The organism is Streptomyces sp. NPDC003284 (assembly GCF_053589675.1).
Genome location: NZ_JBSFSI010000029.1, coordinates 1 through 55,808, shown reverse-complemented (window position 1 = coordinate 55,808; position 55,808 = coordinate 1). Strand labels below are relative to the sequence as shown.

Sequence of the window (55,808 nt, the reverse complement as noted above, 5' to 3'; positions counted from 1 at the left end):
GTGGACCGCCGGGCCGTGCCGGTTCCGGAGGAGATCGCGGAGACCCTGGTCCGGCTGGAGGCGCGGCTCTCCCGGCTCGTCGACCAGGCTCCGGTGGCGGCGCTGCGGGCCGTGCGGCAACTGGAGCAGCTCACGCGCGACATCGGCCACGAGGCCGCCTACGCCGCCGAGGCGGACGAGCTGTCGGCCGAGACGGTCGGCCAGGGGCTCGGCATCAGCGCCGGTGCGGCCCGCTCCCGGCTGACCGGGTACCGGCTGCGCCGCTGACCCGTCCGGCGCGGGCAGGGCCGCGGGTGCGGGGACGCGCCCCGCTGAGCGGACCGGGGACGGCGGGCCGGGGCGTGGCCCGCCGTCCCCGGTGGTACGTCACTTCTGCCAGCCGACCGTCTCCGGGAGGGGGTTGTGGAAGATGGTCGCGCCGACGTTGGCGAGGCCCTTCTTCACCCCGTAGGTGGAGGGGCCGCTGAACAGCGGGAGGAAGGCGTACTGCTGGAGCGCCCGGCGTTCCACCTCGTTGGCCTTCTTCGCCTGCGCGGTGAGGTCGGCGACCTGGGCGACGGAGCGGATCTCCTTGTCGAGGGCCGGGGAGCCCGCGCCGGTGAGGTTGGAGTCGCGGTCGGAGCAGTAGAAGTCGCACAGATAGCGGGCGCCGAACGGGTCCATGGAGCGGTTGCCCGACAGGAACAGGTCGAATTTGCGGTCGCTGAGGATGCTGGAGAACTCCGACTCGTCGGCCTTCTTGATGTCGAGGCGGACGCCCACGGTCTTCAGCATCGCCGCGAAGGCGCCGGCGGTCGCCTTGCCCAGGGCGTCGTCGCCGAGGAGGGTGTAGCCGACTTCGAGCTTCTTGCCGTCCTTGGCGCGTATGCCGTCGGATCCGGGCTTCCAGCCCGCCGCGTCGAGCGCCTTGCCGGCCTCGTCGGGCGCGTACTTGAGGACGGCGGAGACGTTGTCCCGGTAATTCTTCTGGAAGCTGTAGAGGATGGCCGAACCGGGCAGCGGTTCGGTGTAGTCGAGGCCCTGGAACTGGATCTTCGCGATCTGCGCGCGGTCGATGCTCTCCTCGATGGCCTTGCGCACGGCCGGGTCGGCGAGCACGGTGGACCTGGTGTTGAAGTAGAGCGAGTACTCGAAGGGGCTGCCGCCGCTGCGGATCTCCGTGCCCTTGAGTCCCTTGATCTGCTTGAGGCTCTCGGCGTCGCCGACGGCGACGTAGTCGAGCTGCCCGTTCTTGAAGGCGTTGACGGCCGCGGCCGACTCCAGGTTGACGTAGACGCGCTTGTCGAGCTTGCCCTTCTTCCCCCACCACCTGGGGTTGCGTACGAAGGTGATGTTGCCGGAGTGGGTGTCCCATGTGCCGACGGTGTAGGGGCCCGTGCCCCACTCCGGGTGCGCCTTCTTGACGTAGGCGTCGTTGAAGTTCTGGACGGTCGCTGCCTTGGGGTGCAGGAAGGTGGTGAACAGGGCGGACCAGGAGGCGTTGACGCCCTTGAAGGTGATGACGGCCTGCTTGGCGTCCGCGCCCTCGACGACCGAGGTGATCTGGGAGTAGCCGTCCGTGGAGGAGGCGGAGAAGGACTTGTCGGAACCGTTGTTGGCCTGCCAGGTGGCCTTGACGGCGGTCCAGTCGATGGGGGTGCCGTCGTTGAAGACGGCCTTGGGGTTGATGGTCAGCACGACCTTCTGGTCGCCGCCGCTCACCGAGACCTTCACCTCACTGAAGTAGTCCGGGTTGTACTGCACCTCGCCGGTCGGCGAGTAGGTGATCGCGACGGCGTTGTACCAGGCCCAGACGCGGGACGCGGTCAGTGTGGAGTTCACATGGAAGGGGTTGCCCTGGTCGTCGAAGGTGCCGACCGTGGTGTAGCTGCCGCCGTCCTTGATCCGGTCGTAGGGCACCGGGTTGTAGTCGGCGACGGACGAGGCGGCCGTGGGGCTGTTGTTCGCGCCCGGGGCGGCGGAGTCCGTGCCGGTGGCGGACCGGCACGCGGTGGCGGTGACGGTGACGGCGGCGATCAGGGCGACGGGCAGGGCCAGTCTTGCGCGCATGGCGGGGTGTTTCCTTCGGGGAGTGGGGTGGGTGAGGGCACGGCGCGGCGCCGCCGGTGACGGGCGCGGGGCGGCGTGCCGGGTACGGACTCGGGGAGCGGGCGGGATGCCCGTCGCCGGGGATGCTCAGACGGCGTGACAGGCGTAGCGGTGGCCCGGGTCGTCGGCGGCGGGGGTCTGGGCCGGACGTTCGGTACGGCAGCGCCGGCGCAGTTCCTCGTCGGCGAGGCGGTACAGCGGGCAGCGGTCGACGAAGACGCAACCGGCGGGCGGGCGGGCCGCGTTGGGCGGCTCGCCCTCCAGCACGACACGTTCGCGGGTGCGTTCGCGCTCCGGGTCGGGGACCGGGACCGCCGACAGGAGCGCCCGGGTGTAGGGGTGCCGCGGCCCGGCGAAGACGGCCTCGGTCTCCCCGGTCTCGACGATCTGTCCCAGGTACATCACCGCGATGCGGTCGGCGATGTACCGGACCACGGCGAGGTCGTGGGCCACCACCAGGTAGGCGAGCCCGAGTTCCCGTTTGAGCCGGGCCAGCAGGCTGATCACACCGGCCTGTACCGAGACGTCCAGCGCGGACAGCGGTTCGTCGAGCACGAGCAGCTTCGGTTCGGTCGCCAGGGCGCGGGCGATGCCGACCCGTTGGCGCTGGCCGCCGGAGAGCGCGGCCGGGAACCGGTCGCCGACCGTGTCGTCCAGGCCCACCAGACGCAGGAGTTCGCGGACCCGGGCGGGGATCGAGTCGCGGTCGTGGCCGGTCGCCCGCAGCGGTTCGGCCAGCGAGTGGAAGACGGGCAGCCGGGGGTCCAGGGCGCCCATCGGGTCCTGCATGACGATCTGCACGTCCCGCCGCAACTCCCGTGCGCGGCCACGGGAGTCGAGGGTGGCGACGTCGGTGCCGCCGATCTCGATGCGGCCGCCCTCGGGCCGGGCGAGCCGCAGGATCTCCAGCAGGGTCGTGGTCTTGCCGCTGCCGGACTCGCCGACCAGGCCGAGCGTCTCCCCCGCGCGCAGTTCGAAGCCGACCCGGTCGACGGCGCGCAGCGTGCCGACGCGGCGCTTGAGCAGGGCGCCCTTGGTGACGGGGAACGTCTTGACCAGGTCCTCGACCCGGAGCACCACCTCACCGGTCGCGGTCGGGTCCGGGGCGGCGGGCGACCCGGCGGGCGCGGCGCCGCCGGTGGGGTCCAGGGAGCCGTCGGCGATCTCGGCGGCGCGCAGGCAGGCCGCGCTGCCGTGCCCGGCGACGGGGAGCAGCTCCGGTTCGGCGGTGCGGCAGCTGTCGAGGGCGACGGCGCAGCGCGGCGCGAAGGGGCAGCCGCCGGTGAGTCCGACCAGGGCGGGCGGTTCCCCGCCGATGGGGACCAGGGGGCGGCGGGTGCCGCCGTCGACGGTGGGTACGGCGGCCAGCAGCCGCGCGGTGTACGGCATCTTCGGCCGCCGGAAGAGTTCTCCGGCGCCGGCGTGCTCCACGAAGCGGCCCGCGTACATGACGGCGACGTCGTCGGCGTGTCCCGCGACCACCCCGAGGTCGTGGGTGATGAGGACGAGCCCGGCGCCGGTCTCCCGCTGGGCCAGCCGCAGTACGTCCAGGATCTGGGCCTGCACGGTGACGTCGAGCGCGGTGGTGGGTTCGTCGGCGACGAGCACGGCGGGCCGGTTGGCGATGGCCAGGGCGATGACGACGCGCTGGCGCATGCCGCCGGAGAACTCGTGCGGGAAGGCACCGGCCCGGCCGCGCGGGTCGGGGATGCCGACGAGGTCGAGGAGGGCGACGGCCTGCTCCCAGGCGGCCCGTTTCGTCAGGTCCTGGTGGACGCGGAGCGCGTCGGAGAGCAGCCTGCCCACGGAGTAGATGGGGGTGAGGGCGGACAGCGGGTCCTGGAAGACCATGCCGATGGAGTTGCCGCGGATCTTCGACAGCGCCCGGTCGTCGAGGCCGACGAGGTCCTGTCCGCCGAGCAGTACCTGTCCGCGCAGTTCGGCGGCGGGCGGCAGCAGCCCCATGATGCCCATGGCGGTGGCCGACTTGCCGGATCCGGACTCGCCGACGACGCACAGGGTGCGGCCGGGCAGCAGATCGAAGCTGACGCCGCGTACCGCCTCGACCGGTCCCGCCTCGGAGGGGAAGGTGACGCGCAGGTCCCGTACGGACAGGACCGGGACGGGCCCGGCGGCGGGTGCCGGGGCGGGCAGGGGGGTGGCGAGAGTCATCGTCGGCCTCCTGCCGAGCCGGTCACCGAGGTGGGGTCGAGGGCGTCGCGCAGTCCGTCGCCGATGAAGGTCATCGACACGGTGAGCAGGACGACGAGCCCCGCCGGGAAGGCGAAGAGCCACGGTGCGCTGGTGAGGGTGCCCGCGCCGTCCGCGAGCATCGTGCCGAGGGAGACGTCCGGTGTCTGCACGCCGAACCCGAGGAAGGACAGGGCCGTCTCGCTGAGGACGGTCGCGACGACACCGAGGGTCAGGTTGACGATCAGCAGGGAGCCGAGGTTGGGGATGATGTGGCGCAGGATGACGCGCAGCGGGCCGACCCCCATGAACTCGGCCGCCTTCACATAGTCCCGTTCGCGCAGGGACGTCGAGACGGACCAGATGATCCGTGCGGTCGGCATCCAGCCGAACACGGTCAGCACGACGATCAGGACGCGCCAGTCACCGGCCAGCCGGTGCGAGACGAGAGCGAGGATCAGGAACGAGGGCACGACGAGGAGGAAGTGGATGACGGCGAGCGTCGCGCGTTCCACCCGGCCGCCGAAGTACGCGGCGCCGGAACCGATCACCGCGGCGAGCGCGATGGTCAGCACCGACACGCTCACGGCGATGGTCAGGGAGCGCTGGAGCCCGTGCACGGCGCAGGCGTAGATGTCGTTGCCGCCCTGGTTGGTGCCGAACCAGTGCAGGGCGCTCGGCGGCCGGGTGAGCGCGGCGAAGTCGGCGTCGGTGTGGCTGTAGGGGGTGAACCGGCCGCCGAGGGCGCTGAACAGCACCAGCAGCAGGAGGATCAGCACGCCGACGACGGCGAGCCGGTTGCGCAGGAAGCGCCGCAGGTAGAGGCGGCCGAGGCCGAGGTGTGCGGGCCGGTCCGCGCCGGGTGTGCCGCGCGGTGTGCGCCGCCGCCCGCTCGGGCCGGTCGCCGGTACGGGCCCCGGTACAGGCCCCGGTGCGGGGACCGGGTGTGCCGCCGGGCCGGGAGTCGCATCGGTGGACATGTCAGCTCACCCGCACTCTCGGGTCGAGGAAGACCGTGGCGAGGTCGGCGAGGATCGCGCCGACGGCGGTGAGCGCCGCGGCGAAGGCGGCGGTGGCGACCGTGCCGTGCACGTCGTTGTTGCTGATGGTCTGGACGAAGTACCGCCCCATGCCGTTCCAGCCGAAGATCGTCTCGGTGATGACGGCGCCGGTGAAGACCGCCGGGACGCTGAACGCCACGGACGCCGCGGTCGGGATGAGCGCGGAGCGCAGGGCGTGCTTGCGGATGGCCTGGGCGCGGGTGAGCCCGGTGGCCCGCGCGGTGCGCACGAAGTCGGCGTCGATCGTGTCGAGGAGCAGGGAGCGCTGGGTCAGGTGGTAGCCGACGTAGCCCATCAGGGTGAGGGTCAGGGTCGGCAGGATCAGGTGCAGCAACCGGTCGCCCAGGGTGGGGAACAGCCCTTGTACGTCGGGCGAGTTCTCACCGGCGACGTAGAGGAAGTGCAGTCCGGCGTGCTGGTTCAGCCAGATCGCGACGAAGACGACGGCGAGGGCGGCGACGGAGGTGGGGATGTTGAACACGAGGACGGACAGGGCCTGGGTCACCCGGTCCGCCCAGCCGTACTGGCGGGCGGCGGTGTGGACGCCGAGCGCCACGCCGATCACCACGGACAGGACGGTCGCGACGACGACCAGTTCCGCGCTGACGAGGGCGCGATAGCCGACCTCGCCGTTGACGGGGACCCCGGTGGGCGAGGTGCCCCAGTCGAAGTGCAGGGTGACCGAGGTGAGCCAGTCCCACCAGCGGTGCACGAGCGGCACCCGGGGGTCCAGGTTGTACGGCGCGAGGGCCCGGTCGATCTGCTCCTCGGTGCGCACGGGCCGCAGCTCGCGGTAGTTCGAACGCGGGTCGAGGAACCAACTCGCCAGGAAATACGTTGCGTTGGTCGCGATCGCGATCATCAGAAGCCAGCCCGCCGCCTTGCGTGTCACATGGCGCAGCATGCGCGGCACCTCCTCACCGCACTGGGGGTGTGCGCCGTTCGGGGCGCGCCGGAGGAACAGGTCGAGTACATGCGAGGTGCGGCTTTCTGCGGGTGCGGAACAGTGACACACGGGGTGTGCGGGTCAGCCTGGTCCGTACCGAGGGTGCGGCACCAGCGTTTCGCCGGTGCCGCCACGAGGTCGACATGTCGCTGTAGCAAACATCCCGGTATACGGGTGCAATTCGGATGATCTTGGTCGGTCCCGCTGTTACGTTCACGCCGGTCCCCGCGCGGATCGGGTACGGACCGGCGCGCGGGAGTCAGTCGCTCCCGCCCCGCTCCAGCGGGATCCGCTCCCCCGCCTCCACCGCGACGGGCAGCCGGTTCCCGGCCGGCGGGAGCGGGCAGGTGGCCAGGTCGGTGTAGGCGCAGGGCAGGTTCCCGGCACGGTTGAAGTCGACGGTCACCCGGCCGTCGGCGTCCGGCGCGGCGATCTGGAGGGAGCGGTTGGCCGCGTACGTCGTCACGCCCGAAGTGCGGTCCGTGAACAGCACCAGCAGGCTGCCGGGTGCCCTGCCGTTGAAGGCGGTGAGCCGGTGCACCGCGCCGTCCAGGGTGAACTCGACCTGACCGGGCGCGTCATAGACGTGTTCGAGGCCGGGCACCGCGGCGCCGACCGTGACCGGCCGGGGCTCCTCGAACGCCAGGAAGCGGCCGGTGCGGACCCAGCGGGGATCCGGCTCGTAGGCGGGGGTGTGGATGAAGGACGTCCGCAGCCCGTTGCCGGGGTGGCGGGGGCGCAGGATGTCCTGGCCGCCGCGCCTGGCGATCTCGACGACCGCGTCACCGGCGGCGGGGTACAGGCTGTCGCGTTCGGCGATCACCCCGAAGTCGTGGCGGCCGCGCAGGACTTGGCCGTCGAGTGTCAGCTCCTCGCCCTCGGCGAGGTCGACCGCCACCCCCTCGTCGGTGCTGGACCAGGCTCCCGGCGCGTCCTCGAACCGGGTGGGCCGCGCGCTCAGCCGGTGCAGGCTCGTGATCGCGAGGAATCCGTGCGGGGCGGAGAGGACCTCCTCCTTCTGCCGGTGCCATCGCTCCCAGGCCGCGACGAAGCTCTTCCGGTCGACGTCCTGACCGGTGTCCTGGGCGGTGTCCTGACCGCCGTCCTGAGCGGTGTCCTGACCGGTGGACCGATCGGTGGACCGGGCGGTGTTCCGGCCGGTGTTCCGGCCGGTGTCCTGGACGGTCATGTGTGCTCCTTGCCGGATGTGCGGGTGTGTGCGGTGCGTGCGGCGGCGCCCGGGGACGGGACGAGCGGCACCGGTTCCGGGCAGCGTCCCGCCACGCCGGGGAACGCCCGCCAGGAACAGGGGAGTTGAGGGAGGTCAGTCCGCGAGCGGACGACACAGCGCGGCGGCCACGCGGACGAGGTCCACGGCACGGCGGCGGGTCAGCGGCTCCGACGGAGGCATGCCGGGATGCAAGCACGCGGCGCGAAAGGTGTCAACGGCGCGCCAGGCCCGCCGCCCGCACGGGGGAACGGCCGCGAGGCGCTGGTGCGCGGGCGCTCCCCTGTGGTTACCTGGCCCCATGACCGTGCTCGTGACCCGCCGCCACGTCGACTACGTGCGTGTCACCACCACGGCCTGTTCCGTCGTGAGCTGAGCCCCCGCTCCGGTCTCCGACCGCGTCCTTCCCCCGTTCCGCACCGCTCCGTCCACCCGCCCATGCGGCGGGCGGGGTCGGCCGTGCGGTTCCCCGGCGTCTCCCGCGTCCCGGCGCGTCCCTCCACGGCCACGCGCGCCCCGCCTCCCCTCCCCCGTGCCCCGGGCGTTCCCGCCCTCCCCGCACGACCCTCCCCGTACAAGGAGCAACCGCCATGAGCAGCCAGCCCGTCGACTCCGTCACCGCCGGTCACACCGCGGACGAGGAACCCGCAGGTCCCGACACCTCCGCCTGGTCCTTCGAGACCAAGCAGATCCACGCGGGCGCCGCACCCGACCCGACGACCGGTGCGCGGGCGACGCCCGTCTACCAGACCACGTCGTTCGTGTTCCGGGACACGCAGCACGCCGCGGACCTGTTCTCGCTGGCCGAGCCCGGCAACATCTACACCCGTATCCACAACCCCACCCAGGACGTCTTCGAGCAGCGCGTCGCCGCGCTGGAGGGCGGGGTGGCGGCGGTCGCGCTCGCCTCCGGGCAGGCGGCCGAGACACTGGCGATCCTGACCCTGGCCGGCTCCGGCGACCACATCGTCTCCAGCACGTCGCTGTACGGCGGCACCTACAACCTGTTCCGGCACACCCTGCCCAGGCTGGGCATCGAGGTGTCGTTCGTGGACGACCCGGACGACGCCGAGGCATGGCGGGCGGCGGTCCGGCCGAACACCAAGGCGCTGTTCGCCGAGACGCTGGGCAACCCGCGCGGCGACGTGCTCGACGTACGGACGGTTGCCGACGTGGCGCACACGGCCGGGCTGCCGCTGATCGTGGACAACACCATCCCGACCCCCTATCTGCTGCGTCCGATCGAGCACGGCGCGGACATCGTCGTCCACTCGGCGACCAAGTTCCTGGGCGGCCACGGCACGGCCATCGCGGGTGTCGTCGTCGACGCCGGCACCTTCGACTTCGGGGCCCGCCCCGAGCGGTTCCCGGACTTCACCGAACCGGACCCCAGCTACCACGGGCTGCGGTACTGGCCCGCGCTCGGTCCGGGGGCGTTCGCCGTCAAGCTTCGGGTCCAGTTGCTGCGGGACCTCGGCCCGGCGCTCTCCCCGCACTCCGCCTTCCTGCTCCTCCAGGGCGTGGAGACGCTGAGCCTGCGCGTCGAACGGCACTCGGCCAACGCCCTGGCGCTGGCGGAGTGGCTGGAGCAGCGGGACGAGGTCGCCGCCGTGCACTATCCGGGGCTGGAGTCCAGCAAGTGGCACGCGGCGGCGCGCACCTATCTGCCCCGGGGCGCCGGTGCCGTGGTCTCCTTCGAGCTGCGGGACGGCATCGAGGCAGGCAAGCGGTTCGTGGACGCGGTCGAGCTGTTCAGCCACCTCGCCAACATCGGCGACGTGCGCAGCCTCATCATCCACCCGGCGTCCACGACGCACAGCCAGCTCGACGAGAAGCAACTGGCGGCCACCGGCGCCTCCCCCGGTCTGGTGCGCCTGTCGGTCGGGCTGGAGAGCCTCGCCGATCTCAAGGCCGACCTGGAGGCGGGGTTCCGCGCGGCGAAGGGCGCGTCCTGAGCACCGTGCCGACGCCCACCGGGATCCCCCTGCCGCCGGCCTCCGGGGCCTGGCGGGAAGGGGATCCGCCGGGGCGCCGCCTGTGGTACGAGCATGCGGCACCGCTCCCCCTGGAGGCGGGCGGCGAGCTTCCCGGGGTGCGCCTGGCGTACGAGACATGGGGACGGCTCGCGCCCGACCGCTCCAACGCGGTGCTCGTGCTGCACGCGCTGACCGGCGACAGCCATGTCGCGGGCCCGGCCGAGCCCGGCCACCCCGGGCCCGGCTGGTGGGACGGACTCGTCGGCGCCGGGCGGGCCCTGGACACCCGCCGCTGGTTCGTCGTCGCGCCGAACGTGCTCGGCGGCTGCCAGGGCAGCACCGGTCCTGCCTCCCCGGCCCCGGACGGGCGCCGCTGGGGCAGCCGTTTCCCCTTCCTGACGCAACGGGACCAGGTGGCGGCGGAGGCACACCTGGCCGACGCGCTCGGCATCGGGCGCTGGGCGCTGGTCGTCGGCGGGTCGATGGGCGGCATGCGGGCGCTGGAGTGGGCGGTGAGCCGTCCGGAGCGGACCGGCGCGCTGCTGCTGCTCGCCACCGGTGCCGCGGCGAGCGCGGAGCAACTGGCCTGGGCGAACGCCCAGTTGCACGCAGTGCGTGACGATCCGCACTGGCAGGGCGGCGACTACCACGACGCGGGTCCGGGCCGCGGCCCGCACACGGGTCTCGGGCTGGCCCGGCGCATCGCCCACCTCACCTACCGCAGCGAACCGGAGCTGCGGGACCGCTTCGGCCGTACCCCGCAGGGTGCGGAGGACCCCTGGCGCGGCGGCCGCTACCAGGTCGAGTCCTACCTCGACCACCACGCCGCCAAGCTCGTGCGCCGCTTCGACGCGGGCAGCTATGTCGCCCTCACCGAGGCCATGAACAGCCATGACGTCGGTCGCGGCCGGGGCGGGACACGGTCCGCGCTGAGCCGGGTGACGGCCCGGACCCTCGTCGCGGGGATCGACTCCGACCGCCTCTATCCCCCGTACCAGCAGGCCGAGTTGGCGGCCGGGATCCGCGCCGCGCGGTTCCGCACGATCCGGTCCCCGTACGGCCACGACGGCTTCCTCGTCGAGGTGGAGCAGGTCGCCGCGCTCGTGCGGGAACTGCTCGAAGGGGCCGCCGCCGGGGACTGACCCGCCCGGCACGGACGGCGGTCCTTCGCGCTCCGCGGGAGCGGGAACCCCCCCTCGCGGGAGCGGGCGCCCTTCTCCGGAGCCTTCTCAGCAGGGCGCGGGATACAGCGGCGGGTTCACCCGGGCGAATCCCTCCTGGCGCTCGTAGGGGAAGTACGGGTAGGGCGCCGTGCGGTGGCTGGCCGCGTCGAGCAGGGCGGTCTGCTCGGGGGTGAGGCTCCAGCCGACGGCGCCGAGGTTCTGCCGCAGCTGCTCCTCGTCGCGGGCGCCGATGATGACCGAGGAGACGGTCTTGCGCCCGAGCAGCCAGTTGAGGGCGATCTGCGGCACTGCCCTGCCCGTCTCGGCCGCGACGGCCTCCAGGGCGTCGATGACGCCGTAGAGGTGGTCGTCGGTGACGGGCGGCCCGTAGTCGGCGGTGCGGTGCAGACGGCTGCCGGGCGGCAGCGGCGCTCCGCGGCGGATCCTGCCGGTGAGCCGCCCCCAGCCGAGCGGACTCCACACGATCGCGCCGAGTCCCTGGTCGACGGCGAGCGGCATCAGCTCCCATTCGTAGTCGCGGCCGAGGAGGGAGTAGTACACCTGCTGGGCCGCAGGGCGCGGGTGGCCGTGCTTCTCCGCTGCGGCGAGGGACTTCATCACCTGCCAGCCGGAGAAGTTGGAGACCCCGGTGTAGCGGACCTTGCCTGCCCGCACCAGGGTGTCGAGCGTGGACAGCACCTCTTCGACGGGTGTTCCGGCGTCGTAGGCGTGCAGCTGGAACAGGTCGAGGTGGTCGGTGCCGAGCCTGCGCAGCGCGTCCTCGCAGGCGGTGATGAGCCGGGAGCGCGAGGAGCCCGCGTCCCCCGGCCCGTCCCCCGTCGGCAGACCGGCCTTGGTGGAGATGATCACCTGGTCGCGGCGGCCCTTGACCGCCTGCCCCAGCACCTCCTCGGAGGCGCCGGCGGAGTAGACGTCGGCGGTGTCGAACATCGTGATCCCGGCGTCCAGGCAGATGTCCACCAGACGCCGCGCCTCCTGCGCGCCGGTCGTGCCCCACGCGCCGAAGAGCGGTCCCTGCCCGCCGAACGTCCCGGCACCGAAGCTCAGCGCCGGGACCATGAGCCCGGACGCGCCCAGTCGCCTGTACTCCATGACTGACCCCTTTCACCGACGATCCGGCTAACGGGTCTATAGTTTCGTTAGCCGCCGCCAAAGGTAGCAGGCCCGTGGAGTTAATGGAACTGGAGTGCCGTTATGCCGGACGAAGCCGAACCGGGAACCGTACGGCCGGGCGGGCGCACCGCCCGGGTGCGCCAGGCGGTGCTGCGGGCGGCCGAGGACTCCTTGGCGGAGCACGGCTTCGCCCGCCTCGACCTGGCCGACGTCGCCCGCCGCGCCGATGTGGGCAAGACGACCGTCTACCGCCGCTGGGGAACCGTGACAGGACTGCTGGCCGATCTCCTGACGGACATGGCCGAGCAGTCCGTACCGCGCACCGAGACCGGTTCGCTCCTCGGTGATCTGCGGGCCAACGCCCGCCTGGTGCGGCGCACTCTGACGGATCCGCGCCAGGGCGCGCTGTTCCGGGCCCTGATCGCGGCCGCCACATGTGACGCGCGGACGGCCGAGGCGCTGCACCGCTTCTACGACATCCGGCTCAAGGAGTGGGCCCCCTGTGTCGGGCAGGCCGTCGAGCGGGGCGAGGTGCCCCCGGGCACCGACGCCCGGGAGGTGATCCGCGCCGTCTCCGCCCCCCTCTACCACCGGCTGCTGATCAGCGGCGACCCGCTCGACGAGGCCACCGCCGACCGGGCCGCCGAGGCAGCCGCGACCGCCGCACGGGCGGGCGCCTACGTGGTGCGGGACACGGGGGCCACGCGGGAGGGCGCGTGAGCCGACACCCCCGGCGGGATCCCTCCCCGGTGGTCAGTCCTTCGGCTGGGTGAAGCGGATCCGGTTGCCGAACGGGTCGCGCAGACCGCAGTCGATGCCGTACGGGCGCTCGGTGGGCTCCTCGGTGAACTCCACCCCGCGCGCCAGCAGCGTCTCGTAGGTCTTGCGGCAGTCGTCGGTGGTGAGGATGAGCCAGCCGCCCATCGCCCCCTTCGTCACCAGCTCGCGCACCTGCTCCGCGACCTCCTCCGACATCGCCGGGGCACCCGGCCGCTCCAGCAGGATCTGCCGCTCGGGACGGCCGGGGACGCTGACGGTCAGCCAGCGCATGAAGCCCATGTCGATGTCGGCGGCGACCTCCAGGCCGAGCTTGCCGACGTAGAAGTCATGGGCCTCGTTCTGGTCGAGGACGTATATCTGCGAGTGCGTGATGGCGTTGAACATGACGCTCACGCTACCGAGCGGCGGGACGGAGAACTTATCCGGAACTGCTCGATCACCGAGGCCCCGGACCGTGCTTGACGCGACGTCAGGAACCGGGCCGGGTCCAGGCCATGGTGAAGCACGTCGGGACCCGCGCGGCCACCGCCTCCTTGCGGTACGTCCGCGGAGACCTGCCGACGATGTCCCGGAACGTGCGGCTGAACGTGCCCGTACTGGCGTAGCCGACCTCGATCCCGATGTCCGTGACACTGCGACTGGTGCCGCGCAGCAGGAACATCGCCCGCTCCACCCGGCGGCGCCGCAGGTAGTGGTGCGGGGGCTCGCCGAAGGCGGCCCGGAAGGTCCGCGCGAAGTGCGCCGGTGACACATGCGCGATCCGGGCCAGGGCGGGCACGTCCAGCGGACGCGCGTAGTCGCGGTCCATCGCGTCCCGCGCCCGCAGCATACGGCGGTTGCTCTCCTCCACGGCCCGGCTCACCCCGCCATCATCCCACCGCCGGGGAGGGAGCCGGTTGCACGGTCCGCCGGGCGCGGGCGGACCGTGGGCGGGCCTCAGTCCCCCGCATCCTCGTCCGGGGCGGCGGTGCGAGGAGCCGGGGGCGGGGGCGGCGCCGGGGCGCCGAACGAGACGCCGGAGAAGTCCCGGCCCTGGAGCACCGGGCCATTCTGGGTGCCGCCGCTGACGGTGTTGCGCACCGCGCCCTCCTCGATGCCGAGGGTCCTGGTCCGCGTGTACCAGGCTTCGAGGTCGTGGCGGAAGCCGATGTCCCACAGGGCTCGCCGGGCCAGTGCCGCGCTCAGCTCCTGCGCCCGCCGCGGATCGCCCGGATCCTCGCCCAGCCTGGCCAGTTCGCGCTGCCCCGGAACGACCGGCGGCGCACCGCCGTCCGCGCCGCCGTCCTCGGCGGAGCGCCGGAACGGCCGCCGCACCAGCGCGGTCAGTCCCGCCCATGCCTGCTGTCCCAGCTCACCACCGGCACCGCCCGCCAGCGCGCCGAGCAGAGCCACCGACACCGGATCCATCCGAGGCCACCGATTCCTTCCGCCGACGGCCGCGCCGGTACGCGAGTCACCGGCGCGCTTGCCCCGAGTCTCCCCGCCGCGCGCCGCGTCCAGTCCCGGCGCGGCCCGCTCGTGCGCGTCCGGAGCGCCGGACACCCGTGCGCGGCACCCGGGTGATACGTGTCAGTCGGCACAGGCCGGCCGGTCAGCCGACGCGCGGCGGCTCGCCGTCGTCCGGGGCCGTGCCGGTCCGGGCGTCCGGGAGATAGCTCGCGAGTCCGCGCAGGATGATCTCCAGGCCGATGTCGAACCGCTCGTCGGCGGACTCGGTGACCATCAGCCCGGCCAGGGCGTGCAGATGGGGGAAGTCGCGCTCGGGCAGGGACGCGAAGTACGTCCGCATCTCCTCGGCGATCTCGCTCCAGTCCGGACCGGCGTCGGCGGACACGCCGTGTTCGTCCCGGTCGGCACGCCCCTGCCACATGGTCTCGCCCATGACGAAGCTGTCGATGTAGGTGGAGATGAGGTCACCGGCCTCGGCCGCGATACGGTCCGGCAGTCCCGCGGTCCGCAGGATGCCGAGGAACGACTCGACCTGCGGCAGCAGTTCGGCGGTGAAGGGGACGTGGGCCATGGAGATCCTGGCCATGTCCCGGTGGGCCAGCAGACGCCGGCGCCCCGAGCGGGCGTAGTCGCGCAACTGCTGCTGCCAGCGCCCGGGGTCGGGCTCGGGCATCTCGACGCCCTCGAAGAGCCGGTTGTACATGAGCTGGAGCAGGTCGTCCTTGGAACTGACGTGCGCGTAGAGGGCGGAGACCGTCACGTCCAGCCCGGCCGCCACCTGGCGCATCGACAGCCCGTCGAGCCCCTGCCGGTCCAGCACGTCGAAGGCGGCGTCCACGATGCGCTCGCGCGACAGCGGGGTGCGCGCGGGCGTGAGGCGGGGGCGGGAGGGGCGCCTGCGCTCCCACGGAGTGGGCGGAGGGGACCCGGGGGTGTCGGCGGCCGCGTCGTTCATGAGCACAGTCTAGGCAACCGGAGAACACTGTTCACCTTCCGGCCGGGCGCCGGTACGCACCGGGAGGATGAACAGTACGCGATATATCTTGTCCGGGTCGCCGAGTTGCGCTATATCTTGATGAACGCCGTTCTCTGGATGAGCAGTGTTCAGGTACAGTGAACAGTGTTCTCCGGGGGTGGTGGCCGATCTGCCGTCCCCGGCGCGTGCCCGCGCACCGGAGGCACACCCGTCCGTCCCGCCGCGCCCGTGGGGTTCTGCTCCCGGGCCCGCCCGTCCGCGAGGAGTAGTACCGATGTCCACCACAGGCGTCGCGTCCGCCGAGACATCCCACGCCGATCCACCGGCGCCCTACCGGTGGCGCTGGGCCGCGCTCTTCGTGATCCTCGCGGCCGAGGTGATGGATCTCCTCGACGCCGTCGTCACGAACATCGCCGGCCCCTCCATCCGGGCCGACGTCGGCGGCGGTGCCTCCACCTTGCAGTGGCTGGCCGCCGCGTACACCCTCTCGATGGCCGTCGGTCTCGTCACCGGCGGACGGCTCGGCGACATCCACGGACGCCGCCGGATGTTCCTCGTCGGAGCGGGCGGCTTCACCCTGGGCTCGTTCCTGTGCGCGATCGCCATGTCCCCGGAAATGCTGATCGGCGCGCGCGTCGTCCAGGGCCTGTTCGGCGCGGTGATGCTGCCGCAGGGCCTCGGCATGATCAAGGAGATGTTCCCGCCGAAGGAGTCCCAGAAGGCCTTCGGCCTGTTCGGCCCGGTCATGGGGCTGTCCGCGGTCTGCGGACCGATCCTGGCGGGCTGGCTCGTGGACGCCGACTACTTCGGCACCGGCTGGCGGATGATCTTCCTGATCAATCTGCCGCTGGGCGCCGCGGCCCTGCTGGGCGCCGTGCGCTATCTGCCGCGAGGCCGTTCCGCCAGCAAGCCGCGCCTGGACATCCCCGGCATGATCCTGGTCTCGCTGGCCGCGATGCTGATCATCTTCCCGCTGGTCCAGGGCCGTGAGTACGACTGGCCGCTGTGGACGTTCCTGATGATGGGCGCCTCGGTGCTCGTCTTCATCGCCTTCGGCGCCTACGAGTCGCGGCGCAGCAAGGCCGGGCAGGACCCGCTGGTCATCCCCGGCCTCTTCCGCAAGCGCGGCTTCAGCGGCGGCATGGCCCTCGGACTGGTCTTCTTCTCGACCATGCAGGGCTTCATGCTGGTCTTCAACCTCTACACCCAGATCGGTCTCGGCTACTCGCCCCTCAAGGCGGGTCTCGTGATGGTGCCGTGGTCGGGCGGCATGATCGTCGGCTTCGGACTCGCCCAGGCCGTCGCCCGGTTCGGACGCGCCGTGCTCCAGGCGGGCACGCTGCTGATGGCGCTCGGTGTGTTCGGTATCTGGCTGACCCTGGACATGGCAGGCAGCGGCGTCGGTCCCTGGCAGCTCCTGCCGGCCCTGCTCGTGACCGGTGTCGGCATGGGACTGCTCATGGCCCCGTTCTTCGACATCGTGCTGGCCAGCGTCGAGCAGCACGAGACAGGCTCGGCGTCCGGCACGATGACCGCGATCCAGCAGCTCGGCGGCGCCTTCGGCGTGGCCCTCCTCGGCACCGTCTTCTTCGGCCTGCTGGGCGGCGGGATCGCCAGTGCCGTCGACGACCACTCCGACACCCTGCGGGGCCAGTTGACCGCCGCGCACGTCGCACCGGCCGCCCAGGACCGCGTCGTCATGGACCTGCGCACCTGCGCCTCGGACCGCGCCGTGGCCAAGGACCCCGAGACGACCCCGGCCTCCTGCACCCGGCTGGAGAAGGACACCCGGTCGGCGGTGACGTCGCCCCAGGACGCGGCCCGGATACCCGCGGCGCTGGAGGACACGGCGTCCTCCGCCTTCCGCAGCGGCTTCGGCACCGTGATAAAGACGGTGCTGTGGATCGTCGACGGCATGCTCGTCCTGACCTTCCTGCTCGCCTTCCTCCTGCCGCGCCACGCACGCCCCGGCGAGTCCGGCGCGCACTGAACCGCGTACGGCGCGGCACGCACACCGGTGCACGGCAGGCCGGGCAGCCCTGGGACCGGAAGGGGGCCGCCCGGCCTGCCGACCCCGCCCGACCCTGCCCGGCCCCGGTCCGGGACCCGGCGGCGAACCGTTCGAAGGACGGCCGCGCACACCGGCCACGGACGACGTCGTCGTCCTTCCTCAGCGGCCGGTCGCCCCGTCGAGCAGTTCGCGGATGATGTCCATGTGCCCGGCGTGCCGGCCGGTCTCCTCGATCATGTGGGTGAGTGCCCAGCGGACACTGGGCGCGGGCCGGTCCGACCGGGGGCGGGGTACCGGGGCACCGGCGTCGGTGCACCGGTCCAGGACCGCGTCGGCCTGCTCCACGGCCGTCCGGTAGCGGGCGACGACGTCGGCGGCGCTGTCCTGCGGTGCGGCGTGGAAGGTCGCCTGCCAGTCGGTGACCCGGTCCCCGAGGAACATCGACCGTTCGACATGGGTGAGGTGGCCGAGCAGACCGAGCAGGTTGGTGCCCGAGGGCACCGCGGCGGTCCGGATCCCGGGCTCGGGAGCGTCCTCGACCTTGGCGGCGGCCGAGTGCCGTAGGTAGTCGAGGAAGCCGCGCAGGACCTCGATCTCGCTGTCTCCGGTCCGGGGCGGCGGGGTGTCGCTGCGGCGACGGCGCGCGGTGGGCATGGTGTTCTCCTGTGCAGGGAAACGGTTCTGACGCCAGGTCAGGCAACGCGCTCGGCTGCCTGGGCGCCGTGTGCCGGGAACCGTCTCAGGCGGTGCGGCGGATGATCAGGACGTGGTCGGTGACCTCGGCGGTGCTCCCGTCCGGGCCGGTCGCGGTCCGGCGGGGCGCGTCGGCACGTTCGACCGTCCAGGACGCCGGGTCGAGACCGATGCCCTCGGCGACCTCCTGCGGGGACGGGTGGCGCATGTCCGGGTCCCGCACCCAGGACCAGGGCGCGGTCGAGCCGTGATCGACGACCAGCAGCCGTCCGCCCGGCCGCAGCGCGAGAGCGGCGGCGTGCAGGGCGGCGGACCGGTCGAGGGCCAGCGGAGTCTGCAGATAGTGGGCGCTGACGAGGTCGAACCGGCCGTCCGGGAAGGACGCGCCGAGGTCGTGCCGCTCGGCGCGGATCCGGTCGCCGAGGCCGTGCGCGAGGGCGAGTTCGGTGAGCCGGTCGATCGCCACGGCCGAGACGTCGACGGCGGTGACCCGCCAGCCCTGGCGGGCAAGCCACAGCGCGTCGCCGCCCCCGCCGCACCCCAGGTCCAGTACGTCACCGGGCGGCAGACCCGTGACGGTCTCGGTCAGCCGCGCGTTGGGCCGGGGCTCGGTGGCCACCGGCCGGGCCGCGTAGACGCCGTCCCAGAACTCCAGGGCATCCTCGGTGCTCATCGGGGCACTTCCTCCATCGGTCGCGGTCGTGGAACCTGTCGCGGAACACGCCCCAGCCTTGCCCCGCGCCCCGGATCCGGCACGCGAACTTGCCGATACCGCAAAGCGCTTGGCTCTCCGGCGCGATGCGTGCGGCGGTGAAACGGGAGAACGGGGGCAGACGGAAAAGGTGATCTTCACACCCGTGGAGATCCGAGGACCCCATGGATCCCCTCGGAGCCTCGCCGGGCCCCTCGGGGGCCGCGGGGATCCGCCGGAGGAGGGAAACCACCCGCCGTGACCGTGCCCACCCGCCGCATACGCGGCAGCAGACTCCGACACCCCGGCCTGCCGCGCTTCGATCTCCGCGCGACCGCCGTGTTCTTCACCCTGCTCGCCCTGCTCCTGATCGTCCTGGGAGTCGTGGCGCGGGCGGCGGGCGCCGTCGCCGAGCGGCGCCCGGTCTGGACCGTCGTCCTGTGTCTGCTCTGCGCCCCGGCCCTGGTGGCGGGCGTGCACGGCCGGTACCGCAGGCGCTCGGCCGCGCGGGCCGCCCACCGGGCCGCCACCGCGCTCCAGGAGGCCACGCGGACCGCGCTCGACGCGCTGGAACCGCCCGCCGGAAGGGAGTGCCCCTCCCCCGCGCCCACGGTCGCCGTCGTCCCCGCCGACGAGCCGGAACCCACCGTCGTCGTCGACTACGCCGCTCTCGATGCCGACGCGTTCGAGCAGGCCGTGGCGGCGCTGTGCGAGCGGGACGGCTGCGGGTCCGTGGAGGTGGTCGGCGGGGCCGGTGACCTCGGCGCCGACGTCGTGGGCGTGGACCCGCAGGGGCGGCGGCTGATCGTCCAGTGCAAGCGCTACGGCGAGGACAACCGCGTCGGCTCCCAGGACCTCCAGCGCTTCGGCGGCACCTGCTTCACCGTGCACGAGGCCGACGTGGCGGCCGTGGTGACCACCAGCGGCTTCACGGCACCGGCCGTCGAGTACGCCGCGCACTGCGGGATCGTCTGTCTGGACGGCGAGGCGCTGCGGGCCTGGAGCGAGGGCACCGGCCCCGCCCCCTGGGAGCTGCCCGCCCCGGCCCCCGGCGCCGGACTCCCGCCGCAGTGATCCGCACCGCCCGCCGTCAGGGGGTGCGCAGTGCCTGGGTCCGGGCGTCGGTGTCCTGGTCCGCGACGGCGGCCGTCGGCTCGGGGCACGGCCCCTTGACCCGGCGTACGGCGTAGGCGATCAGGACGACGGCGAGGCTGCCGAGGCTGGTGAACAGCTGGGTCCGCTGGTCGTGGATGACCGCCATGGCCACCAGCACCACGGCGAAGCCCGCCATCACCACCCAGGTCAGATACGGGTGGAACCACATGCGCAGGGTCAGCCGCTCCGGTGCCTCCCGTTGCAGGCGCCGCCGCATGCGCAACTGGGACGCCCCGATCATCAGGTACATGAAGATGGCGATGGCTCCGGAGGAGTTGACCAGATAGCTGAAGACGGTGTCCGGGGAGAGGTAGGCGAGGACCACGGACACCCAGCCGACGACCGTTCCCGCGAGGATGGCACGCACCGGGACGTTGCGCTTCCCGGTCGACGCCGACCAGGCCGGGGCGTCTCCGTGGGCGGCCAGGGCGAGCAGCATGCGGGAGGAGACATAGACCGAGGAGTTGAGCACGCTCAGCACGGCGGTGAGGATCACGATGTCCATGACGGTGCCGGCGCCGGGCAGGCCGATGATGTCCCAGGCCGCGACGTACGGGCTGGCGAGCACCTTGGCGCTGTCCCACGGCACGATGGTGACGACCAGCACGATCGAGCCGACGTAGAACAGGATGATCCGCCAGATGATGCCGGTCGTGGCGCGGGCGACGGAGCGTTCGGGTTCCTTGCTCTCGGCGGCGGCGATGGTGACGATCTCCGCTCCGCCGAAGGCGAAGATGACCACGACGATCGCCGAGAAGATCGACGTGAAGCCGTGCGGGGCGAAGCCGCCGTGCGCGGTGAGGTTCGAGAAGTCGAAGGAGCTGCCCGGCCACGCGCCGAAGACGTACAGGCCGCCGACGATCAGGAAGGCGACGATGGCGGCCACCTTCACCGAGGAGAACCAGAACTCGAACTCGCCGAAGGAGCGCACCGACAGCAGGTTCGTCGCGGTCATGACCGCCATCAGGCCCATCGCCATGACCCACAGCGGCAGTCCGATCCAGGCGTGCAGGATCGACGCGCCCGCGACCGCCTCGACGGCGACGATGATGACGTAGTAGTACCAGTACAGCCAGCCGATGGTGAAGCCCGCCCAGGGGCCGATGGCGGTGCGGGCGTAGTCGGCGAACGAGCCCGCGGAGGGCCGGGCCACGACCATCTCGCCGAGCATGCGCATGGTGCACAGCACGAGGGCGCCGGCCAGGCAGTACGAGATGATGGCGGCCGGTCCCGCGGCCTTGATCACCGAGCCGCTGCCGACGAAGAGTCCGGCGCCGATGGCACCGCCGATGGCGATCATCGACATGTGCCGGTTGCGCAGGGAACGGCTCAGCTGGGGTCGTGGTGCCGGTGCTTGCTGTGGTCTGCGGGGGTCGGCAGGGGGCACGGGGGTCTCCCTCGGTCGTCGGTTCACGGGTTCACGGATTCACTGGTTCACGGGTCGGGCATACGGGGGGGGCGCGGTCGTCGGGGACCGGAGCGGGTCAGGTCCAGTCCGCTTCCCGGCCGCCGCCGAGCACCCAGGTCACGGCGCGGAAGCGGCGCAGCGCCTCCGCGGCGTCGGCCGCCTCGAAGCGCAGGGTGCGCGGGCCCGCCGCGGTGACGCCGGCCAGGGCGCGGGCGCGTTCGGTGAGATAGGGGCTGTCCACGTCGACCTCCACGACATGCGGTACGGGGCGCGCGGCGGGCGGCCGCGGGGCCTCGGCGAGTGCCGCCGACGCCGTGGCGCGGATGTCCGCGCCGGTGGCGGCCGGGGTGCGGCAGCGCGCCGCGTGCCGGGAGATCGCCGTCTTGACGGTGACCGTCCGGCAGCCGGGCGCGTACCGGCGGGCCGCGCCGCAGGTGAGGTCGTCACCGGTGACCAGGACGACGGGGACGCCCGCCTCGGCGGCCACCAGGGCGTTGAGGCGGCCCTCGTCGGCCGCTTCCCCGTCGACCCGTACGGCCAGGACGCTGTGCGAGAGATACGTGTGCGCGAGGACGCCGTCCTCGCCCGCGCCGGTGTGGTAGCCGACGAAGGCGACCGCGTCCACGTCGGCGCCGAGGCCCTCCATCATGCCGAGCGGCTTGTGCCGGCCCACGATCAGGGTGGCGCGCGGGTCGAGTTCCTCGATCAGGATGTTGTCCATGCCGCAGTGGGCGTCGTTGACGACGATCTCGTCGGCTCCCGCGTCCGCGAACCCGGCCACGGCCGCGTTGACGTCACCGGTGAGCAGCCGCCGGAAGCGCTCGTGGCGCGCGGTGCCCGCGGTCACGTCGGCCGGCAGGACCGTTCCGGTGGCCCCCTCCATGTCGGCGGAGATCAGTACCAGGGTCATGCGGCGGCACCGTCCTCGTGCGCGGCACCGCTTCCCGGGCGGTCGGCGGCCAGCAGTCCGACGAGGGCGTCGGCCTGTGCGGCGCCGCTCTCCTCGACCACCTCGCGCACGGTCTGCGCCGCCCGGACCAGGGCGAAGCGGATGCGGCCCTCGGCGTCCGCGCGGTAGCCGTGGACGGCGGGCCGCGGCAGCGAGTTGTAGGAGAAGTGGTTCGAGAAGTAGTACGCGCCGGTGTCGTAGAGCGCCACGATGTCGCCGGGCGCCACGGCCGGGAGTTCGCGCGCCACGGCGGTGAGGTCTCCGGCGAAGCAGCAGGGGCCCGCGATGTCGACGGTCTCCGTCGCACCCCGCTTGGGGTGGCCCGCGGCGTCGTACACCCCGGCGCGCAGCGGCCAGGCGTCGGGCATGAACACGGTGCGGGTGGCGACCTGGGCGCCCGCGTGGGTGACGGCGATCCGGCGTCCGCCGGCGGACTTGGTGTACTCGACGAGGGAGGCGATCGTGCCGTTCTTGGCGAGCAGCGAACGGCCGAACTCGGTGACCAGGCTGTACCGGCCGTCGAACAACTCGGGTACGGCCGCGCGCAGTTCGGTGACGTAGTCGGCGTAGCCGGGCCGGTCCTCGTCGCTGTCGAAGTCGACGGGCAGGCCGCCGCCGATGTCCAGCGAGGTGACCTGGCGGCGGCCGAGCGCCGTGTTGATGTGCTCCGCCAGTTCGTGGGCCGCGCGGATGCCCTGGGCGATGAGCGGCAGCGGGCAGCCCTGGGAACCGACGTGGGCGTGCAGCCGGGTCAGCCAGGGGCGGGCCGCGAAGGCGTCGACCACGGCCTGGACGGCGCCTTCGTCGCGCAGCGCGACACCGAACTTGGAGGTGCTGGTCGCGGTGCTCATCGCACCGATGGCACCGGCGCCCACCTGTGGGTTCACTCGCAGTCCGACGGGGCCTCGGGGGGTGTGTCCGGCCAGCAGGGCGTCGACGCGCTCCAGTTCCTGGAAGTTGTCCACGTTGAAGGCGATGCCCTGGTCGAGCGCGAACCGCAGTTCCCCGACCGTCTTGGCGGGGCTGTCGAAGACCAGCCGGTCGGCGGTGAAACCGGCCTCCAGCGCCAGTTCCAGTTCGCCGGGCGAGGCCACCTCGCAGCCCATACCGGCCCTGGCGAGCAGCCGCAGCACCGGCACGAGCGAACACGCCTTGGCCGCGAAGGTGTGCTGCACGGCGGCCGGGCCGCGGAAGGCCTCGTGCAGGCGGTCGACGGCGGCCAGGACACCGTCCACGTCCAGCAGGCCGACCAGGGGCGACCGGGCGTCCAGGAGCCCTTCCCCGACTGCTGCGGCCAGGGCCGCATCGCGCGCCGTACGCCGTCGCCGGGCCGAAGCGGAAGTCACGTTGAATCACACCTCACACATGTGTCGGAAGACGCCTGCCGGAAGCCGCTCGGCGCAGGGCAGGCCGCGGCCGTGCGCCGCGCATCGCCCGGGTTCACCGGGCGGGCCCCGGGCCGCACGAACAGCTTCGGGCGCGGTGGCGGGCCTCGTCTTCGTCCGAGACGACCAGGACTCACTCTCGGAATTGTCCGGCCCGACAACTGAACGATCTTGATGGGCGACCATCCACCGGGCCGAGTCCGGCCCGGGTCCGGGCCGGTGGGCGCCTGGACCCGGGCCCGGGTCGGCTTCCGCGCCCGGGTCAGCCGCCGCGCCGGGCGAGGCGGAGGCCGAGGCCCGCCAGCAGCCGGCCCACGGGGTCGCCCACGTCGACGCCGAACAGTTCCCGGGCGCGGCGCAGCCGGTAGCGCAGGGTGTTGGGATGCACGTTGAGGGCGCGCGCCGCCGCCCGGGTGTCGCCGAAGGCGTCGAGGAAGGCGGCGACCGACGCGCCGTACGCGGAGCCGTGCGCCCGGTCGTGCGCGACCATCGCGTGCACCGGACCGTTCATCTCCTGCCAGGTGGGCTCGACGCTGTCCAGCACCCGCAGGAGGGCGACCTCGGAGACCACGTCCCGGTGGAGCGCCGAGGCCGAGGTCCAGGGCCCGGGTGCCGCGGCCGCCCGCTCGCGCAGGACCCGTACCACCAGTTCGGCCGACGCGCGGGAGGCGGGCAGCTCCGACAGGTCCGCCGCCCGCTGCCCCACCCCGGCGAAGACCACGCTGTGCGGTACGGAGCGGGCGGCGGCGACCATACGGCGCGCGGGGTCGGCCTCGGCTCCCCCGGCGGCGGGTGTCAGGACGAACAGCCGACCACCCGAGCGGGCGCTCACACAGCCCGGCAGATAGGCGGCGGCCTGGAGGGCGAGCAGATCCAGCACACGGTGCCCGGTGGTGTCCGTGGCCGCCGCCGGTGCGCCGGAGGCCGCACCGGAGCCGGACGGACGCGGACCGGCGGGTCCGCCGGGGTTCCGGGTGTCGTGCACCTCGGCGACGAGGACCGTGTACGGCCCCTCGGGTGCCACGCCGAGCCCGCGGGCCGCCTGCTGCGCGCCGGGGCGGCCTTCGAGCAGGTCCTTCACCGCCTGCTCGCGGCGTCCGGCCTCCTCCCGCCCCCAGGTCTCGTGGTGCACGAGATGCGGTGCGGCGGCCCGTGCCGCGGCCCGCAGCGCCGCCGCCGCGTCCTCGGCGAGCGGGCGCCCGTCGGCGGCGGCCCAGATCGAGCCGAGCACCTCGCCGCCGTGCCGTACGGCGATGGCCAGCCGCTCGGCGTAGCGGTCGTCGGCGGGCAGCCGCACCACGTCGCCGCTGCTCCACAGCGCCTGGAAGAAGCCCCGCTCGCGCAGTTCGGCGACCCGCCAGCGGGGCACCTCCTGGCCGAGGATGGTCAGCAGGCGCAGCGGGTCCGCCGCGTGCTCCAGCCGGGAGTAGGCCAGCACCCGGGAACGCGGGTCCTCGATGGTGATGGCACCGCCGACCAGGTCGGCCACGGTGTTGGCCAGTCCCGCCAGGTCGCCGAGGCGCAGCCCCGCCATTCCGGCCGGGGCAGCGGGGCCGCTGTGCGCCAGGGCGGTGCGCAGCCGGCCGAGCACCTCGGTCCAGTCGGTGCCCGGGGCGCGCAGCAGCAGGGCGGTGCGGCCCCGGGCGGCGGCCGCGGCCAGGGCCGCGGGCGGCCTGCGGGCACCGGAGCGCAGCACCACGGCGGTGGCCCCGGCCCGGTCGGCGGCGCGCAGGACGTCCGCCGCCTCCGGTGAGTCGGCCGACGTGCCCGGGGTGAGCAGTACGTGTCCGGGCGCCGCCCAGTCGTCGTCGCGGTCCTCGCCGACGTCGTGCACCACCACGTCGGCCACCGGGACGTCGGTGCCGAGCGGTGCGGCGACCACGTCGAGCATCCCGGGCCCGGCCAGGGTGAGGAGGTGGGCCAGCGTCGGACCGCCGGGGTGCGGGGTCGGCTCGGGCTCCATCCACCCATTATGTTGCGCGCGGGAGCTATGTTGCGCGCGGGAGCGCGGGAGCGCGGGTGGCTCCCGGAGCGTCGCGGGTGGTGCGGTACGCGCCCGGCGCGGCCCGCAGCGCGGGTGCGGACCGGCGCGCGGGTGCGGACCGGCGCGCGAACCGGTGTGAGGGGCGTGGGGGCACATGTGCGGTGTGGGGCGCACACCGGAACACGCGCTCCGGCGCGCAGGCCGGGCGGTGGGTCGGACGGTGGGTCGGCCAGGGCTGGTCGGCCAGGGCGGGATCCGGCCGCCTGCGGAGTTTCCGATAATGCTCTGCGAGCGGCCGTGACCCCACGGGCGGCGGGAAGGAGCCGAGGTGTCCGACACGTTCAAGCGGCGCGCACCGAGCCGGCGCGGCGCGGGCGGTGCCCTGAAGGAGGAGATCCTGATGGCCGCGGCCCGGCTGCTGGCCGAGTCGGGCCGGGAGGAGGCGCTGTCGCTGCGCGCGGTCGCACGGGAGGTCGGGATCTCGGCGCCGAGTGTGTATCTGCACTTCAAGGACAGGTCGGAGCTGGTGGCGGCGGTGACGCAGCGGGCCTACGACCGGCTCGTCGGGGAGCTGCGGGAGGCCGGGCGGGGCGACGGCGGGCCGCGTGCGGCCGTACGGGCGATGGCACGGCGGTATTGCGCGTTCGCGGTGGAGAATCCGCGGCGCTACCGGCTGATGTTCGGCGTGGAGCGGGTCGCCGGGCCGCGCGAGCAGTTGCCCCGGCATCCGGTGTGGCTGGTGCTCGCGGCGTGGGAGGAGGCGCTCGCCGCCTGCCACCGGGCGCGCTCCGCGCAGGTGGACGCCAAGGAGGACGCCCTGATGCTGTGGGCGGCGCTGCACGGGATCGTGGCCATCGCCATGGCGTTGCCCTACGAGGTCGACACGGACGGGATCGAGCAACGGGCGGATGCCGTGGTCGATCGCATGGTGGCCGGATAGCAGCGGCGAACGCCCGCCGTCGTTGACGTCCCGGACCCCGTCCATATAGTTGCCCTGAGCACCTAACACTGTAAGGAGTGATGGGACCGCTCCCTCTGCCGAGGAGGCAGGTATGACCGACACACTGACGGACACGCCGGCCCAGCTGCCCGAGCACCCGATGCCCCGGGCGTCCGGCTGCCCCTTCGATCCGCCCCCCGCGCTCCGGGACCTCCAGGCCGGCCGGCCCGTCTCCCGGGTGCGCATCTGGGACGGCAGCAGTCCGTGGCTGATCACCCGTCACGAGGACGTACGCGCGCTGCTGGGCGATCCGCGCATCAGCGCCGACCCCAGCCTGCCCGGCTATCCGCACCGCACGGCCGGGCTGAAGGTGCGCGACCAGACCCGGCGCACCTTCATCACCATGGACGACCCCGAACACGCCCGGCTGCGGCGCATGGTGACGGCTCCCTTCGCGATCAGGAAGGTCGAGGCGCTGCGGCCCTCGATCCAGCAGATCGTCGACGACCTGATCGACGACCTGCTCGCCGGGCCCAGGCCGGTGGACCTGGTCGAGTCCTTCGCCCTGCCGCTGCCCAGCCTCGTGATCTGCGAACTGCTCGGCGTCCCCTACGAGAAGCACGACTTCTTCCAGCGCAACACCAGGGTCATCGTCCGCCGCTCCTCCACGGCGGAGGAACTGCTCGCGGCGTCCGAGGCGCTGACCGACTACCTGGACGATCTGCTGACCGTCAAGCTCGCCGATCCCGGCGACGATCTGCTCTCCCAGCTCGCGGTGCAGCGGGTGGCCACCGGTGAGATGACACAGCGTCAGGCCGCGGAGACGGGCGTCCTGTTGCTCGGCGCGGGCCACGAGACCACCGCGAACATGATCGCGCTGGGCACCCTGGCCCTGCTCCGCAACCCGGAGCAACTGGCCCTGCTCCGCGACACCGACGATCCCAGGACCGTCGCCGGGGCCGTCGAGGAGCTGCTGCGCTATCTCACCATCACCCACTCCGGGCGGCGGCGCGTGGCGGTGGCGGACATCGAGATCGACGGCCAGGTGATCCGCGCGGGCGACGGTGTGGTCTTCGCCAACGAGATCGCCAACCGGGACCCGGAGGCCTTCCCCGAACCCGACCGGCTCGACCTCACCCGCGACGCCCGCCGTCATGTGGCCTTCGGGTACGGCGTGCACCAGTGCCTCGGCCAGCCGCTGGCCCGCGTCGAGCTACAGGTCGTCTACAGCACCCTGTACTCCCGCATCCCCACCCTCGAACTGGCCACCGGCATGGACCGGTTGGAGTTCAAGCACGACGGCCTGGTCTACGGCGTCTACGAACTCCCGGTCACCTGGTAGCACACCCCTCCGAACGGAACGAGGAACCCATGCGTGTGGAAGTGGACCAGCCCAGGTGCGTCGCGTCCGGGCAGTGTGTCCTGATGGCTCCCGAGGTCTTCGACCAGGACGACGACGGCATCGTGCTGCTGCTGAGCAGCGACCCGGATCCGGCGCACGAGGAAGGGGTGCGCGAGTCCGCGGCGGTCTGCCCGGCCGCCGCGATCCGGCTGCTGGAGAACTGAGACCGCGCGGCCCCTTCCGCGCGGCCCGAGTGCGTGCGGCCCGGGTGTGTGCGCACCGGCCCGCCGATGCCGCTGAAGGCACGGCGGGCCGGGCGGTCCTGGAGACTTCCGGAACCGGGCGGGTGCACGCCGTCGCGTGGTCACCGCCCGGTGGCCGAAGGCTCAGCGCAGCACGTCGGCGTCGGTGTCGGGCGGGCCTCCCGGAGGCGGCACGCTCGGCTCGAAGGCGGCACCGGAGCGACCGCGGGTCGCGGGCGGAAGGCCGTTCGCCCAGGCCATGAGCTCGGGGTCCTCCAGGTCGCGGACCCACAGCGAGGACAGGTCGAGGGCGTCCGCGCTGGGGCGGGCGCCGACGCCGACCACGCGCAGTCCGGCCTCCTTGGCCGCCCGGAGCCCGTTGACCGAGTCCTCGACGGCCAGCGCGTTCTCGCCGTTGGAGCCGAGGCGGCGGACGGCCTCGGCGTAGGTGTCCGGGTACGGCTTGGGCCGGATGGGGCCCTCGGGGACGACCACGTGCTCGAAGTGGTGGAGCAGGCCGACCGACTCCAGGCTGAACTCCACGAGGTCCGCGGGGCAGTTGCTGGCCACGGCCAGGGATGCCGTGCGGCTGAGGACGGTGACCAGCTCCCGTGCGCCCGACATGGGCGACGGATCGCGGGCGACCAGGGCGCGGTACGCGGCGAGAAGCTGTTCCGCCAGCTCCTCGGCGCAGTCCGGTCTGCCGATCACTTCGGCCATGAGTGCTCCGCACTCGGTGTAGTGCAGGCCCTTGCTGCGCTCGGCGAACTCCGGGCCGGGAGCGTGGCCGAAGCCGCGCAGGACGACGCCACGGGCGCGTTCCCAGTGCCGTTCGGAGTCGACGAGGGTGCCGTCGCAGTCGAAGACGACTGCCTCGGGTGCCCAGTCGGGATCGAGGGTGTGCTGTTTCGTCATGTGCTTCGCCGTTCTTGGCGTGAGGTGCCATCTGGGGGGTGGGGGCGCCCGTCAGCGGCTCGGACCCGGCCGCTGCGGTGCTTCGCCGGCCAAAGCGCGAAGCACTGCCGATCACGGCCGGTCGGCAGGCGCGGACAGGCGGGCGGCGCGGACGAGAAGCGCCGTCCTGCTTCCGGAACCGGAACATAATGAACGTTACGCTCGACCGGCTCATCTGTAGGCATTTGCCAGCGCAATACGCACTTGTGGGTGACGCCTCACTGGTAACGGAGCACGCCCCCGGCGGTCACCACGCCGCCCTGGCGGAAGCGGAAGACCGCCGTACGGCCGTAGGCGGCGCTCTCCACGACGGCGGGCGGGGCGTGTTCGGTGAAGTGCGACGCGGTCATCCGCCCGCCGAGCGGCCGGACCAGGCGTCCCGCGCTGCGCAGGGCCACGGCCTGCCGCGCCGCCTCCAGCAGGGCCATCCCGGGGACATGGTCCGTCTCGTGGTCGAACAGGAACGGGTGGCGGAGGTCGGCCGGGTCCACCACCAGGGTGCCGCCGTCCAGCGCGACCAGGGCGTCCGCCTCCGCCGGGACGCCGAGCAGGGCCGGCTGGGGCCGCGGGCGGGCGGTGCCCGCGCGGGACGGCGGGGCCGCGCTCACGGTGCGGACCGTCGCGTACCGTTCGGCCGTCAGGAAGCGCGCCCCGCCGTCCGCACGTGCGAACACCTGCCCGCCGCTGCGGAAGTCGGCCCGCAGCCGCATCCGGCGCGGGTGGTCGGAGCCGGGGGCCCCGGTCAGCCCGGTGACCGTGACCCGGCAGGTGATCTCGCTGCCGCCGTGCGGTGCCCGCGGCTCCCGGGCCGGGTCGATCCGGTACGAGACGTCGTCGATCAGGAACCTGTCGGCGGCGGGCACCCCGAAGTGGCACCGCGGGAGGTAGATGCCGAGCTGGCGCACGGTCTCGACGACCAGCCACGGGCTGTGCCGGCTGTCGCGGCCGCGCGGGAACGTCGGGTGCGAGCGCGGCCACAGCGCGGCGGCGCAGAAGGCCCGGCGGCCGCAGGGCCGTACGTCGGTCAGCAGCACCTCGGCGACCGAGACACGGTGGACGAGTTCACGGGGGACGGTGCGCGACCAACTGGACGGTGTCAGGCACGTCTCGCCGGCGCCGCAGCCCTGCGGTCCGTCCACGGCACGCGGCGCGTGCGAACTGCGCCCGGAGCCCATGAAGGGATGCTAATAAGACCATTCAGTGGTGCGCATGCCGAGCCTTTCCGGCCTTCCCGCAAATGGGCTATATTCCCCCTCGCGATCTCCCCAAGGGCAAGGAAAACGCGTGCACGAACGGGCGGCTGACACCCGCAGGGCGGTATTGCAGGCAGCCGCGCATCTGTTCTTCGAACAGGGGTACGCGGCGACGAGTATCGCCGACATCAGCGAACTGTCCGCCCGGACCAGCGGCGCCATCTATTTCCATTACGCCGGCAAGGAGCAGTTGGCGCGCGCGGTGGTCGAGGCGCATTTCGCCGCCTGGCCCGCGCTGATCGCCCGCCACGAGAACGTGGGCGCGCCCGCGCTGGAGAGGCTGGTGCGGCTCAGCTACGCGGTCGCCCGCGCGTTCCGCGACGACGTGTTCGTCCGCGCGGGCGCGCGGCTGTGGGCCGAACGCCGGTCGATCAACGTGGAGATGCCCCCGCCGTTCCTGGACTGGATCGCCACGGTGGAGCACCTGCTGGACGAGGCCCGTGCGGAAGGGACGCTCGCCGCGGGGGCCGAGCCGGTCCGGGACGCGACGACGCTGGTGTCCGCCTTCTTCGGTCTGCACACGCTGTCCGACGCGCTGGACGAGCGGCGTCTCATCGAGGACCGGCTGACCGCCTTCTGGCATCTGATGCTCCCGGCCCTCCAGGGCGCGCCCGCCCCCGCCGCCCTGCTGGACCGGGCCAGGGAGGACACCGCCTCCCTGCCGCGCTGAGGGGCGCGGAGCCGGGGACGTTCACCGGGCGCCCCGCCCTGCGCTCCGGCGTCGGCGCGGAGGCCGCCTCGGCGCCGCCGCGCACCGCGCCGGTGCGGGCGGTCAGCCCGCCGCCGGGTACCGGTGGGCGGGGTAGGTGAGGTATCCGGCGTCGCCGCCCTGGTAGTACGTGCTCTCGTCGACGGGGGCCAGGGGGACACCGGTGCGCAGCCGCTCGACCAGGTCGGGGTTGGCGATGAAGCCGCGGCCGAAGCTGATGAGTTCGGCGCCCAGCCCGAGCCAGCGGTCGGCGTCGGTGCGCCCGGTCTGCCTGGCCCCCATCGGCACCACGGGGTTCATGACGAGGGTGCCGGGCCAGGCCCGGCGCAGCTCCCTGAGCAGGTCCTCACCGGCGGTCGCCTCCAGGTGGACGTAGGCCACGCGGAGCCGGGCCAGCTCGGCGAGGAGCGCGGTGTACAGCTCGGGGACGTCACGCTCCTCGACGCCCCAGAACGTGCCGCCCGGGGAGAGCCGGATGCCGGTCCGGGCGGCGCCCACCGCCTCGACGGTCGCGGACACCGCCTCGACGGCGAAGCGGATCCGGTGGGCGACCGGGCCTCCGTAGCGGTCGGTGCGGAGGTTGGCGTTGGAGGAGAGGAACTGCGAGATCAGATAGCCGTTGGCACCGTGCAGTTCCACGCCGTCGAAACCGGCGTCGACGGCTCGGCGGGCCGCTCGGGCGTACGCCTGGGCGTGCTCGGGCACTTCGGCGGTGTCCAGGGCGCGCGGCACGGGTGCGGGGCGGGGCCCGGAGGGGGTGAACACGTCGCCGGTCGCGGCGACGGCCGAGGGTCCCACCGGCCGCGTCCCGGTCGTGTCGGGGTGCGAGACCCGCCCGCCGTGCATGATCTGCGCGAAGATCCGGCCGCCGTTGGCGTGCACGGCCGCGGTCACGGGACGCCAGGACGCGACCTGCTCGTCGGTGTACAGCCCCGGTGTCCCCGGGTTCGACTGTCCGACCAGGCTCGGCTGCACCCCCTCGGACACGATCAGTCCGGCCGTCGCCCGCTGGGCGTAGTACGCCGCCATCGACGGCGTCGCCAGTCCCCCGGCGGCGGCCCGCACCCGGGTCATCGGAGCCATCACCACCCGGTTGGGCAGGGTCAGGTCCCCGAGCCGGTAGCTGTCGAAGAGGGTCGTCATGTCAGAACTCCGTCGCGCTCTGCCGTGCCCGGCTCTCGGGCACGACGGTTACGCTAGAACCTCACATTGATGTCAGAGGCAAGTGTTGTGCCGCAGGTCACAGAGGTGAGGGTCGTATGCGGATCGGGGAGCTCGCGTCGCGCACGGGGGTCAGTGTCAGGTCCTTGCGGTACTACGAGGAGCAGGGCCTGCTCAGCAGTTCCCGCAGCACCGGCGGCCAGCGGCACTACACCGAGGAGGAGGTCGAACGGGTGGCGTTCATCCAGCGGTTGTACGCCGCGGGGCTGTCCAGCCGCACCATCGCCGAGCTCCTGCCGTGCGTCGACGCGCCCAGCGAGGAGCACTCCGACGCCGCGCTGGAGCGGATGGCGCAGGAACGCGACCGGCTCTCCGCGCACATCGCCGGGCTCGCGCGCACCAGGGACGCCCTCGACGCGCTGATGGCAGCGGCCCGGGAGTACCGGGAGCACCTGCGGCCGACCGCCGCCGCATGAGTACCGTGGATCCCATGACCGACTGGACCACCCGGCCCGAGACCGCTGCCGACATCGCCGCCGTGCGCGGCGTCAACCTCGCCGCCTTCCCCACCCCGGCGGAGGCCGATCTCGTCGACGCGCTGCGCGCCGACCCCGCCGCCTGGATCGACGGGCTCTCCCTGCTCGCCACCGCTCCCGACGGCACCGTGACCGGGCACGCGCTGCTCACCCGGTGCCACATCGACGACCGGCCCGCGCTGGCCCTGGCCCCCTGCGCGGTACTGCCCGCGGCTCAGCGCACCGGCGCCGGTTCCGCCGCCGTCCGCGCCGCCCTGGACGCCGCCCGCGCCAGGGGCGAGCACCTGGTCGTCGTCCTCGGCCACCCCGCGTACTACCCGCGGTTCGGTTTCACCCCGGCCTCCCGCTTCGGCATCCGCGCCCCCTTCGAGGTGCCCGACGAGGCGATGATGGCCCTGTCCCTCGACGACACCCGTCCGGTTCCGGCCGGTACGATCCGATACGCCGCCGCGTTCGGCGAGGTCTGAGCCGCCCGCGGCGTCGCCTCCTGCGGCGCCGCGGACCGCCACTCGCATCGAACTCGCCGTGTCCGCCGACCCGTTGCGGCCGCGGTGCTCGCTCGTCAGCGACGGACACCTCACACTGCCCGCACGGCTGCGGCCGACCGGGAGCCGTGACATCGATCACAGCGCGTCCGGCTACTACGCCCCGCGGTTAGTAGGCGCCGCACCGGGGACATGGGGGACTTGTCCGGCTTGATGCGGATGCGGGAGGCGGTGTGCGGCGGGCCGTCGTACCGCGCGCCGCCGTTCTCCTCCTTCCCCCGCACCGGGGACTTCTGACGTGTGACCAGGCCCCGGTGGCGGCCGGGCTGTGGTGATCAGCACGGACCGCGGCGGCTCCGCAAGGCCGCGCGAGGCTACGAGGGAGCGTAGTAGCACAGCTCTTTGCGTCCCTGCTCGACGCCGTCCCAAGATGACCACTCGCAGGCATCGCCGCAGTTCAGAAGGCGCACTCCGCACGGAACCACCCGATGGAAGGCGCTCGGCGACTACCGAGTGAGGTCACGCATGGGCAAGCATCGCAAGCATCAGTACCACCGGCGGATAGCCGTCGCCGCCGTCGCCGTGGGCGTCGTCGGCATCCCGTCCGCCGCCCTGGCCTGTGGCGGCTGGCCGGGCGGCGGAACGCAACAGACACACCGCGTCGCCGAGGAGATCCCCTCGGTCCAGTGGAACCCGTCCGCGTGGGGCGGCTCCGCACCCGGCGCGGCGAGCGGCAGGCCCGCTTCCGCCACCCCGTCCCCGACCGCCGGTGCGGGTACGGCCCTGCCCGGCGCGTCCGCACCCTCCTCCCCGGCCGCGTCCGCCTCCCCCGGCACCCCGGCCGCGCCACACCCGCGCGACGCGTCGGCCCGCCGCTCCGCCGCACCCGCCGTCCCCGCCTCCTCCGCGCCCGCCTCCGCCGCGCAGCACCACGGCGCCGCCTCCGCCGCTCCGGTCTCCTCGCACACCGCCCGGCCCACCACGCCCGCCACCACCACCCCCGCGTCCCCCACCGCCTCCGACAGCCCTGCGCCCAGCGCCTCGGCCCCGTCGGACTCCGCCGCCCAGATCCTGGCGCTCGTCAACAACGAGCGGGCGAAGGTCGGTTGTTCGGCGCTGACCGCCGACCCGGCGCTCGCGGCGGCCGCCCAGGCGCACAGCGAGGACATGGCGGCCCACCGGAACATGTCGCACACCGGGTCCGACGGATCCGCGCCCGGCGACCGGATCACCGCCGCCGGATACACCTGGAGCACCTACGGCGAGAACGTCGCCTACGGCTACCCCGACGCGGCACAGGTCATGGCGGCCTGGATGGACAGCCCCGGGCACAAGGCCAACATCCTCGACTGCGCGTTCAAGGAGATCGGTGTGGGCCTGGCCCAGCCCGGCGGCTACTGGACGCAGGACTTCGGCACCAGCCGCTGACCGGCCGCACGGCTCCGCTCCCCGGCGGGGTCAGGCCGGAGCGGGGGGCGGGGCGTCGAACCCTAGGGTGCTCTCCCGGCGGACCAGGCGGTGGCCGGCGTGGATGCGGCGGCCCTCCTTCCGGGGCGCGCCGTCCAGTTGGGACAGCACCGACTCCACCGCCATCCTGGCGATGGACGCCTTGTCGGGCGAGACCGAGGTGAGGGTGACGGCGCCGAAGCGGCCCTCGACCACGTCGTCGAAGCCGACCACGGCGACGTCCTCGGGTATGCGCAGCCCCCGTTCGGCCAGGACGCGCATGGCGCCGATGGCGATGGGGTCGTTGTAGGCGAAGACCGCGTCGGGCCGGTGCCCGGCGTCCAGCAGCCGGGCCATGGCCGCCGCCCCGTCGGCGTGGCCCCAGCCGTCGGTGGCCGCCACCAGCCTGTGGTCGGCGACGAGTCCGGCCGCGTCCAGCGCCTCCCGCCAGCCGCGCAGCCGCAGATGGGCGGGCTGGCTGCGGCCGCGCCGCGCGCCCAGGAACGCGATGTCGCGCCGCCCGAGCGAGATGAGGTGCCGCACCGCCTCGCGGGCGGCGGCGACGTTGTCGATGGCGATGTGGTCGTGGGGCAGGTCGTACTCGCGCTCGCCGAGCAGCACCAGCGGGACCGGCTCGGCCCGCGCGCGCAGGTCCTCGGCCTCCAGCTCGATGGGGCTCAGGATCAGCCCGTCGATCACTCTGGCCCGGAAGCCCTGGCTGACCAGGGCCTCCTGGTCGCGCCGCCCGCCGGTGTGGTCGAGCAGGACGGTGTAGTCGTGGGCGGCCGCCGCGTCGACCACCTCGGCGGCCAGTTCGGCGAAGTAGGGGTTGCCCAGTTCGGGCAGGGCGAGGGCGACGATCCCGGTCCTGCCCTTGCGCAGATGCCGGGCGGTGAGGTTGGGGCGGTAGCCGAGTTCGTCGAGGGACTTCTGCACCCGTGCCCGCATCGCCGGGCTGACGTGCGGATGGTCGTTGACCACGTTGGAGACGGTCTTGATGGAGACACCCGCGTGCGACGCGACGTCCTTCAGGCTCACCCGCACGCTGTTCCTCCCCGTCCGGGGCAGGGCCCCGGGCCGACGGTCACCCCGCCCCCGCCCGACAGCCGGACCCCGGCGCACCGGCCGTCCGGCGGCCCGGCCCGGTACCGGATTTCCAACGTTATACGGGGCCGGGCTCCGCTCTGGCAAGCCATGTCCTGCGAAAACACCCCGCCCGCGCACCGGAGCCGCCCCTCCCCGCCCCGCCGTGCGGCCACCACGCCGCCTTGACGGCCTTTCAGCACCGTCCTACGGTGGCGCACCGTCGACATTGCAACGATGAAAAGCGCCTTCGCGCTCCGCGCACCACGGTCCCCGAGAAGGAGCCCCCCATGCGCACACGACTCCACCGGACACCACCTCCCCCACACCGGCACCGGCGCGCACTCCGCCTGCGCCTGCTCGGCCTGCTGGCCACGCTCGGACTGCTGCTGGCCGGGACGGGCGCGGTGCACCCCGCCGCCGCGGCGACGGCCGAACGCGCCGCCGCCGCAGGCACGTTCCGCAACCCGCTCAACACCGGCCCCGACCCGTTCATGACGTACTGGAACGGGAACTACTACCTCACCACCACCCAGGGCGGCAGCATCCGCATGTGGCGCTCGCCGTCCCTGAGCACCCTGCTGACCGCCGATCCGGTCACCGTCTGGACCGACACGGACGCCTCCCGCGACCGGGACATCTGGGCACCGGAGTTCTACCGCTTCGACGGCCACTGGTACCTGTACTACACCGCCGACGACGGCACCGACGACCACCACCGGATCTACGTCGCGGAGTCCGACCGGGACGACCCGGCCGGGCCCTACCACTTCAAGGCGAAGCTGGCACCGCCCAACCACGCCGCCGACTTCGCCATCGATCCGGGCATCCTCCAGCACAACGGCCGTCTGTACCTGGCCTACAGCGGCATCAACGCGTACCAGCACAACGGTCTCAACATCGCACCGCTGTCGAACCCGTACACCGTCTCGGGCGACGCCGTCGCGATCGACGGCGCCGGCGGCTGCCCGGAGGTCCGGGAGGGGCCGGAGTTCCTGTACCGCAACGGCCGCACCTGGATGACGTATTCGACCTGCGACACGGGCAAGCCCGACTACCAGGTGTGGATGATGTCGCTGCCGTCCGGCGCCGACCCGCTGGTGCCCGGCAACTGGACGCAGCACCAGGGACCGGTCTTCTCCCGCGCCGACGCCCACGGCGTGTACGGCCCCGGGCACCACGCCTTCTTCCGCTCGCCGGACGGCACCGAGGACTGGATCGTCTACCACGCCAAGACCACCTCGGCCTACACCTACGGCGACCGCACCACCCGGGCGCAGCGCATCGGCTGGCACCCGGACGGCAGCCCCGACCTCGGCGTACCGCTCGACACCGGCGCCACCCAGGACCTGCCGTCCGGCGACCCGGGTCCGGGGGCCTACTGGATCAACGACGACGGCCGTTCGAACGGCGCCGGGAGCGTCGCCTACACCGGCACCTGGAACTCGGGGTCCGGCTGCGCCGTGCAGTGCTTCTGGGGCGACGACCACTGGAGCGACCGGGCGCAGAACACCGCCACGTTCACCTTCACCGGCACCCGGATCGCGCTGCTGTCCGTCCGGGACACGGGCAACGGCTACGCGGCGCTGAGCATCGACGGCGGTCCCGAGCAGCGGCTGGACTACTACGGCGCGATCCGCACCGGGGAGACCCTCCAGTACCTCAGTCCGCGGCTGCCCTCGGGACGGCACACCCTGCGGGTGCGGGTCACGGGTGAGCACGACGGGCAGTCCCAGGCGTCCTTCGTGAGCGTCGACCGGGCGGAGGTCTATGTGAACTGAGCACGGCACGGCACGGCGAGGGGTGCGGGACCGGTGACCGGTCCCGCACCCTGCTGTCCTGCCGCTGTTCCCGCCGCTGTCAGCGGGCGGTGCCGCCCGCCGCGGCCCCGGCCGCGATCAGCCGCCGGTTGATGTCCCTGACCTGGTCGGGGTAGACCTTCAGGACGGCCCGGTCGTAGGTGATCAGACCGTTGAGCTCACCTTCGACGTCGCTGATCTGGGTGAAGACCGAACCGGACAGCCCGGCGGCCGCGTTGGGGATCAGCCGGCTCGTGTTCTCCACGTACGTCCTGGTCATCTCGGCGATGTCGGCGGGGCCGTCACCGTAGTCCTGGCCGCCCGCGACCCCGGCGATGTGGCCGGGAATGGTGAGCGAGTACCCGCCGTGCTCCCCGTCGACGGCGGCGCGGGTGGCGTCGGGCGCCGGGTTGGCCGGTCCGTGGTAGAGGTGGTGGTCGATCACGTCACCGCGGCCGGAATCGCCCTTGGAGGCACAGCAGTTGACACCCGAGTGGGCGTCGACCAGGCGCGTGGGGTCCTGGCGCTTGACGGCGTCGGCGAGTTCACCGGTGGACTGCTTGCTCTGCTCGCCCCAGCCCTCGTTCATCATCGTCCACATGACCACGGAGGGGCTGCTGATGTGCTGGTCGACGATCTCGTGCACCTCCTTGTCGAACTCCGCGTTGCTCGCGGCGCTCGCCTTGTCGGTGTTGCGGCTGGGCATGTCCTGCCAGACCAGCAGGCCGAGCCGGTCGGCCCAGTAGTACCAGCGGGCCGGTTCCACCTTGATGTGCTTGCGCACGGTGTTGAACCCGAGCTGCTTGTGCAGCTGGAGGTCGGACCTGAGCGCCGCGTCCGTCGGGGCGGTGTAGATGCCGTCGGGCCAGAATCCCTGGTCGAGGGTGGCCAGCAGGAAAGTGGGCCTGCCGTTGAGCTCGATCTTGTTGACCCCGCTCGCCTTGCCGATCGAGACCGACCGCATCCCGAAGTACGAGCCGACGCTGTCGTGCGAGCGGCCGTCGTCCAGGGTGACCTTCAGGTCGTAGAGGAACGGGCTGTCCGGGCTCCACAGTTTGGCGTGCGGGACGCGCAGCGTGAGGGCGGTGCCGGGGCGGCCGGAGACCGAGCCGACGCGCCGGTGGCCGTCGTACGCGGTGGCGGTGACCCGGGCGGTGCGCCCGGTGCCCGCGCTCGGGCGCACGGTGACCGACACGGTGCCGCTCTTCACGTCCGGGGTCAGCACGAGCGAGTCGACGCTCTGCTCGGGCACCGGCTCCATCCACACCGTCTGCCAGATGCCGGAGGTGGGGGTGTACCAGATGCCGCTGGGGTCGCGGGACTGTTTGCCGGTCGCCTGCTCGGTGGCGTCGGTGGTGTCCTTGATCTTGAGCAGTACGCTCTGGTCGCCGTGGCGGGTGACCGCGTCGGTGATGTCGGCGGTGAACGCCTCGTAGCCGCCGGTGTGGTGGGCCACCGGCTTGCCGTTGACGTACACCCACGCCTCGTGGTCGACCGCGCCGAAGTTCAGGTGCAGCCGGTTGCCCGAGCCGACCCGCCAGCCGGCCGGGACCGTGAAGGTGCGCTGGTACAGCGACCAGTCGTGGTGCTCGGCGACACCGGACAGCGGTGCCTCCATCGGGTAGGGCACGAGGATCTTCCCGCTGAGCCTGCCCCGGGGCAGCGGCGCGTCCTGCGCGGTGGCCTGGAACTGCCAGGTGCCGTTGAGGTTGGCCCACTGCCTGCGGGTCTGCTGCGGGCGCGGGTAGTCGGGCAGCGCGTTGGACGGGGAGACGTCCTTGGCCCACTGGGTGGCGAAGTACCAGGTGGAGTTGTTCCGGGCCAGGCTGGAGAAGACGCCCAGCGGACCGGCGGAGGTGTTCAGACCGCCCTTGCCGTCGTAGCTGATCCGGACGTCGGACTTCATGGCCGCGGGGGTGTCCTTCGCGGCGGCGGTGAGGACCAGCGCCGAGCGGTCGTGCGGGTCGGTCGCCACGGCCGGTGCCCAGCGTCGGCCCCCGGCGATCACCGACAGGTGCTGCGTCAGGTCGGCGGGGAGCGCGTCCACCCGGCCGGGCAGCCGGACCACGGCCCTGCGGCCGGTGATGTCCACGGTGCTCGCCAGGTCGAGGGGCGCGTAGTCGTCCGGGACGTGCAGCGCGGAGTCCGGGACGGGCTGCCGGCCGAAGCCGGGGCCGGACCACTCGGTCTGGATGTAGGCGCCGCCGTTGCCCTGGTTGTAGTCGAAGGCGAGCTGGTGCCGCCCGGCGGTCAGGGTGACGGGCTGGGACTGGGTGGGCACGTCCCAGTCGGTCGTCCAGTGGTCGATGACGCTCGTACCGTCGAGCGACAGGCGGAAACCGTTGTCGCCCTTGATGTAGAACGTGTAGGCGCCCCCGGCGGGCACGTCCAGGGTGCCCGTCCAGTGCGCGGCGACGTTCAGGGTGGACCCGGCGCAGCCGCGCAGCGTGGGGATGAGGTCCTTGACGTTCAGGGAGGGCTGGATCCCGGTGCTGGTGTAGGTGGCGAAGTCCAGTGAGGTGCTGTCGGAGCTGAGGTAGCAGTCGCTGCGCAGCCCCTGCGCGGGGGTTGCGGCGGACGCGGTGGCGGACTCCGCCTGGGCGAAGGAGGCCGGGGTCAGCAGGGCGGCGCCCAGGAGCAGCGGGGCCAGGGCGGCCAGTCGCCGGGTGGCGGGGGTGCGGGTGCTGCCGGGGGTCGTTCTTCCGGGACTCAAAGGAGTGTCACCTCTCGTCGGTGCGGTGGGAGGGGCCGCCGCCGGACGGCTGTGCGGCGGCGCGGCCGTGCGGTGTGCTGCCGTCCGTGGCGGGCCCGGGGTTCTGCGGCGGCCCGGCGCCCGGTCCTCAGGACTCGGTGCGCCAGGCCAGCAGGCCGCCGGAGAACCCGGTCTTCAGGTGCGCCGTGATGCGCAGGGCGGTGGTGGTGACCGCCGGGAAGGAGAGCCGGTTGAAGCGGTCGGTGGCGGTGCCGTGGGCGGCGCTCTCTCCGAGGGGCCGCCACACGCCGTCGGTGCCGCGGTGCTCCAGGCGCCAGGACTCCGGGACCCGGCAGGCGCCGTGGCCGGTGTCGTCGTACCAGTACACGGCCACCGCGCCGACACGGACCGGCTCGGCGTAGTCGTACCGGATCCACTCCTCGGTGCCGGTCCGGTCCCACCAGGTGAAGCGCGGCACCGACTGGTCGTAGGAGCCGGACGGTTCGGCGTCCGCGTTCATGAGCAGGGCCTGCGGGCTGTCGACGCCGCTGAAGGAGGCGGTGACGGCGGCCCATTCCTTCGCCCTGCCCCTGGCGGCGGCGGTCGGGAAGGCGGTGATGCGCAGCCGGGCGGCGGCGGCCGGGACCAGGGTGAGGTGTTCGACGGGCCGGGTGGTGCGGGCGGGACTCTGCTGGAGCGGGGCCACGACGTCCTGGTCGTCGCGCGTCCAGCCGTCCAGGCGGCGCCCCTTGGCCCGCAGGAGCACGGGGGTGCCCGAGTGGGTGAAGGGGTCGGCGGCGCGGGCGCGGGTGCGTTCCACGGCGAAGGACCGGGCGGGGTCGCGGGCGTCCAGCTCCAGGGCGTAGTTCCACGGCGAGCGGGGACGTACCTCGTACTCCGGCCAGGCGTCGCTGCCGCCGGTGCGGCGCCACTCCTCCTCGATGCGCAGGGAGTAGGTGAGCGGGCCGTGGTGGACGGAGACGGAGTCGGCGCTGCCGTGCCAGGTACGCACCCGGGTGCGCATGGGCAGCCGCAGCACGAGCCGGTCGCCGTCGTGCCAGCGCCGGTCCACGACGAGGTGGCCGCCGCTGCGCCGGACGGGCACGGGCCGTCCGGCCAGCCGGACGGAGGGCTCGCGGCACCAGCCCGGCACCCTGAGGTACAGCGGGAAGGTGACGGCGTGCGGCGCGGACACGGTGAGGGTGACGGTGTCGTCGAAGGGGTACGCGGTCTGCTCGGTCACGGTCACGGTGGTGCCGTCGCCCACCTTCGCGCGGACGGTGGACTCGCCGTACAGGGAGGCGCACAGGCCGCCGTCGAGGCTCGCCAGCCACATCTCCTCGGCGTAGTAGGGCCAGCCCATGCCGTAGTTGTGCGGGCAGCAGCGGTAGTCGTGGACGCCGGGCCGGTACGCCTGCATGGCGAAGTCGTTGTCGAACTGCCCGTGCGACTTGGCAACGTTGTCCAGCTGGACGCTGTTGGCGGCGGTGACGTAGTGGGTGCCCTTCTGCCGCGGGTCGAAGGCGGCGGGCAGCGTGTTCAGGGCCAGGTCCTCGCAGCGGTCGGCCCACACCGTGTCGCCCGTGATCCGGGTGAGCAGCTGGTGGCTGTGCATGAACTCGACGATGCCGCAGGTCTCGAAGCCCTGGCGCGGGTCGTGGTAGCCGGGGCGGGCGTTCTCGTCCGCGGCGAATCCGCCGCCGGGGAACTGGCCGTAGCGGGCCATGACGGTGTCGTACACCCGGTGGGTGGCGCCGAGGAAGGAGTCGTCGCCGGCCAGCACCCCGTACTGGGCGGGTTCCCGGAAGCCCTGGGCGAGGTTGACGTTGTGCCAGGTCGGGACGGTGTGCGTGTAGTCGGCGCTGTGGGTGTGCAGGGTGTGCACCAGGTCGAGCAGCCAGGCGTCACCGGTGCGGTTGTAGAGCCAGTAGGCGGTGTCGATGGTGTCGCCGACGCGGGCCGCGCCCCAGCCCTGTCCGAAGAGGGTGCCGGGCTGGGTGTGCAGGTACTTCAGCCAGCCGGTCAGGGCCGGTACGACCCGGTCGTCACCGCTGTACTCGTGCCAGGTGCGCAACGCGTCCAGGACCGGCATGTGCGGCCAGAAGTCCGGGCCGCCGCCCAGCGCGGTGCGCAGACGGGCGGGGCCGAAGAAGCCGTCGGGCTGCCGGGTGGCGAGGATGCGGTCGATCCAGGCGCGGGTGGTCTCCAGCACCCGGCTGTCCTGGGTGACATAGCCGAGGTCGCCGAACCCCCGCAGCCAGTAGGGCAGTTCCTCCCAGCCGTCGTGGTCGGCGACGGACCAGCCGCTGGTCCGTTCGTCGAGGTAGTCGGACACCTCGGGCATGCGTCCGTTCAGTCCGTCCAGTTGCAGGTCGAGCTGGGCGCGCAGCCATCCCTTGGGTGTGATGCTGCCGGGCGGCAGCCGCAGGAACGGCTCCGGCCGCAGCGGGGCCCGGTTGGCGGTGTAGTGGGGGCGGGGGGCGGCGGCCGGGCCGGTCGGGCTCGGCGGGGCCGCGGCGTGGGCGGAGGTGTCGGCGGAGGCGTGGGCGGTCGAGGGGGCGCCGGCCAGGGCTGCGGCGCCGGCGGCGGACATGGAGCCGGTCAGGAACGTACGGCGTTCCATGGGCTGCCCTTCCTGTTCGAGGACCGTGTCCCACGGGGGGCCGTGTCCAACGGGTGCGGGCTGGGCGGGGGTTGTGGGGGCGTGGGGGGTGCGGGTGCGGTGCGGGTGCGAGGGGGCGCATCGGCTGGGTCCTGTGCCACGACGCTGTCTGACGTGACGTCACATGCCGGTGACCGGCCGGGTGCGCGGACCCCGGAGGAGGTCGCGGCGCGGGCCCGGGGCGTCCGGCCGGAACACCGCCGCGCCTCGGTCCGCCTCACCCCGGCGCGGTGGCGGCACCTCGGCTGCGACAGGCACCTGACAACGTTGTAAACGCGAGCAGCCACATGACAGCACAGCCCCGTTCCGGGTGTCCACCCCTCGTACGCGATTGCGTGGGCAGTACCGTCCGGGATGCCGCCCGCACCACAGTTCCCGCTGCTCACAAGGGAGTTGGCCGCTTCGCGAGGGGTGCGTACGGCCGCCGGGAGGGCCGCCGGAGCGTCCGCCCGGCCGCCGTCCGGCGCCGTCGTCACCTCCGACGAGGAGTTGTTTACAGCGGGTTGACATCCGCTTCGGCGTTCCCGCAATGTCTACAACGTTGCAAAGCCCGCCTGTCGGTTCTGCCTTCGCCCTGCGAGGGCCCTGGGCGGCCCCTGCCTTCTCCGTCCCGCCCCTTCGTCCACCCCGTTGAGGATGTGATCGGCGCGTGAACGTTCAAGCCAAGACCCTCACTGCCGCAGTGCTGGCCGCCGGGCTGTGCCTGGCCGCCACCGGATGCACCAAGTCCGGCTCGTCCGACTCCGGCGGCGGCTCCTCCTCCGCGGCGGCGAACGACAACGCCGCGGCCTCGCAGCAGGTCGCCTCACCGGCCGCGAAGGGCCCCGGCTGCACGTACAGGACGTACAACGGCGGTGTGCCCAGGCTCGACCTCACCGACGGCAAGACGGTCGTCGGCTTCTCGCAGTCGGAGTCGACCAGCAATCCGTTCCGCGCGACCGAGACCAAGAGCATCGAGCAGCAGGCGAAGAAGCTCGGCGTCAAGCTCATCCAGCGCAACGCCAACGCCGATGTCAACGCGCAGAACTCGCAGATCGAGGACATGATCGCGCAGGGCGCCAAGGCCCTGATCGTCGCCCCGGAGAACTCCGACGGGCTCGGCCCGGCCCTGGCGAAGGCGAAGTCCGCCAAGATCCCCGTGCTCACCATCGACCGCACGGTCGGCGGCACCGCGTGCACGGACTTCATGGCCTTCATCGGCTCGGACTTCTACCACCAGGCGCAGCTCGCGGCCGACGACCTCGCCGGGGCCACCGGCGGCGAGGCGCACGTCGCCATCCTGACCGGCACCCCCGGCAACAACGTCACCACCGACCGGACCAAGGGCTTCCAGGACCAGGTCAAGGCCAAGTACCCGAAGATGAAGGTGGTGGCCTCGCAGACCGGCAACTTCGCCCAGACCGACGGCCAGAAGGTCATGGAGCAGTTGCTCCAGTCCCACTCCGACATCAACGCGGTGTACGCGGAGAACGACGAGATGGCACTCGGCGCCATCCAGGCCGTCCGCTCGGCCGGCAAGACGCCCGGCAAGGACATCAAGGTCGTCTCCATCGACGGCATCGAGCAGGCCGTGAAGAACGTCGCCGCGGGCCAGATGGTGGCCGACATCGAGACCAACCCCCGCTTCGGCCCGCTCGCCTTCCAGGCCCTCCAGGACTTCTACGGCGACACCGGTGTGCAGTCCAAGGTCATCATCAAGGACGGCCACTTCACGCACGACAACGCCCAGCAGGCCCTCGACCAGGGCCTCGTGTACTGAGCTGCGCGACGGCACGGACGGAACGGGCCGGGGCCGGACCGCGGTGGTTCCGGCCGGCCCGGCGGACCGGCGGCTGCCCCGGCAGCCCGCATGAGGAGGACGACGTTGGTCCAGCAGGACCCGGCACCTCGCAGCGACTGGATCGTGGACGTCGCCGGGGTGGACAAGAACTTCGCGGGCGTCCACGCCCTGCGCGGGGTGGACTTCCGCCTGCGCCCCGGTGAGGTGCACGCCCTCATCGGCGAGAACGGCGCCGGAAAATCGACGCTGATCAAGGTGATGACCGGCGTGTACCGCCCCGACGCCGGGGTGATCCGGTACGCGGGTGAGGAACGCTCCTTCCGCAACCCGCTGGAGGCGCAGGCCGCCGGGGTCTCGACCATCTACCAGGAGGTCAACCTCGTCCCGCTGATGTCGGTGGCCCGCAATCTGTGCCTGGGCCGCGAACCGCGCCGCTTCGGCCTGGTCGACGTACGCGCCATGAACCGCTTCGCCGCCCAGACCCTGCGGCGCTACGGCGTGGAGGTGGACGTCACCCGGCCGCTGGGCTCCCTGGGCCTGGGCGCCCAGCAGATGGTGGCCCTGGCGCGCGCGGTGCAGATCGACGCCCGGGTGGTCGTCATGGACGAGCCGACCTCGTCGCTGGAGCCGCGCGAGGTGGAGACCCTCTTCTCGGTGATCCGCGACCTCAAGCGGCAGGGCATCGCCGTCGTTTACGTCAGCCACCGCCTCGACGAGCTGTACGCCATCTGCGACCGGGTCACCGTGATGCGGGACGGGGCGGTCGTGCACACCGGCGACATGGCGGGCCTGGAACGCCTCGAACTGATCTCGCTGATGCTGGGCCGGGAGATGTCCGCCGTGCGGGCCAAGGGCGCCACGGCGTTCGGCGGCGAGCAGCACGACCGGCGCGAGGGCGTACCGGCGCTGCGGGCCGCGGACCTGACCGTCCGGCACCGGGTGCACGGGGTCGGCCTCGACATCCACCGCGGCGAGGTCGTGGGGCTCGGCGGACTGCTGGGCGCCGGACGCAGCGAGACCGCCCAGGCCATCACCGGCGCCCTGGCCACCGACGGCGGCACCGTCGAGGTGGGCGGGAGACCGCTGGCCCGGCGCAGCCCGGCCGCCGCCATCAAGGCCGGTGTCGTCATGCTCGCCGAGGACCGCAAGACCGAGGGCATCCTGCCCAACCTGTCCGTGCGGGAGAACATCTCCCTGGCGCTGCTGCCCCGGCTGGCCCGCGCCGGTGTGGTCTCGCAGGCCAAGCAGGACGAGGTCGTCCGCTTCTTCATGGACCGGCTGCGCATCAAGGCGTCCGGCCCCGACCAGAAGGTCAGCGACCTCTCGGGCGGCAACCAGCAGAAGGTGCTCCTGGCCCGCTGGCTGTGCCTGGATCCCGAGGTGCTGCTCCTGGACGAACCGACCCGGGGCATCGACGTGGGCGCCAAGGCGGAGGTGCAGGCGCTCATCGACGAACTCGCCGGGCAGGGGCTCGGGGTGCTGCTGATCTCCTCCGACCTGGAGGAGCTGATCGAGGGCTCGGACCGGATCGTGGTCCTCAAGGACGGACGGGTCGTCGGCCACCTCCAGGGCGCGGACGTCACCGAGCGGTCCGTGCTCGACTCGCTCGCCACCGCGGCCACGGCCGGCACCACCCCCGATACGGACGCCGGAGCCGGCTCGGGCTCCGCCGAGACCAAGGAGGAGCCCCGATGACTCCCACCACCTGGTCGGCCCCGGACCGGTGGGACCGGGCCCGGCTGACCCGGCTGCTCCAGGCGTACGGCGTGTACGCCGCGCTGGCCGTGCTGTTCGTCGTGGCCGCCGCCCTGGACACCTCGTTCCTGTCGGCGGGCAACGTCCGCATCCAGCTCTTCCAGGTCGCCCCGACCCTGATCGTCGCCCTCGGCATGGCCCTGGTCATCGGGACGGAGGGCGTCGATCTGTCGGTGGGCGCCGTCATCGCCCTGTCCGCCTCGGTCGTCCCTCTCTACCTCGGCTACGGCACGCCGCTCGCGGTGCTGCTCGCCCTGGTCTTCGGCGCGGTCTCGGGAGCGGTCGGCGGCACGATGGTGGCCTTCGCCCGCATCCAGCCGATCGTCGCCACCCTCTCCCTCATGATCGGTCTGCGGGGTGTCGCCGAACTCGTCAACGGCAACTCCGCCAAGCCCGTCATGGACGCCGGGCTGCTGAGCCTCGGCTCGGACAGGTTCGCCGGTGTCCCCCTGATGGCGTGGATCGCCGGGGCGTGCGCCGTGCTGACCGCGCTGCTGGTGCGCCGGACCACGTTCGGGCGGCAGTTGGTCGCGATCGGCGACAACCGCCGGGCGAGCAAGCTGGCCGGGCTGCCGGTCCGGCGCGTACTCGTCACCGTCTACGTCCTCTCGGGCGTCCTCGCGGCCCTCGCCGGTGCGTTGATCGTCGGCCACGGCGCCGAGGCGGACCCCGCCCACCAGGGCCTCACCATGGAACTCAACGCGATCACCGCGGTCGTGGTCGGGGGCACCCCGCTGACCGGCGGCCGGGTCCGGGTCCTCGGCACGGTGGCGGGCGCGCTGTTCATGCAGCTCATCACCGCCGTCCTCACCCAGCACAACGTGCACACGTCCTCCACCCAGCTCGTGGAGGCCGCCATCATCTGCTGCGCGGTCTACGCCTCACAGGAGCGAGGTACCCGATGAGCCCGTCCGCCCTGCGGTCCGCCGCGCCGCCGCGGCCCGCGCCCGACGCGGCGCAGCCCGCCGCGCTCCGCGAGCGCGTGGCCTCCCACATCCAGCGCCGGGGCGCGCTGGCCGTGCTGGTCCTGATGGTGGCCATCGCCTCGGCGACCTCCTCCACCTTCCCGACCTGGTCGAACATCTCCAGCATCCTCGGCAACAACTCCTTCGTGTGGCTGCTGGCCCTGGGCATGACCTTCGTCATCCTCACCGGCGGCATCGACCTGTCCGTGGGGTCCGTGTACGCGCTGGGCGGGGTCGTCGCCGCCTACGGCGCGCACACCGGCGGGACCTGGCTGGCCATCGCCCTGCCGGCGGCGGTCGGCGCGGTGTGGGGCACGGTGCAGGGGCTGCTGGTCACCCGGGCCCGGATGGCGCCGTTCATCGTCACCCTGGCCGGACTGCTGGGCGCCCGCGGGCTGTTGCAGGCGCTGACCGACGAGGGCGCCACCACCTATCTGGTCCCCGCCGGGTCGCCCTTCCGGCGGCTGGGCGAGGGCACCTGGGTGCCGGTGCTCGTCGTCGCCGCGCTGTTCGTCCTCGGCGCCCTGCTGCTCACCCGCACCCGCTTCGGCGCCACCGTGACCGCGATGGGCGGCAACGAGAACGCGGCCACCCTGATGGGCCTGCCCGTGGCCCGTACCAAGGTCCTCGTCTACGTCCTGTCCGCCACCCTCGCCGCGACCGCGGGCGCGCTCGGCAGCGCCCGCCTGGGATCGGGCGTCACCACGATCGGCGTCGGCTACGAACTCACCGCCATCGCCTCGGTGGTGATCGGCGGCACCCTGCTGACCGGCGGCAGCGGCTCGGTGGGCGGCACGGTCAGCGGAGTCCTGGTGCTGGCCGTCATCCACAATCTGATCGACCACTACTTCTCCCAGTACGGCTCCGCGTTCACCGACACGGTCAACGGCGGGTTCCTGGCGGTCGTGGTACTGGCGCAGACGCTGCTCAGCCGCGCCCGGCAGCCGGACTGACCGCCGGCACCGGAGCCCGCCCGGCCCATGGGGCCGTCCGACAGAAGGAGTTCCGTGGGCGTCAGCCTGAAGGACGTCGCACAGCGCGCCGGGGTTTCCGTCAAGACTGTGTCGAACGTCGTGAACAACTATGTCCATGTGGCCCCGCGCACCCGCGCCCGGGTGCAGCGGGCCATCGACGAACTCGGTTACCGGCCCAACCTCGTCGCCCGCCATCTGCGCAACGGCCGCACCGGCATCATCGCGCTGGCCGTGCCCGAACTGGGCAACCCCTACTTCTCCGAGGTGGCCGGGGCGGTCATCGACGCCGCCGCACGGCAGGACTACACGGTCCTGCTCGACCACACGGCGGGGCTGCGGGAGAAGGAGGTCCTCGTCTGCCAGGGCTTCCGCGCCCAGATCATCGACGGTCTCATCCTCAGCCCGATCCGGATGGAGCGCGAGGACCTGCTCTCCCGCACGGACCCCTCACCGCTGGTCCTCCTCGGGGAGCGCGAGTACGGCGCTCCCTTCGACCACATCGCCATCGACAACGTGGCGGCGGCGCGCGCCGCCGTCCAGCATCTGATCGACACCGGGCGCCGCCGCATCGCCTTCCTCGGCGCCCGCCGCGAGAGCGCGCGCGAACCGGCCCATCTGCGCCTGCGCGGCTGGCGGGAGGCGCACACCGCGGCGGGCATGAAGCCCCCGGAGGCGCTGGTCGTGGCCACCGACGGCTACGACCGCCAGGACGGGGCGGCGGGCATGGCCGACCTGCTCGACCGCGGCGAGCGGCCCGACGCCGTGTTCGCCTTCAACGACATGGTCGCCCTCGGTGTTCTGCGCGTCCTGGCCGAACGCGGTCTGCGCGTCCCTCAGGACATCGCCGTCGCCGGGTTCGACGACATCGAGGAGGCCCGCTACGCCGCCGTCGCCCTGACCACGATCGCCCCCGACAAGCAGGCCATCGCCCAGATCGCCGTCGACTGCGTGCTGGAACGCATCACCGCGCGCACCCCGCCGGTCCCCCGCCGGATCCTGCCCGGCTTCGAACTCGTCGTGCGGGAGTCCACGGTCGAGCGCCGTCCCTGACCCGGGCGGGGCGCGGCGGTGCCGGTCAGGGCGCGGGGACGGGGCCGCCGGGGCGGAACCGCTCCACGCCGACGATGTGCCGTACCTTGACCGGGCGTACGACCACCGCGACCCGCCGCTCCCCCGGCATCAGCCACTCGAAGCGTTCGGCGCCCAGGTACTTGCGGGCCAGCCGGTCCATCCGCTCGTGCGCCTCCTCGCCCTCGATGAAGCGGTCCACCACCCCGCTGATCTGCACCCGGTCGAAGGGGTCGGCGGCGTCCGCGTGGGAGAGGTAGACGCGGGGGTCGCGGCGCAGGTTCTCCTCCTTGACCCGGCCCACCGAGGTGTTGAACGACAGCTCGCCGTCGCCTTCCAGATCCACCCACATCGGGCTGACCTGGGGTGCTCCGTCGGCGAACACGGTGCCGACGTACCAGATGAGAGGGGCGCGCAGCCGGGCGCGTACGGATTCGTCGAAGATCATGTCCATCCAGGGCACCTACCCACGGCGGCCCGCCGGACACCGGCCCCCCCCCGGGCGGCCGACGACGCGACGGCCGACAGGACGGCCGCGCGGGGGCCGCGCCGGGGGCCGCGTCAGTGCTCGGTGCCGGTCGTGCTCGTCCTGGTCACGACGGCGCCGAACAGGGCGAGCCCCTTGATCACGACGCGGGGCGCGCCGGGCCGTCCGGTCCTCCGGGCGGCGCCCTTCCCGAACACACCGAACAGGCCGAACCCCTTGACCTCGACGTCGATGTCGTCGGGCACCGTGATCCGGGTACCGCCCCACAGGGCCACGGTCCGGATCTCGGTGTCCTGACTGCTGAAGCGGGCCTGCGCCAGGTCCACCCGGCCGCCGCCCCACATCGACCAGAGGGTCAGCCGGGGCGGCACGACCCACCGGCCCTTGCGCACGAATCCGCCGAAGACACCCGCGACGAACCGCCCGGAGGTCGGCGGGCTGTCCACCACCAGGTCGTCCCTGGGGCCCGGTGCGGGCAGGCCGCGGCACGCGTCCGCCAGCTCGCCACGGGTGCGCGCCCCGTACACCTCGTCGAGGCGGGGCGCCAGCAGTTCCAGGGGCAGCCGCCCGCCCTCCACGGCCGTCCGCAGCCGCCGGGCCGCCTGCTCGCGGTCGTCGTCCGAGGCGAGGACAGTCGCCTCGGCGGCGGCAACGGGCCGCCCGGCGGGGTCGGTTCGCGCCGGGTCGGTTCCTGCCGGGTCGGTTCCTGCCGGGTCGGTCGTCATGGCGCCGCCCCTTCGCGGTGAGCGGAAAGGAGCTTCCCCCGCGCCTGCTCGGACGTGCGCCCGCTTCGTACGGTCATGGCCCCCCTGTCGGCACGGTGGACGATACCGGGCACCTCACCGCGCCACCAAGGATTCCGCCCGCGCCCGGAGCGGCGCGGACGGCGACAACCGGGGCGGCTCAGGCACCGCTCGGGCACGGCTCAGGCGCGGCTCACCGGCGGCTCAGCAGCTCGGCGATCCGGGCGAGGCCGTCGGCGCCGTGCCCCTGGCCGATGGCGCGGCGGGCCCAGCCCTCGGCGGCGCGCATCACCCCCGCGTCGATGCCGTGGCTCTCGGAGGTGTGCACGATGTGGGCCATGGAGGACGCCGCGGAGGTGAGCGGGTTGCCCGGCTCGGAGAAGTGCCCGCTGTCCACCTCCCGCGCGGCCTGCTCGAAGATCGGCGGGAGGATGGCGCTGATCCCCGCGGCGAACGGGGCGAGTTCGCCCGCGCCCACCCCCTCGGCGCGGGCCAGCGCCAGCGCGTGGGTGTAGCCCGCGACGGCCGTCCAGAAGATGTCGAGCAGCGCGATGTCGTACGCGGCCGCCCGGCCGATCTCCTCCCCGAGGTGGGTGTGGGTGCCGCCCAGCGCGGCCAGCACGGGCCGGTGCGCGCGGTACAGCTCCTCGGGGCCGCTGTGCAGGAACACCGCCGCCGGGGTGCCGATGGTGGGCGTCGGCGTCATGATCGCGCCGTCGAGGTAGCGGACACCGTGCCCGGCCGCCCAGCCCGCGGTGGCGCGGGCGCGGTCCGGGGTGTCGGCGGACAGATTGACCACGGTACGGCCCTTGAGGGCGTCGGTGACCTCGGGGCGCCGTACGACGGCGTCCACCGCGTCGTAGTCCACCACGCAGACCACCGTCAGCGGGCTCGCGGCGACCGCCTCACCGGCGGTCCGGGCACCGGCCGCGCCGCGGGCGACCAGCTCGCGGTCCCGGCCGGGCGTGCGGTTCCAGACCGTGGTGCGCACTCCCGCGTCGAGGAAGGCACCCGCAAGGGACCGGCCCATCGGCCCCAGGCCGAGGACGGTGACGGCGGACTGCCCGGTGTGCGATGACATGATGCAACTCCATGGTCGGCAAAGGTTTTTGTGAGAAAAAAGGGGGGCGGGGATGACGCGCGGTCGTGCGCAGGATCCGAATGTCTGCGGGGTGACCGCGGCCATCGCCGTGATCGACGGCAAGTGGAAGACGGCCCTGCTGTGGCTGCTGGAGTCCGGTCCGTGCCGCCCCGGTGAGCTGCGCCGACGGCTGCCGGGCCTCAGTGAGAAGGTGCTCACCCAGGCACTGCGCGAGATGGAGGGCGACGGGCTCGTGCACCGGGAGGTGCACGACGTGCTGCCGCTGAAGACGGTGTACTCCCTGACCGCGTTCGGCCGGGACCTCTCCGAGGCGCTGGCGCCCCTCTCCGACTGGGGCCACCGCCGTCTGGAGCAGCTCAACGGGGCCGATCAGCAAGCTTTTTGACGGCCCGTCAACTCCTTTCCCCGGGGCCGGGATCCGCTGTCCTCCGCGCGTCCTCCACCAGGGTCGCCGCGCGCCGGACCGCCCACAAGTACCCACAAAAAGGTGGGTACCGGCGGGGCGTGCTTGCCCTTGACGTGCGGGTCAGGGTTTAGCGTCGGCCGGCCAGGCGGCGCCGTCCGCGCACGCCGGGCCGTGCGCACACCCGCCCGTCCCGCCCCAGGAGGTCATCCATGTCCGCAGCGCTGCCCCGCACCGGCCGCGAGGTCCGGCTCACCGCCGTGCCCGAAGGGCTGCCCGCCCCGGCCGACTTCAGCGTCGCCGAGGTCCCGCTGCCCGTCCCGGGGCCGGGCCAGGTCCTCGTCCGCAACCGGCAGTTCCTGGTCTTCGGCGGGCTGCGCACGCTCGTCGGCGGCGCCGCCCGGGACACTCCGGTGCCGGGGATACGCCCGGGAGAGGCGCTGTTCGGGCCGGCGGTCGGCGAAGTGGTCGCCGCGCCGGAGGGCAGCGCGCTGCGGCCCGGCGACCTGGTGACGCACCTGCTGGGCTGGCGCGAGTACGCCCTGGTCCCGGTGGCGCAGTGCGCCGCCGTCGATCCGGCGCTGCCCGACCCGGCCGCCCACCTGTCCTCCGGGTCCGCCGCCTACGGGGCGCTGACCAGGCTCACCGGGGTGCGCGAGGGCGATGTCGTCCTGGTCACCGGCGCGGCGGGCGGCGTGGGGTCCCTCGCGGGGCAGATCGCCCGGCTGCTGGGGGCCGCCCGGGTCATCGGCACCACCGGCTCACCGGACAAGGCAGGACGCCTCGTCTCCGAACTCGGCTACGACGCGGCCCTGACCGCCGGATTCCGGGCGGCGGACGGGAGCGGGGCGGAGCACCGCGAGGCGCGGCGGGCGTTCACGGAGCAGCTCGCCGCCGCCGCGCCGGACGGCATCGACGTCCTGCTCGACACGACGGGCGGCCCCCAGCTCACCGCGGCGGTGGACGCCGCCCGCCAGGGTGCCCGCTTCGCCCTGGTGGGGGCGCTGTCCGGGCAGTTGGCGGCGGCGGGCGGCGGCGGCAGGGCCCCGGTCGAGGTCGACGCCTTCCGGCTCATCGTCAAGGGGGTGACGCTGAAGGGGTACACCGGCGTCGACCATCCCGACGTGGAGCGGGAGTGGACCGGGCGGTTCGCGCACTGGCTGCGCTCCGGCCGGATCCGTTTCCCGCTCACCCGGGTCCCGGGCATCGATCGCGCCCCGCTGGCGTTGCAGGAACTGATCGCGGGAGAGCGTTTCGGCACGGTCGTCGTCGAGTTGCCGCACGGCTGACAGCCGCCGCGCGGAGCGGGAGGGGCAGGCATGCGGATCGGGGACGCGGCGGCGGCCGTGGGCGCGACGCCCAGGGCGCTGCGCTTCTACGAGCAGCGCGGGCTGCTGCCGCCACCGCGGCGCACCGCGGCGGGCCAGCGGGAGTACGGACCCGACGACCTCGCCGTGCTGCGCACCGTGCGGGACCTGCTCGCCCTGGGGCTCACCGTCGAGGATCTGCGCGGCATCGCCGACCGGCTGCCGCTCCTCACCGGGCGCCCGCCGGGCTGCGCCCCGGCGGAGCCCGGCGCACGGGGGCCCGGGGTCGTCGGGGCCACGGTCGTGGAGCGGCGGATCGCCGCGCTGGACGCGGACATCGAACGGCTCACCCGGCTGCGGGACGCGCTGAAGGCGGGCCTGGCCGGACGCAGGGATCCGGGCGGCGGCCGATAGCGGCCCGAACCGCCCCGGCCACCGACCACCGGCCCTCAGTCCGCAGTCCTCAGTCCGCAGTCCTCAGCCCTCGACCGTCAGCTCTCAGCCGTCAGTCACAGTGCGGCACCCGTATTGAAACGCACGATTCAAAACACTACGCTCGCACCATGGCCCGACCGAGGACGTTCGACGAGGAAAGGGCCCTGGAATCGGCGATGCGCATGTTCTGGGAGAAGGGCTACGAAGCCACCTCCACCCAGGACCTGTGCGACGCCACAGGTCTGGGGCGCAGCAGCATCTACAACACCTTCAAGAGCAAGCACGACCTCTTCGAGCGCGCCCTGACCCGCTACATCGACTCCACGACGGCCACCCAGCTGGCCGTCCTGGAGGACCGGCGGCACACCGCGGCCGACCGTCTCCGCGCCCTGCTGGCCGTGATCGTGGACAGCGAGACGGAACACCGGCTCGGCGGCCGCAGCCTCGGCTGCCTGACCGTGAACACCACGGTCGAACTGGCCGCCCGGGACGTCCGCGCGGCGCGGATGCTGGAGCGCGACACGGCCCGCCGCCTGGCCGCGCTGCGCGCGACGGTCGAGGAGGGCCGACGTGACGGCAGCATCACCTCCGAACGGGACGCCGACGCGCTGGCCCGCTTCGTGAACGCGGCGATCGGCGGCCTGCGCGTCTCCGGTCAGGGCGGCGCCGACCGGACCGCCCTGGAGGCGATCGCCGAGGTCACCATGGACGCGCTGACCCGCTGACCCGCTGACGCACGGATCCACCGACCCGCTGCCCCATCGCCAGGCCGCCCGCCATCCCCCCTCGCGGACCCCCGCCTTCGCCTGCCCGCGTTTTGAACTGAACGTTTCACAACCAAGAGGAGAACGCACCGTGCCTCGTGCCGTATACGTCCTGGCGCTCGGCATCTTCGCCATGGTGACCAGTGAGTTCGTGGTCGCCGGGCTGATGCCGCAGATGGCCCGGGGACTGGACGTGACCGTCCCGCAGATCGGCTACCTCATCACGGCGTTCGCGGTGGCCATGGCCACCGGTGGACCCTTTCTGACGGTGGCCCTGATGCGGGTCCCGCCGCGCACGGCGCTGTTGACGCTCTTCGCCGTCTTCCTGGCAGGCAACGTCCTGGCCGCCACCGCGCGGGACTACGCCATGATGCTGGCCGCCCGGATCGTGACCGGCGTCGCCTCACAGGCGTTCTTCGGCCTCGGCATATCGCTGTGCGCCCGGCTCACCCGGCCCGAGGTGCGGGGACGCGCCGTCGCCGTCGCCCTGAACGGCCTCATGCTCGGCACCCTGCTCGGGCTGCCGCTGTCGACCCTGGTCGGCGAGCGGTTCGGCTGGCGCGCGGCGTTCTGGGCCGTCACCCTGATCACCGTGGCCGCCGCCGCGGCCACCCTCGCCGGGGTGCCCCGCCTCGCGCGCGCCGAGGACTCGGGCGGCCTGCGTGCCGAACTGGGCGTCTTCAGGCGGCGCCGGCTGTGGCTGGTGCTGTCCACCAGCACGCTCGTCATCGGCGCCACCTTCTCCGCGTTCAGCTATCTCAACCCCATCCTCACCGAGGTCACCGGCTTCTCCCCCGGTGCCGTGCCCGTCCTGCTGATCGCGTACGGCGCGGCCACCGTCGCCGGAAACCATGTGGTCGGGCGTCTCGCCGACCGCCACGCCGTGCCGGTGCTCGCCCTCGGCCTGCTGCTCAACACGGTCTTCCTGAGCGGCTTCGCCCTCCTCGCCGGGCTCCCGGTGCCCGCCGTCGTCTGCATGCTGGGCGTCGGACTGGTCGGCGTCACCATGAATCCGGCCATGGTCACCCGGGTGCAACGCGCCGGGAACGCGGGCCCGCTGGTCAACACCGTCCACTCCTCCTTCATCACCCTCGGCGTCATCCTCGGCTCCTCCCTGGGCGCCGTGGCGATCGATGCCCGGGGGCTGCGCGCGCCGCTCTGGCTCGGCGCGGTCATGGCCGTGGCGGGTCTGGCCACGCTCCTGCCCGAACTCACCCGCCGCCGCGCGTTGGGGGAGCGGGCCGCCCGGCAGCCGCTTCAGCGGTCCGTCGGCTGACCGGTGCCGGGCACCGCGCGGGTCTCGGGGATCCGCAGGGCGAGGACGGCGATGTCGTCGTGCTGGTCGTCGTTCAGCCGGTCGAGCAGTTCGTCGAGGAAGACCGGCAGGGGCTCGCGGGCCAGTGCGGTGGCGTGCTGGCGCAGCCGGGTCAGCCCGCGTCCGATGTCCTCGCCGG

Annotated in this window: 49 protein-coding genes and 1 pseudogene (1 of these 50 running past the window's edge); 24 read left to right on the top strand and 26 right to left on the bottom strand. The window is 73.1% G+C overall.

Features of this window, described 5'->3' with window-relative positions; all coding sequences use genetic code 11:
- A protein-coding gene (locus ACWDYF_RS35140) for a hypothetical protein (protein ID WP_018566154.1) crosses the window boundary here: on the top strand, positions 1-267 show its 3' end. Its footprint begins 309 nt before the window's first position; only the last 267 of its 576 coding nucleotides appear in the window; its start codon lies off the left edge, out of view; the stop codon is at positions 265-267.
- Positions 268-366: 99 nt separating this feature from the next.
- On the opposite strand, the gene ACWDYF_RS35135 is transcribed toward ACWDYF_RS35140, so the two are convergent.
- From ACWDYF_RS35135 to ACWDYF_RS35115, 5 genes are all read right to left on the bottom strand, one after another.
- Positions 367-2,049 (bottom strand): ABC transporter family substrate-binding protein, encoded by a 1,683-nt coding sequence (locus tag ACWDYF_RS35135; RefSeq protein WP_389473689.1) that lies wholly within the window; start codon positions 2,047-2,049, stop codon positions 367-369.
- A gap of 126 nt (positions 2,050-2,175) precedes the next feature.
- Positions 2,176-4,260: a dipeptide ABC transporter ATP-binding protein gene (locus tag ACWDYF_RS35130; protein ID WP_389473691.1), complete on the bottom strand. Its 2,085-nt coding sequence runs from the start codon at positions 4,258-4,260 to the stop codon at positions 2,176-2,178.
- Positions 4,257-5,258 (bottom strand): ABC transporter permease, encoded by a 1,002-nt coding sequence (locus ACWDYF_RS35125; protein WP_381744848.1) that lies wholly within the window; start codon positions 5,256-5,258, stop codon positions 4,257-4,259. The genes ACWDYF_RS35130 and ACWDYF_RS35125 overlap by 4 nt, the downstream gene beginning before the upstream one ends.
- Before the next feature lies 1 nt (position 5,259).
- Positions 5,260-6,243 carry an ABC transporter permease gene (locus ACWDYF_RS35120; RefSeq protein ID WP_389473693.1) on the bottom strand — a complete coding sequence of 328 codons (984 nt, stop codon included), beginning with the start codon at positions 6,241-6,243 and terminating at the stop codon, positions 5,260-5,262.
- Between the two features lie 301 nt (positions 6,244-6,544).
- Positions 6,545-7,474 carry a DUF1684 domain-containing protein gene (locus ACWDYF_RS35115; protein WP_389473695.1) on the bottom strand — a complete coding sequence of 310 codons (930 nt, stop codon included), beginning with the start codon at positions 7,472-7,474 and terminating at the stop codon, positions 6,545-6,547.
- Positions 7,475-8,103: 629 nt separating this feature from the next.
- On the opposite strand from ACWDYF_RS35115, the gene ACWDYF_RS35110 reads away from it, so the two are divergent.
- The gene (locus ACWDYF_RS35110; RefSeq protein WP_389473697.1) at positions 8,104-9,468 is read left to right on the top strand and encodes a bifunctional o-acetylhomoserine/o-acetylserine sulfhydrylase; all 1,365 of its coding nucleotides are present in this window, start codon (positions 8,104-8,106) and stop codon (positions 9,466-9,468) included.
- Positions 9,465-10,631, top strand: coding sequence for a homoserine O-acetyltransferase MetX (metX, locus tag ACWDYF_RS35105; RefSeq protein ID WP_389473741.1), 1,167 nt, complete (start codon positions 9,465-9,467; stop codon positions 10,629-10,631). Before ACWDYF_RS35110 ends, metX begins: the two co-directional genes overlap by 4 nt.
- 87 nt (positions 10,632-10,718) lie before the next feature.
- On the opposite strand, the gene ACWDYF_RS35100 is transcribed toward metX, so the two are convergent.
- Positions 10,719-11,765, bottom strand: a complete 1,047-nt coding sequence (locus ACWDYF_RS35100; protein WP_389473699.1) for an aldo/keto reductase — start codon at positions 11,763-11,765, stop codon at positions 10,719-10,721.
- 102 nt (positions 11,766-11,867) lie between these two features.
- Here ACWDYF_RS35100 and ACWDYF_RS35095 point away from each other — a divergent pair, with 102 nt between their 5' ends.
- Complete coding sequence (locus tag ACWDYF_RS35095; protein WP_389473701.1) at positions 11,868-12,506, top strand: TetR/AcrR family transcriptional regulator; 639 nt, start codon at positions 11,868-11,870, stop codon at positions 12,504-12,506.
- Between the two features lie 33 nt (positions 12,507-12,539).
- On the opposite strand, the gene ACWDYF_RS35090 is transcribed toward ACWDYF_RS35095, so the two are convergent.
- The 4 genes from ACWDYF_RS35090 to ACWDYF_RS35075 form a co-directional block, all read right to left on the bottom strand.
- Complete coding sequence (locus tag ACWDYF_RS35090; RefSeq protein ID WP_381744843.1) at positions 12,540-12,950, bottom strand: VOC family protein; 411 nt, start codon at positions 12,948-12,950, stop codon at positions 12,540-12,542.
- A gap of 85 nt (positions 12,951-13,035) precedes the next feature.
- Complete coding sequence (locus ACWDYF_RS35085; protein ID WP_381744842.1) at positions 13,036-13,428, bottom strand: helix-turn-helix domain-containing protein; 393 nt, start codon at positions 13,426-13,428, stop codon at positions 13,036-13,038.
- 74 nt (positions 13,429-13,502) lie between these two features.
- Complete coding sequence (locus ACWDYF_RS35080; protein ID WP_389473704.1) at positions 13,503-13,973, bottom strand: hypothetical protein; 471 nt, start codon at positions 13,971-13,973, stop codon at positions 13,503-13,505.
- A gap of 184 nt (positions 13,974-14,157) precedes the next feature.
- Complete coding sequence (locus ACWDYF_RS35075; protein WP_381744840.1) at positions 14,158-14,970, bottom strand: TetR/AcrR family transcriptional regulator; 813 nt, start codon at positions 14,968-14,970, stop codon at positions 14,158-14,160.
- 295 nt (positions 14,971-15,265) lie between these two features.
- Between ACWDYF_RS35075 and ACWDYF_RS35070 the strand changes: the two genes are divergently transcribed.
- Positions 15,266-16,981 carry an MFS transporter gene (locus ACWDYF_RS35070; protein ID WP_389473706.1) on the top strand — a complete coding sequence of 572 codons (1,716 nt, stop codon included), beginning with the start codon at positions 15,266-15,268 and terminating at the stop codon, positions 16,979-16,981.
- Positions 16,982-17,161: 180 nt separating this feature from the next.
- Here the strand turns inward: ACWDYF_RS35070 and ACWDYF_RS35065 are convergent, their stop codons facing one another.
- Both ACWDYF_RS35065 and ACWDYF_RS35060 read right to left on the bottom strand, forming a co-directional pair.
- Entirely contained in the window at positions 17,162-17,656 is a 495-nt protein-coding gene (locus ACWDYF_RS35065) for a mycothiol transferase (RefSeq protein ID WP_381744838.1), read from the bottom strand.
- A gap of 85 nt (positions 17,657-17,741) precedes the next feature.
- Positions 17,742-18,368 carry a methyltransferase domain-containing protein gene (locus ACWDYF_RS35060; RefSeq protein WP_389473709.1) on the bottom strand — a complete coding sequence of 209 codons (627 nt, stop codon included), beginning with the start codon at positions 18,366-18,368 and terminating at the stop codon, positions 17,742-17,744.
- Between the two features lie 276 nt (positions 18,369-18,644).
- On the opposite strand from ACWDYF_RS35060, the gene ACWDYF_RS35055 reads away from it, so the two are divergent.
- Positions 18,645-19,460, top strand: coding sequence for a restriction endonuclease (locus tag ACWDYF_RS35055; protein ID WP_389473711.1), 816 nt, complete (start codon positions 18,645-18,647; stop codon positions 19,458-19,460).
- Between the two features lie 16 nt (positions 19,461-19,476).
- On the opposite strand, the gene ACWDYF_RS35050 is transcribed toward ACWDYF_RS35055, so the two are convergent.
- From ACWDYF_RS35050 to ACWDYF_RS35035, 4 genes are all read right to left on the bottom strand, one after another.
- Complete coding sequence (locus ACWDYF_RS35050; RefSeq protein WP_381744889.1) at positions 19,477-20,847, bottom strand: amino acid permease; 1,371 nt, start codon at positions 20,845-20,847, stop codon at positions 19,477-19,479.
- 178 nt (positions 20,848-21,025) lie between these two features.
- A complete protein-coding gene (locus ACWDYF_RS35045; protein ID WP_389473713.1) occupies positions 21,026-21,859 on the bottom strand; it encodes a M55 family metallopeptidase in 834 nt (277 codons plus the stop codon).
- Positions 21,856-23,244: a type III PLP-dependent enzyme domain-containing protein gene (locus tag ACWDYF_RS35040; protein WP_389473715.1), complete on the bottom strand. Its 1,389-nt coding sequence runs from the start codon at positions 23,242-23,244 to the stop codon at positions 21,856-21,858. Before ACWDYF_RS35040 ends, ACWDYF_RS35045 begins: the two co-directional genes overlap by 4 nt.
- Positions 23,245-23,545: 301 nt before the next feature.
- Positions 23,546-25,246: a PucR family transcriptional regulator gene (locus tag ACWDYF_RS35035; protein WP_389473717.1), complete on the bottom strand. Its 1,701-nt coding sequence runs from the start codon at positions 25,244-25,246 to the stop codon at positions 23,546-23,548.
- A 349-nt stretch (positions 25,247-25,595) separates the two neighbouring features.
- Here ACWDYF_RS35035 and ACWDYF_RS35030 point away from each other — a divergent pair, with 349 nt between their 5' ends.
- The 3 genes from ACWDYF_RS35030 (at position 25,596) to ACWDYF_RS35020 (ending at position 27,773) form a co-directional block, all read left to right on the top strand.
- Entirely contained in the window at positions 25,596-26,207 is a 612-nt protein-coding gene (locus tag ACWDYF_RS35030) for a TetR/AcrR family transcriptional regulator (protein ID WP_037895074.1), read from the top strand.
- A gap of 112 nt (positions 26,208-26,319) precedes the next feature.
- Positions 26,320-27,549 (top strand): cytochrome P450, encoded by a 1,230-nt coding sequence (locus tag ACWDYF_RS35025; RefSeq protein WP_381744832.1) that lies wholly within the window; start codon positions 26,320-26,322, stop codon positions 27,547-27,549.
- A 29-nt stretch (positions 27,550-27,578) separates the two neighbouring features.
- The gene (locus tag ACWDYF_RS35020; RefSeq protein ID WP_389473720.1) at positions 27,579-27,773 is read left to right on the top strand and encodes a ferredoxin; all 195 of its coding nucleotides are present in this window, start codon (positions 27,579-27,581) and stop codon (positions 27,771-27,773) included.
- 162 nt (positions 27,774-27,935) lie between these two features.
- Here ACWDYF_RS35020 and ACWDYF_RS35015 read toward each other — a convergent pair whose 3' ends face one another.
- Positions 27,936-28,706 (bottom strand): HAD family hydrolase, encoded by a 771-nt coding sequence (locus ACWDYF_RS35015; protein ID WP_018566179.1) that lies wholly within the window; start codon positions 28,704-28,706, stop codon positions 27,936-27,938.
- A 257-nt stretch (positions 28,707-28,963) separates the two neighbouring features.
- Positions 28,964-29,920 (bottom strand): ScbA/BarX family gamma-butyrolactone biosynthesis protein, encoded by a 957-nt coding sequence (locus ACWDYF_RS35010; RefSeq protein WP_389473725.1) that lies wholly within the window; start codon positions 29,918-29,920, stop codon positions 28,964-28,966.
- A gap of 109 nt (positions 29,921-30,029) precedes the next feature.
- Between ACWDYF_RS35010 and ACWDYF_RS35005 the strand changes: the two genes are divergently transcribed.
- Positions 30,030-30,668 carry a ScbR family autoregulator-binding transcription factor gene (locus tag ACWDYF_RS35005; RefSeq protein ID WP_389473727.1) on the top strand — a complete coding sequence of 213 codons (639 nt, stop codon included), beginning with the start codon at positions 30,030-30,032 and terminating at the stop codon, positions 30,666-30,668.
- A gap of 102 nt (positions 30,669-30,770) precedes the next feature.
- On the opposite strand, the gene ACWDYF_RS35000 is transcribed toward ACWDYF_RS35005, so the two are convergent.
- Positions 30,771-31,850: an alkene reductase gene (locus ACWDYF_RS35000; protein ID WP_389473729.1), complete on the bottom strand. Its 1,080-nt coding sequence runs from the start codon at positions 31,848-31,850 to the stop codon at positions 30,771-30,773.
- Between the two features lie 116 nt (positions 31,851-31,966).
- Here ACWDYF_RS35000 and ACWDYF_RS34995 point away from each other — a divergent pair, with 116 nt between their 5' ends.
- The 3 genes from ACWDYF_RS34995 (at position 31,967) to ACWDYF_RS34985 (ending at position 34,317) form a co-directional block, all read left to right on the top strand.
- The gene (locus ACWDYF_RS34995; protein WP_381744827.1) at positions 31,967-32,344 is read left to right on the top strand and encodes a MerR family transcriptional regulator; all 378 of its coding nucleotides are present in this window, start codon (positions 31,967-31,969) and stop codon (positions 32,342-32,344) included.
- A gap of 14 nt (positions 32,345-32,358) precedes the next feature.
- Positions 32,359-32,871 (top strand): GNAT family N-acetyltransferase, encoded by a 513-nt coding sequence (locus ACWDYF_RS34990; protein WP_389473732.1) that lies wholly within the window; start codon positions 32,359-32,361, stop codon positions 32,869-32,871.
- 543 nt (positions 32,872-33,414) lie between these two features.
- On the top strand, positions 33,415-34,317 hold the full coding sequence (locus ACWDYF_RS34985; protein ID WP_389473734.1) for a CAP domain-containing protein: 903 nt from the start codon (positions 33,415-33,417) through the stop codon (positions 34,315-34,317).
- Between the two features lie 30 nt (positions 34,318-34,347).
- Here ACWDYF_RS34985 and ACWDYF_RS34980 read toward each other — a convergent pair whose 3' ends face one another.
- Positions 34,348-35,379 carry a LacI family DNA-binding transcriptional regulator gene (locus tag ACWDYF_RS34980; RefSeq protein ID WP_389473736.1) on the bottom strand — a complete coding sequence of 344 codons (1,032 nt, stop codon included), beginning with the start codon at positions 35,377-35,379 and terminating at the stop codon, positions 34,348-34,350.
- Positions 35,380-35,708: 329 nt separating this feature from the next.
- Here ACWDYF_RS34980 and ACWDYF_RS34975 point away from each other — a divergent pair, with 329 nt between their 5' ends.
- Positions 35,709-37,199, top strand: a complete 1,491-nt coding sequence (locus ACWDYF_RS34975; RefSeq protein ID WP_389473738.1) for a family 43 glycosylhydrolase — start codon at positions 35,709-35,711, stop codon at positions 37,197-37,199.
- A 79-nt stretch (positions 37,200-37,278) separates the two neighbouring features.
- On the opposite strand, the gene ACWDYF_RS34970 is transcribed toward ACWDYF_RS34975, so the two are convergent.
- Positions 37,279-39,930, bottom strand: coding sequence for a PA14 domain-containing protein (locus ACWDYF_RS34970; protein WP_389474706.1), 2,652 nt, complete (start codon positions 39,928-39,930; stop codon positions 37,279-37,281).
- Between the two features lie 127 nt (positions 39,931-40,057).
- A complete protein-coding gene (locus ACWDYF_RS34965) occupies positions 40,058-42,532 on the bottom strand; it encodes a beta-L-arabinofuranosidase domain-containing protein (protein WP_389474704.1) in 2,475 nt (824 codons plus the stop codon).
- Positions 42,533-43,220: 688 nt separating this feature from the next.
- Between ACWDYF_RS34965 and ACWDYF_RS34960 the strand changes: the two genes are divergently transcribed.
- The 5 genes from ACWDYF_RS34960 to ACWDYF_RS34940 all read left to right on the top strand — a co-directional run bounded on the left by ACWDYF_RS34960 (position 43,221) and on the right by ACWDYF_RS34940 (position 49,095).
- Positions 43,221-44,330 (top strand): ABC transporter substrate-binding protein, encoded by a 1,110-nt coding sequence (locus tag ACWDYF_RS34960; RefSeq protein WP_381744821.1) that lies wholly within the window; start codon positions 43,221-43,223, stop codon positions 44,328-44,330.
- Between the two features lie 90 nt (positions 44,331-44,420).
- The gene (locus tag ACWDYF_RS34955) at positions 44,421-46,046 is read left to right on the top strand and encodes a sugar ABC transporter ATP-binding protein (RefSeq protein WP_389474701.1); all 1,626 of its coding nucleotides are present in this window, start codon (positions 44,421-44,423) and stop codon (positions 46,044-46,046) included.
- Positions 46,043-47,011, top strand: coding sequence for an ABC transporter permease (locus ACWDYF_RS34950; protein ID WP_381744819.1), 969 nt, complete (start codon positions 46,043-46,045; stop codon positions 47,009-47,011). The genes ACWDYF_RS34955 and ACWDYF_RS34950 overlap by 4 nt, the downstream gene beginning before the upstream one ends.
- The gene (locus tag ACWDYF_RS34945; RefSeq protein ID WP_381744818.1) at positions 47,008-48,024 is read left to right on the top strand and encodes an ABC transporter permease; all 1,017 of its coding nucleotides are present in this window, start codon (positions 47,008-47,010) and stop codon (positions 48,022-48,024) included. The genes ACWDYF_RS34950 and ACWDYF_RS34945 overlap by 4 nt, the downstream gene beginning before the upstream one ends.
- Positions 48,025-48,078: 54 nt before the next feature.
- On the top strand, positions 48,079-49,095 hold the full coding sequence (locus ACWDYF_RS34940) for a LacI family DNA-binding transcriptional regulator (protein WP_018566194.1): 1,017 nt from the start codon (positions 48,079-48,081) through the stop codon (positions 49,093-49,095).
- 25 nt (positions 49,096-49,120) lie between these two features.
- On the opposite strand, the gene ACWDYF_RS34935 is transcribed toward ACWDYF_RS34940, so the two are convergent.
- The 3 genes from ACWDYF_RS34935 to ACWDYF_RS34925 form a co-directional block, all read right to left on the bottom strand.
- Positions 49,121-49,567 (bottom strand): TIGR03618 family F420-dependent PPOX class oxidoreductase, encoded by a 447-nt coding sequence (locus tag ACWDYF_RS34935; protein ID WP_018566195.1) that lies wholly within the window; start codon positions 49,565-49,567, stop codon positions 49,121-49,123.
- Positions 49,568-49,674: 107 nt separating this feature from the next.
- Positions 49,675-50,325 (bottom strand): DUF1707 SHOCT-like domain-containing protein, encoded by a 651-nt coding sequence (locus tag ACWDYF_RS34930; protein ID WP_389474697.1) that lies wholly within the window; start codon positions 50,323-50,325, stop codon positions 49,675-49,677.
- 211 nt (positions 50,326-50,536) lie between these two features.
- Positions 50,537-51,424 carry an NAD(P)-dependent oxidoreductase gene (locus ACWDYF_RS34925; protein ID WP_389474695.1) on the bottom strand — a complete coding sequence of 296 codons (888 nt, stop codon included), beginning with the start codon at positions 51,422-51,424 and terminating at the stop codon, positions 50,537-50,539.
- A 52-nt stretch (positions 51,425-51,476) separates the two neighbouring features.
- Here ACWDYF_RS34925 and ACWDYF_RS34920 point away from each other — a divergent pair, with 52 nt between their 5' ends.
- From ACWDYF_RS34920 to ACWDYF_RS34900, 5 genes are all read left to right on the top strand, one after another.
- Positions 51,477-51,830, top strand: a complete 354-nt coding sequence (locus tag ACWDYF_RS34920) for a winged helix-turn-helix transcriptional regulator (RefSeq protein WP_037895089.1) — start codon at positions 51,477-51,479, stop codon at positions 51,828-51,830.
- A gap of 230 nt (positions 51,831-52,060) precedes the next feature.
- Complete coding sequence (locus tag ACWDYF_RS34915; RefSeq protein WP_389474693.1) at positions 52,061-53,137, top strand: MDR family NADP-dependent oxidoreductase; 1,077 nt, start codon at positions 52,061-52,063, stop codon at positions 53,135-53,137.
- A gap of 30 nt (positions 53,138-53,167) precedes the next feature.
- On the top strand, positions 53,168-53,569 hold the full coding sequence (locus ACWDYF_RS34910) for a MerR family transcriptional regulator (RefSeq protein WP_389474691.1): 402 nt from the start codon (positions 53,168-53,170) through the stop codon (positions 53,567-53,569).
- A 149-nt stretch (positions 53,570-53,718) separates the two neighbouring features.
- On the top strand, positions 53,719-54,315 hold the full coding sequence (locus tag ACWDYF_RS34905; RefSeq protein WP_389474689.1) for a TetR/AcrR family transcriptional regulator: 597 nt from the start codon (positions 53,719-53,721) through the stop codon (positions 54,313-54,315).
- 130 nt (positions 54,316-54,445) lie between these two features.
- A complete protein-coding gene (locus tag ACWDYF_RS34900) occupies positions 54,446-55,630 on the top strand; it encodes an MFS transporter (protein ID WP_389474687.1) in 1,185 nt (394 codons plus the stop codon).
- Here ACWDYF_RS34900 and ACWDYF_RS34895 read toward each other — a convergent pair.
- A pseudogene (locus ACWDYF_RS34895) lies at positions 55,612-55,808 on the bottom strand (DNA-binding protein); the annotation flags it as partial. The gene ACWDYF_RS34900 and the pseudogene ACWDYF_RS34895 overlap by 19 nt on opposite strands.

What these genes read in the sequence shown, in the direction of transcription:
- ACWDYF_RS34920 (WP_037895089.1), top strand. Translation starts at nt 51,477, where the DNA reads ATGACGCGCGGTCGTGCGCAGGATCCGAATGTCTGCGGGGTGACCGCG.
- ACWDYF_RS35015 (WP_018566179.1), bottom strand. Translation starts at nt 28,706, where the DNA reads ATGACGAAACAGCACACCCTCGATCCCGACTGGGCACCCGAGGCAGTC.
- ACWDYF_RS35065 (WP_381744838.1), bottom strand. Translation starts at nt 17,656, where the DNA reads ATGCCCACCGCGCGCCGTCGCCGCAGCGACACCCCGCCGCCCCGGACC.
- ACWDYF_RS34925 (WP_389474695.1), bottom strand. Translation starts at nt 51,424, where the DNA reads ATGTCATCGCACACCGGGCAGTCCGCCGTCACCGTCCTCGGCCTGGGG.
- ACWDYF_RS35120 (WP_389473693.1), bottom strand. Translation starts at nt 6,243, where the DNA reads ATGCTGCGCCATGTGACACGCAAGGCGGCGGGCTGGCTTCTGATGATC.
- ACWDYF_RS35090 (WP_381744843.1), bottom strand. Translation starts at nt 12,950, where the DNA reads ATGTTCAACGCCATCACGCACTCGCAGATATACGTCCTCGACCAGAAC.
- ACWDYF_RS35080 (WP_389473704.1), bottom strand. Translation starts at nt 13,973, where the DNA reads ATGGATCCGGTGTCGGTGGCTCTGCTCGGCGCGCTGGCGGGCGGTGCC.
- ACWDYF_RS35115 (WP_389473695.1), bottom strand. Translation starts at nt 7,474, where the DNA reads ATGACCGTCCAGGACACCGGCCGGAACACCGGCCGGAACACCGCCCGG.
- ACWDYF_RS34950 (WP_381744819.1), top strand. Translation starts at nt 46,043, where the DNA reads ATGACTCCCACCACCTGGTCGGCCCCGGACCGGTGGGACCGGGCCCGG.
- ACWDYF_RS34985 (WP_389473734.1), top strand. Translation starts at nt 33,415, where the DNA reads ATGGGCAAGCATCGCAAGCATCAGTACCACCGGCGGATAGCCGTCGCC.
- ACWDYF_RS35060 (WP_389473709.1), bottom strand. Translation starts at nt 18,368, where the DNA reads ATGAGCACCGAGGATGCCCTGGAGTTCTGGGACGGCGTCTACGCGGCC.
- ACWDYF_RS35045 (WP_389473713.1), bottom strand. Translation starts at nt 21,859, where the DNA reads ATGACCCTGGTACTGATCTCCGCCGACATGGAGGGGGCCACCGGAACG.
- ACWDYF_RS35070 (WP_389473706.1), top strand. Translation starts at nt 15,266, where the DNA reads ATGTCCACCACAGGCGTCGCGTCCGCCGAGACATCCCACGCCGATCCA.
- ACWDYF_RS35000 (WP_389473729.1), bottom strand. Translation starts at nt 31,850, where the DNA reads ATGACGACCCTCTTCGACAGCTACCGGCTCGGGGACCTGACCCTGCCC.
- ACWDYF_RS34990 (WP_389473732.1), top strand. Translation starts at nt 32,359, where the DNA reads ATGACCGACTGGACCACCCGGCCCGAGACCGCTGCCGACATCGCCGCC.
- ACWDYF_RS34955 (WP_389474701.1), top strand. Translation starts at nt 44,421, where the DNA reads ATGAGGAGGACGACGTTGGTCCAGCAGGACCCGGCACCTCGCAGCGAC.
- ACWDYF_RS35075 (WP_381744840.1), bottom strand. Translation starts at nt 14,970, where the DNA reads ATGAACGACGCGGCCGCCGACACCCCCGGGTCCCCTCCGCCCACTCCG.
- ACWDYF_RS34945 (WP_381744818.1), top strand. Translation starts at nt 47,008, where the DNA reads ATGAGCCCGTCCGCCCTGCGGTCCGCCGCGCCGCCGCGGCCCGCGCCC.
- ACWDYF_RS35130 (WP_389473691.1), bottom strand. Translation starts at nt 4,260, where the DNA reads ATGACTCTCGCCACCCCCCTGCCCGCCCCGGCACCCGCCGCCGGGCCC.
- ACWDYF_RS35050 (WP_381744889.1), bottom strand. Translation starts at nt 20,847, where the DNA reads ATGTCGATGATCGCCATCGGCGGTGCCATCGGCGCCGGACTCTTCGTC.
- ACWDYF_RS35125 (WP_381744848.1), bottom strand. Translation starts at nt 5,258, where the DNA reads ATGTCCACCGATGCGACTCCCGGCCCGGCGGCACACCCGGTCCCCGCA.
- ACWDYF_RS34935 (WP_018566195.1), bottom strand. Translation starts at nt 49,567, where the DNA reads ATGGACATGATCTTCGACGAATCCGTACGCGCCCGGCTGCGCGCCCCT.
- ACWDYF_RS35135 (WP_389473689.1), bottom strand. Translation starts at nt 2,049, where the DNA reads ATGCGCGCAAGACTGGCCCTGCCCGTCGCCCTGATCGCCGCCGTCACC.
- ACWDYF_RS35035 (WP_389473717.1), bottom strand. Translation starts at nt 25,246, where the DNA reads ATGGAGCCCGAGCCGACCCCGCACCCCGGCGGTCCGACGCTGGCCCAC.
- ACWDYF_RS35100 (WP_389473699.1), bottom strand. Translation starts at nt 11,765, where the DNA reads ATGGAGTACAGGCGACTGGGCGCGTCCGGGCTCATGGTCCCGGCGCTG.
- ACWDYF_RS34915 (WP_389474693.1), top strand. Translation starts at nt 52,061, where the DNA reads ATGTCCGCAGCGCTGCCCCGCACCGGCCGCGAGGTCCGGCTCACCGCC.
- ACWDYF_RS34995 (WP_381744827.1), top strand. Translation starts at nt 31,967, where the DNA reads ATGCGGATCGGGGAGCTCGCGTCGCGCACGGGGGTCAGTGTCAGGTCC.
- ACWDYF_RS34975 (WP_389473738.1), top strand. Translation starts at nt 35,709, where the DNA reads ATGCGCACACGACTCCACCGGACACCACCTCCCCCACACCGGCACCGG.
- ACWDYF_RS35110 (WP_389473697.1), top strand. Translation starts at nt 8,104, where the DNA reads ATGAGCAGCCAGCCCGTCGACTCCGTCACCGCCGGTCACACCGCGGAC.
- ACWDYF_RS34910 (WP_389474691.1), top strand. Translation starts at nt 53,168, where the DNA reads ATGCGGATCGGGGACGCGGCGGCGGCCGTGGGCGCGACGCCCAGGGCG.
- ACWDYF_RS35095 (WP_389473701.1), top strand. Translation starts at nt 11,868, where the DNA reads ATGCCGGACGAAGCCGAACCGGGAACCGTACGGCCGGGCGGGCGCACC.
- ACWDYF_RS34930 (WP_389474697.1), bottom strand. Translation starts at nt 50,325, where the DNA reads ATGACGACCGACCCGGCAGGAACCGACCCGGCAGGAACCGACCCGGCG.
- ACWDYF_RS34905 (WP_389474689.1), top strand. Translation starts at nt 53,719, where the DNA reads ATGGCCCGACCGAGGACGTTCGACGAGGAAAGGGCCCTGGAATCGGCG.
- ACWDYF_RS35020 (WP_389473720.1), top strand. Translation starts at nt 27,579, where the DNA reads ATGCGTGTGGAAGTGGACCAGCCCAGGTGCGTCGCGTCCGGGCAGTGT.
- ACWDYF_RS35010 (WP_389473725.1), bottom strand. Translation starts at nt 29,920, where the DNA reads ATGGGCTCCGGGCGCAGTTCGCACGCGCCGCGTGCCGTGGACGGACCG.
- ACWDYF_RS35025 (WP_381744832.1), top strand. Translation starts at nt 26,320, where the DNA reads ATGACCGACACACTGACGGACACGCCGGCCCAGCTGCCCGAGCACCCG.
- ACWDYF_RS34965 (WP_389474704.1), bottom strand. Translation starts at nt 42,532, where the DNA reads ATGGAACGCCGTACGTTCCTGACCGGCTCCATGTCCGCCGCCGGCGCC.